We start from the raw sequence: 57,671 nt of genomic DNA, 5'->3' as shown, positions 1-57,671 counted from the left end.
ATCGGTGCCGACACCACCGGTCAGCGTCTCCAGCTCCGCAACCCTGGTGGTGACGCCGGCCGATCCCAGGGTGATTATGTCGGTGCCGCTATTGCCGATGATGGTCGTCACCAGCGACACCGTGGTGGTGTTGCCCTGCGTCCCAAAACTCAAAGTCGATGTGCCGCCCGCGCCGCCAGAAGTGACGACTTCCACGCCCGACACCGCATATCGTACGCCATTGGAGCCGAGGAGGATGGAGTCCGTTCCCGCGCCGCCGACGATGGTTTCGACGCTATAGACCGCCATCGTATTGCCGGCATCGCTCAGAAGGATGACGTCGATGGCGGCACCGCCCAGCACGGTTTCCACGTTCGAAAAGAACGCGGTGTTCCCTGACGAGCCCAGGGTGAGGGTATCGATTCCAATCCCGCCGAGCAGGGTTTCCACCAGCGAGGCAATCATGGTGTTGCCCGCCGAACCCAGCGTGATGACGTCGTTTCCAGTCCCGCCGAACAGGGTTTTCAGCGACGACACCGTCATGGTGGTGCCGGCCGGGTCGCCCAGCGTGACCACATTGGTGCCCGTGGTGCCGGTCAGCGTCTCCAGCCCCCGCACAAGCAGGGTCGAGCCGCCGGTACCAAGTGTGACGATGTCGGTGCCGACGCCGCCGGTCAGCGTCTCCAGCCCCCGCACAAGCAGGGTCGAGCCGCCGGTACCAAGCGTGACGATGTCGGTGCCGACGCCGCCGGTCAGCGTCTCCAGACCGCTCACCAGCAGCGTCGAACCACCGGTGCCCAGCGTGACGATGTCGGTGCCGACGCCGCCGGTCAGCGTCTCGATTGCAGAGGTCAGCAGGGTGGTGCCGGCGGTGCCGAGCGTCACCACGTCGGTGCCGGCTCCACCTGTCAGCGTTTCAACGGCCGACACCATCAGGGTGCTGCCGGCGGTGCCGAGCGTGGCGACATCGGTGCCGCTACCGCCCGTCAGCGTTTCGATGCCGGTGACGAGGAAGGTCGCGCCGATGTTACCCAGCGCGATGACGTCGGTGCCGGTGCCGCCGGTCAACGTGTTGATCTGCGACAGCGTCAGCGTGTTGCCGGAATCGGCCAGGGTCCTGACGACCGGCGCGATGTTCCTGAGATATTTCAGGATGCCGGTGTCGATGCCATAGAGTGCGTCGAGGTCGCCGTCGCCATCGAGGTCGGCCAGCGCCGGCATCGGATAGCCTCCGGTGCCGAGGCCGTAGACAGCCGTCCCGACGAGCGAGAATGTGGGGGACGATGTCGTCCCGACGTTGATGGAAACGACGTCCTTGTTCACCAGGTCGAGATCGCCGTCACCGTCGAGGTCGACGAGGACCGGCGCGTTGTGGCTGACGCCCGGCGTCATGCCGAAGAGGTTCGTTCCCTCCAGCGAAAAGGTGGGCGCCGACGCGGTCCCGGTGTTGCGGTAGAAAAGGATGCCGTCGAATTGGTTCCCGATCAGCAGGTCGGCGTCGCCGTCGCCATCCAGGTCGGCGAAGGTCGGGGCCGTGTACCTGCTGGTGGCGATGCCGAAGAGGTTGGTGCCCTCCAGGGAGAAGGTTGGCGAGGACGATGTCCCGTTGTTGCGGAAGAACCGCGTGCCGCCATCGTTGCTGCCGATGAACGCATCGAGATCACCGTCTCCATCGATATCGACGAAGCTCGGTTTCGCATAGGAGTTGGCGCTGGAGAGGCCGAAAAGATTGGTGCCTTGCAGGGAAAAGGTCGGTGCGAGGCTCGTTCCGACATTGGTGAAATAGACCGTCTCGCCCAGCTTGTTGCCGACCAAAAGATCGAGGTCGCCGTCGCCGTCGAGGTCCTGGAACACTGGGGCGGCATAATCCCCGACATCGCTGAGGCCGAAAGAATTGGTGCCGACAAGGGTAAAGGTGGGAGTGGTCACGATCTTTCAGCCCTTCAGAAACAAATATCGACACCGCGTCGGCTCGCCGGCCACCGTGGGGCGTCCCGTCAATTCGGAATTTCCGTTGGCGTGGCCACCGCTTCGGCCAGCGCCCGCGCATCCAGCAGCCCCACCGCCTCGGCACGGCGCACGCCGGGAAGGATGGCGACGTCGTACAGCTCGTTCACGGTGTGATGGAGCCACAGCATGTGCGCCACGGTCCCGCTGTCCGTATCGACGACGGCCAAGCCGCATTGGGCGGAAACCCCGGCCCGCTCCAGCGCCGGTTCGAGCGGCAAGGCGCTCAGCGTTCCGTGACCGCCCCGTGGACGCGACAGCCCGATGACCGCCCATTTCCCGTGAAAGGCCAGCCCGCGGGCGAAACCGGGGCAGAAGCAGACCGGCTCGAAACGGCCGCTTCCGTCCACCGTTCCAAGCTCGCCGGAGCCGGAATTGAGCAGCCAGAGCCGGCCGCGGTGCCAGCGCGGGGAATGGGGCATCGACAGTCCGGCGCAGGCGACCTCGCCGGACAGGACATCGATCAGCACGCCGCCGTCGGTCCGGCGCTCGCGCCAGCCTTCGGTGACATCGCAACGGCCCAATGCCGTCGCGAAGATCGGCCGGCCGTCCTCGCCGAGCGCCATCCCGTTCAGATGGCAGCGGTCCTCGTTGCGCAGGGCGGAAATGAAGGCGGGCTTCCAGACCGGACGGAATCCTCGGTCGGCGTCGGGAACGGCAAGACAGCTGAAGCGCGTGTTGACGAAGACCGGAACACCGTCGGGTCCGACCGCGATGTCATGGATATCGACGTCGCCGGTCATGTAACCCAGGCGCGGCACGTAAAGACGATCTGCGCCCGACGGCGTACGGTCGGATGGCTGCAGCGTGTTGGCGAAGCGCCAGAGATGGGACTGCCCGCCGACCCACAGCGCGTTTCCGTCGACGCACAGCCCCTGGCAACGCTGCACCATCCGCTCATGGGCCTTCAAACGCCCATCCTCACCCAACCCAAGAAAGAACAGCCTGTGGGTCTCGTATGTCGAAAAGGCAATCGCGCAGCCGATCGTCGCCAGCCAGTCGGGCAGATTCGGCGTACCTTCCAGCATCGGCCGGGTCACCAGGGGCTGGGATCGTTCTTCATCGGCCATCCAGCGTTCCCTCTCGTCTGTCCCCACCCATCATGGATGATTTATTCGCATACCGCGTAAAATAAAGTTAAATTAATAAGAGAATATGGAATCTCCTTAAAGTTGGGAATCGCCCGCATCCAAAGATGGAAATGGCTTGAGAGGATATCGACGAAGGAACCATTAGATTGCAAAGGTCGGAACGGACCGTGAATTTGACCGATCCGAATCGGACCGGCGTCCAAACCCGCATAGACATATCTCGAAGGCTGCTCCGTATCGGTCAGATACGTTCCAGAGGACAATTCTTTTATGTCCCACCCAACCGACAGTTTTACCGACCCGGCCGCCGCCCTCACCTTCCGAGGCGCCGCCGCCCTGGCCGAGGGAGAGGCCGTGCTTGCCGCTTCTCTCTTCACCACGGCCGCCCTGTTGGCGCCCCATCGGGCAAGCATCTGGCACAATCTCGCTGAAGCGCGGCGTGCCTTGGGCCAACCTGCCGGTGCGGCGCAGGCTTACCACCATGCATTGCGGCTGCGTCCCGCCTATCCGAAGGCCTGGGCCGGGCTGGCCTCTCTGCTGCTCAAGAGCCGCCGCTTCAAGGCGGCGGCACGGGCAGCGGTGCGGGCGCTGGCTCTCGATCCCGGCTTTGCCGAAGCCTGGTCGGTCGCCGGCTCGATCCTGCTGGACCGGCGGGCGATGGAGCGCCTGCCGATCGTCCTGCGCCGGGCGGTGCGGCTGGCGCAGGACAACCCGCTGCCGTGGCTGGCGTTGGCCGGAGGGCTTGGCGAAACGGCGGAACCGGCTCTTCCGCTTGCCTGTGTCCGGCGCGCGGTTGCGCTGTCGCCCGACCGGCCGGCCGGCTATGTGAACCATGCCGGCCTGCTGATCAGGCTGGGCAGGCTCGACGCGGCGCAGGCCCTGCATGGCCGGCTGCGCCGGCTGGCGCCGCTGGAGGGACATGCCGAGGCCGGCGACAGTCTGGTGGCAACCCTGCGCGGTGATTTCGCGACGGCCCTATCGCTGGCCCGCCGCTCTCTCTCCCTGCAACCGGCTTCTCCGGCCGCCCTGATCAACCTGTCCCTGGCTGAACATGGCAGTGGGATGACGGAACCGGCGCGCCTCGGCAACGAGCGCGCCCTGGCGCTTCAGCCCGAAAGCGACGTGGCACGCTTCAACCTGTCGATGGTGCTGCTGGCGGAAGGCGACTTCGCCAAGGGGTGGCGCCTCTACGAATCGCGCTGGCGGATGGAGCGTGTGGCCTATCCGGCCCATGCGCCACGCTGGACCGGCGGAAACCCGGCAGGGCGCTCGCTCCTTCTGGTGGCCGAACAGGGGCAGGGAGATACGCTGCAGTTCGTCCGTTATGCCCCGATGCTGGCGGCACTCGGCGCCCATGTCCACCTGATGGTGCAGCCGGCATTGGTCCGGCTGCTGTCCGGGCTTCCCGGCATCGCCTCCGTCCGGTCGCTCACGGAGCCGCCACCGGCATGCGATGCCTGTATTCCGCTGCTCAGCCTTCCACTGGTGTTCGGCACCGGTCTGGCGACCATTCCGGCCTCCGTCCCCTATCTGAGCCCGCCCGGGCAGGAGCGCGCCGCCTGGAAACGGAGGCTCGACGGGAGCCCCGGCGGTGAGGGCGGACTGAAGGTCGGTCTGGTCTGGGCCGGTTCGGCGCATGACGAGCAGTTCGTCGCGCATATGGTCGACCGGCGGCGCAGCCTGCCGCTGGCTGCCCTGGCCCCGCTCGCGGGCATTCCGGGTGTGAGGTTCTACAGCCTGCAAAAAGGCCCGCCGGCGAGCGAAGCGCGGACATCCGGTCTCGACCTTGTCGACTGGATGGATGAGGTCGAGGATTTCGCCGACACCGCCGCGCTTGTCGCGGAACTCGACCTTGTCATCAGCGTGGACACCTCGGTGTGCCATCTGGCCGGCGCGCTGGGACGGCCGGTCTGGATGCTGTCGCGCCACGATGCCTGCTGGCGCTGGCTGCGCAACCGGTCCGACAGCCCCTGGTATCCGACCATGCGCCTGTTCCGCCAGGACCGGCCGGGCGATTGGCCACCCGTCATCCTTCGGGTCCGCACCGCCCTGGAACGTTGGGCTATGTTGTGAGGCGAAAACTGCTATTGGCCGACCGACAGCAGCCCGCTGACACCCATCGCCACCGGCACCGTCGCCGGATTGGCAGGCACGGTCCGCGAAAAGGCAGGCTGGGCAAGGCCGAGTGCGGCCAGCAGCGACAGGGTGCCGGCAACCAGGGCGGTGGAACGAAGGATCAGATCGAGCATCGGGCTGTCTTTCAAAAATCTGGCTTTCAAATTTTGAAATTCGGATCGGTTGGCGGCGTCCGGACCGGCGGTGACCGTCCGGACGACAGCGACGGACTGCCGCGGATCGCCATCCCTCCTCGTTCGGGATCGTGTGCAACGCTCTCCATTCACCATCTGAGGAGAACATAGACCTTATTTATTCCTACTGTAAAGATAGCGATTCAAAATTCTTTTACACAAATAATCCATGTTCTATCCGGCCGGGATGTCCGTCGCCCGACCCTACCCTTCCCAGCGGTGGGACAGGATGAAGCTGTAGCGCTCGGATCTGATGTGGAACACCGAACGGTCGGCGCAGCCGCCGCCGACGAAGACGGAGCGGCGATCCATCACCAGCACCGGCGCGCCCGCCGGCAGGCCAAGCGCCGCCGCCACCTCCGCATCGGCCGCCGCCGCCTTCACCTCGATGTCGGCGCCGCCGACCGGCTTGCCGACGATGTCCTGCAGGATGCCGTAGATCGGCTTGTGTCCGGCCGCCTGCCAATCGACCGGCTCCAGAGCCGGCGGCAGCAGGCTGCGGCCCAGGGCCACCGGCTCGCCATCCACCAGATGCAGGCGGCAGACCTCCAGGCAATGGGGGCCGAAATCCTCCCGCAGGTCCGGCGGAGTCGCGACGATCCGCGCCGAGATCGGCCGCATCGCGGCGTCCAGCCCCTGAAGCCGCAGGGATTCGTGAAAGCTGCGCAAACGGTCGAGCGGATGCTGGACGCGCTTGCCCGCCGTGAAGGTGCCCTTGCCCTTGCGGCGCTCGATCAGCCCGTCCGCCTCCAGCCGGTCGAGCGCCAGCCGGACGGTGACCCGGCTGACGCCGAAGCGGGTCCCGATCTCGCTTTCCGTCGGCAGCCGCCCCGATGGCTCGAACAGCCGGGCGGCGATCTCGTCGCGCAGCCGGTCGGCGATCTGCCGGTACAGCGCCGTCGCGTTGTCTCGCACCACGGGCACCCTGGCTTCCCTCCCCGATTGATCGACCCGGCCAGCGGATCGAGGCCGCCTTGATGCCACCGGGGACGGGACGGCTCAAGCCTCCATCCCGCCACGGTGCCGGCCGCGTGAATCCCGATTCAATTCCCTAGTTGCTACGTATTTTATAATATGTATTATAATGTATTATCGAGTTGAACCGGTTGATCGGGGGGATAAGACGGACATGGACTGTGGAATTCCGGCCTGTTCCTCCAGCAGCCGCTTCGAGGCATTTTCCAATGACCGCCCCGGCGGTGCCGACTTCCACGTCGATAGCGTGGATTTCGCCTATGATGGTGCGCACCCGGTGTTCCGCTCGCTGGCACTGTCCGCCCGGCCCGGAGAGTTCGTGGCGCTGCTCGGCCCATCGGGCTGCGGCAAGACCACTTTGCTGAACCTGCTGTCCGGCTTCCTGCCGCCCGATTCCGGCCGCATCGTCATCGACGGAGAAACGGTGACGCCGGAGATGCCGGCGCTCGGCTATGTCTTCCAATCGCCGCAGTTGTTTCCCTGGCTCGACGTGCTCGACAATGTCCGGTTCGGCCTGCGGATGGCCGGCCGGCTGCCGGATGCGGAGCAGCGGGACAAGGCGCTGGCGGCGCTGGCCCTGGTCGGGCTGGAGGCCGCGGCCGGCAAGTTTCCCCACCAGCTGTCGGGCGGCATGCAGCAGCGGGTGGCCCTGGCCCGCGCGCTGGTGCTGGAGCCGCGCCTGCTGCTGATGGACGAGCCCTTCGCCGCGCTGGACGCCATCACCCGCGCCACCCTGAACGAGGAACTGCTGCGGCTGTGCGGCCGGCTCGGCCAGACGGTCCTGTTCATCACCCACGACGTGGAGGAGGCGGTGTTCCTGGCCGACCGCGTCGTGCTGCTCGACATCGCTCCGGCCGGCATCCACAGCGAACTGACCATCGACCTTCCCCGCCCGCGCCGCCTGCGCGAGACCCGGCGGCTGGAGCGCTTCACCACCCTGACCGACACGCTGCTGGAGCGGATTGCCGCCATCGTCGCCGCGGCCTGAGCCGCAGCCGGGACCAGCCCTCCCCCTTGCCAGCCCCCTGCCAGCCCCGACCAGAAGGATTTCGCGCATGAACCGGATCTTCGCCGCGGCACTGTGCGCCGCCCTGTACGGCTCCATCGCTCTGCTCGCCGGCATCGCCCCGGCCGGGGCCGCCACAACGGGCGACAGCCGGCCGCTCCGGGTCGGCTGGGTCTTCGCCATGGCCAACGCCCCGGCGCTGGTCGCCGACCGCAAGGGCTTCTATGCCGAAGAGGGGCTGACGGTGGAGGCCAAGCCCTTCGGCGACGGGCCGGTCATCCAGCAGGCGCTGGCCGCCGGCGAGCTGGACGTCGCCTATATCGGCGCGCCGCCGGTCTACCAGTGGGCGGCGCGCGGGCTGGACAGCCGGATCCTGGCCAAGGTGAATTACGGGCAGGCGGCGGTGATCGCCAACAATCCCGCCATCGCCAGGCTGTCCGACCTGCGCGGCCGCAAGGTCGCCGGGGTGGCGCGCGGCAGCGGGATGGATGTGCTGCTGCGCGGCGTCGTGCTGAAGGAGGCGGCCGGCCTTGATCCCGACCGCGACCTGTCGGTGGTCTCCATGCCAGTCGGCAACATGAATGCCGCGCTGGACAGCGGCACGGTGGACGCCGCCTTCACCTGGGAACCCTTCATCAGCCAGCAGGTGCTGCGGGGGAGCTCGCATGTGCTGTTCGACGTCAACCAGGCGCTGCCCGGCTATCCCTGGTACGTGGTGATGGCACCGAAGAAGACGCTGGCGGATAGGCCGGACGATGTGGTGAAGCTGCTGCGCGCCCATGCGAAGGCCATCGCCTGGCTATCCGACCACCCGGCCGAAGGCGACGCCCTGATCGCCGAGGCGTTCAAGCTGGAGCCGGTCAAGCGCGCCGACGGTACGGAGATCGCGCCTGCCGCCGTTGCCGCCGAGGCGCGCAAGCGGCTGGGCTGGTCGGACCGGCTGGAGGAGAGCGACCTCGCCTTCATCCAGCGGCTGATGGACACCTCGCTGGCGCTCGGCTTCATCCCGGCGCCGATGAAGGCGGCGGACATCGTCGACAGCTCCTATCTGCGCCGGGCGGGCCGCTGATGCGGACCCGGCTCTACGGCTGGGCGGCTTTTCCGGCACTGCTGCTGGTGTGGAGTGCGGCCGCCTGGAACCTGCCGCCCTATGTCCTGCCSCARCCCTGGGCGGTGGCGGCGGAGGCGSTGCGCTGGCTSGACAGCGGCCAGCTCGCCGCCCATGTCGGCRCCAGCCTGCTGCGCGAGGYCGGCGGCTTCRCCGTSGCYGTKCTGGGSGCGCTGGCGCTGGGTCTGGCCGGCGCGCTGTCGCCGGGYTTCCGCGCCTTTTCCGCSCCGCTGACCGGCCTGTTCATGGCGATCCCGCCCATCGCYTGGGCGCCGCTGTCGATGATCTTCTTCGGGCTGGGCTATGTCGCCATCACCATGGTGATCGTGGTCGCCGCCCTGTTCCCGATGGCGGTGACGGTRCAGGAGGGCTTCCTCGCCATCCGCAACGGCAACCTGCGCGCCGCCCGCGTGCTGGGCGCCCGCCGCTGGCAGCTGATCCGCCAYGTCTAYCTGCCGGCCTCGCTGCCCTTCCTGACCGCRGCSCTGCGCATCGGYTTCAGCCAGGCGTGGCGGGCGCTGGTGGCGGCCGAGATGCTGGGCGCCTCSCAGGGGATCGGCTGGATGGTGGCSATGGGCGGCCARATCGGCAACGCCACCCAGGTGCTGCTGGGCGTCGCCATCATCGGCATGACCGCCTGGATCACCGAAAGCCTCGTCTTCCGCCGCATCGARCGGCGCTACCGCCACTGGCACCTCGCCTGACCCGAWAAMYCGCAAAACCGGAGGAAACGCCGCCATGTCCGAAGCCCAGCCGCCTGTCCGCCACATCGCCCCCGTCGGGCTKTACGAGCGCAACAAGGACCGCCCCTTCCTGGGRTCGACCAGCTGTTCGCACCGCCGGCTGGTCGCYGGCGAATGGACCGAACTGCAACTGGTCTACGAGGTCGGGGCRTCGGGCCTCGCCGACGGCGCCGGCATCAAGCTGGCGATGAAGTTCTATTCGGACTGGGCGCTGTTCCAGACCAGCGACCCGCAGGCCGCCAAYTACGTCTCGGCGGAGTATGARGCGGGGCCGCTGGTGCCAGGGCARAGYCCGGCGACGATCCAGGCGCTGAAGGTGCGSTTYGACCAGAAGGGCCATGAGCGCCCYTATCAGAAGGCCATCGTCATCGACGTGATCGACGGCTATCTCAAYCCCGGCGACCGGATCSTCATCCGGCTGGGCGACCGGCGGCGCGGYGGGCCGGGCACGCGGGTGCAGAGCTTCGTCGAGCAGGGYTTCCGCTTCCGCGTCTTCATCGACCCGCTCGGCAGCCAGAARTATGCCGAGGTGCCGGGCGACTGCGTGATCGACATCGTYCCCGGCGATCCTGCCGCCCTGCGTCTGGYGRCGCCGCGCCTGACSGCRCCCGGYCCGGCCAGCCTGCTGCTGCGCGCCGAGGATGTCTGGGGCAACTGCTGCACCGGSGGCSCCRTCGATGCCRCCCTGACSCTGRCGGGMCCGCRGGGTGAGACCACGCAGCAACTGACGCTCTCGYCCAACCCSGAYGCYTAYGGCTGGCTGGTCCATCGCCAGGASGYKRCGYTGTCRSARGGCGASTGGCGCATYRCCGCCRCSGCCGACGGGCTGGTCCCGGCSGARGCCTTCGTCACCGTCGARGAGAAYGCRCCGCGYGCCTACTAYGCCGAYCTGCATGTCCATTCCAACGACACGGTCGGCACCAACGACACCGCCTACAACCTGTCCTACGGCCGCGACATCGCCGGGCTGGAYGTGCTGGGCTACACCGCCAAYGACTTCAACGTCACCGAAAAGGCCTGGAGCGAGGCGGTCGGGCTGATYGAYSGCTTCAACGARGCCGGMCGCTTCGTYTGCTAYCCCGGAACCGAATGGTGCGGCAACTCGGCGGCSGGCGGCGACCACAATGTSGTSTTCCTGCGCGACGGCGTGCCGCAATTCCCCAYCGACAGCCGGGGRCAGCCSGTYCGCTCCTTCGAATGGAACGAGTCSACSCGCGGCAAGCTGCGCCCCGGYGCCTGGCCGCTCGACGAYCTCTATGCCGCCTATCAGGACGACCCKGAAGGCCATCTGCTGATCCCGCATGTCGGCGGMCGGCGCTGCAATCTCGACTGGCACCATCCSGARCTGGARCGGCTGATCGAGATCGGCTCMGCCTGGGGCCAGTTCCACTGGGTCTATGCCGAGGCGCTGGCCCGCGGCTACCGGCTCGGCGCCTCGGCCAGCAGCGACGAGCACCAGGGCCGCTGCGGCGGYGGCGCACCGGCCACCGCGGTGTTCGGTGCGCGCGGCGGGCTGACCGGCGTGCTGGCCGACCGGCTCGACCGCGCCACCATCGGCCGGGCGCTGCGCTCGCGCCGCACCTTCGCCACCACCGGGGAGCGCAGCTTCGCCAGCCTGCGGCTGGGCGAGCGCTGGATGGGCGACGTGGTGACTGCGTCTGACGGCGACGGGCTCGACTACCGCCTGCTGGGGGATCGCGGCTGGGAAAGCCTGCGGCTCTACGACGGCGAGACGCTGCTGTGGGAGCGCGACCTGCACCGCGAACTCGGGCTGTCGGAGCGGCGGATCCGGCTGCGGCTGGGAGGCGCCCGCATCAAGGACCGCTATCGCGGCGCCTATTGGAGCGGCGGCATCACCGTCACCGGGGCGGCGGTGCAGCGGGTCGAGCCCTTCGGCTTCGACCATCCCGAACAGGGCTGCTGGCGGCAGGACGCCACCACGGTGGCTCTGCGCACCGTCACCCATGGCGACACCGACGGGGTGGAACTGACTCTGTCTCGGCTGGCCGGCACGCGCATCCGGGTGCATCTCGACATCGGCACCTATGTGAAGGTCGGCAACCCGCTGACCCCGCCGCCCAACCCGCATGCGCCGGAGGCCGTACTGGAGATCGACGGCGATGCGCTGCTGGATGCCGCCCGCTCGCCGACCGGAGCCCTCAGCCGCCTGCTGCCCGGCACGGAACTGGAGGTGACGGTGGAGCGTGTCACCGAGGCGCCGCTGCCCCGCGACCTCGCCGGCCGCATCCCGCTGGCCGGACTGGATCTGGCGGCAGGCCGCGAGCACCCGTTGTTCCTCACCGGACGCCAGCGCGACCAGTCACGGGTGTGGACCTCGGCGCTGTTCCTGACGGTGTGAAACGGGTAATGCCGCTCCGGCGGAAACCGACGTGAAGGAAGCCGTCGTCGCCGGTCAGAGGGCCGACGACGACGGCGCCCGCATTTGCATCGTGTCGGCACCGGCGTCCTCAGCCCGCCTCTCAGCCCGACTGCGGATCACTGCTTCCGGGTTTGCCGGGAACAGTCCGGCCAGGGACAGGCGCAGGCGGGAAACCGGCAGTCGTCGCCGTTCACATCGCATGCCTGGACAGCGATCTTGTAGCGCAGGCCGAACTCGTCGTCCGCGGTGATCAGCCCACAGGCAGCGTGTGCTTCCAAGTCGACGCGTGCCGCCTGGAGGCAAACGCGCGCGATCTGCTTCGGATCCTTCATCATGGCACTCGCCTCGGTGTCATTCCCGGAGATGGAACGCACAAACGCGGCATCCGGACCCTGACGCTTCCGAATGCCTACTTCCGGGACAGGTGACACTTAACGACGAGTATGCCGCTCAACGCGGCAATGCGCACCTCCAATATCCAGCGGGCATCCTATGGCGGGAGACCGATGCGACCGCTGCCAACGGCGCTATGCCGTCCCATCGGCCACTGCCGCACCCAGCCTTGCAACCGTATCGCCCAAATTCACAGCGACTTCCATCTCCACCTTGTCCCAGGGCATCGCCTTCCATTTGCCGTCCTGCGCACATTTGTCGCAGAGCTTCCGGGTCGTCGAGGACATGTTGACCTCTTTTTGCGAACCCACCCGGATGTAGAGTTCATAGGCCTTCTGGGCGTTCGCCTCCGATTGCACCTTCTTGTTCTGGATCAGTCCGAAAAGCTCGACATTCTCGGTCGAGTATTCCTTCTTGGCCTGCTTCAGCAAAAGCTTGTACCAGTATGGCGATTTGAAGAAGTTGTCGAGCTTGTCCGGCCAGCTTCCGAACCGTTCCAGGTCCATGAAGACATTGGCGGTGATTTTGTTGAGCGACGCGACCATCGCGGCGCAGGCGTCGGCATACACGCTGTCCCCATCCTGCCGCGCCGCTTTGCCGGCGGAGTCCAGCGTCGGGATGTAGTCCGAGGCGGCAGACTGGAAGGCGCGTGCGTACTTCTCCGCCTCCTTGATGGTCTTGGCCGCATCGTACGCCTTCAAAGACTTCTCAAATCCGGTGGAACTGATTTTGGCGAAAATCTTCCCGAAGCGGCTCTTCGGATCGGGCTTTTTCTTACCGGTGTCGGCCTCGAACTTGGCTTTGGCCTTCTTCCAGGACTCCAGATATTTTTTTGCCATCGCTTGCTCTTATATTTTACGATCGTTGTTCGTTAAATCTTCGCCCTTCTATGGGCCGCGGCTGCCGTTCCATCAAGGACGCCTTTCCGTCCCACACGGTATTTCCGTCCGGTGACCGGCATCCATCGGACCGGGCGGGCGTCTTGCCCGCCCTGCTCCGACCTGCGCAGGCACCATCCGCCGTCGAACCGATGGCGGATCGGGCGGCCGATCAGGCGCTCGTGCGCGAGTTGACGAGCTGGACGACGCCTTTGCAGGCTGCCGAAAACTCCTTCATATGGTCGAGGATCACCTTCGGCGTGGCATCCGCCGGCACCTTGACCGGCTCGTTGGCGTTGCTCTGGTTCGCCCAGGGATCCAGCTTCTTCTTGAAGAAGTCGGGATCGGCCAGCAGGCCTTCGATCTTGCGCGCGAACACCAGCTGCATGGTGATGTCGCGGGCCAGCGTCGGGAACAGCTCGTTGTAGGTTTCCGCCGTCGGCTTGGCCTTGACCTTGGCAACGCCGGCCGCGGCACGGGCCAGCGCGCCGTTGATGTTCTTTTCCCAGTTCTTGAGCATCTTCTGCTCGACGGACAGATCCTTCTCCGCCTCGTTGAACTTCTGAGTGTACATCGCCACCGCGGACTCGATGGTGGCTTCCAGCGCCGCAAGCTCCTTGACCAGGAACTTCAACGCCTTCTCGTAGTTCGTCTTGAAATCCTTTTCCGTGCGCTTGTCGAACTCGGCGTAGATTTCCTTTTGAAGAACTTCAAGATAGCCCTTCTTGGCCTTGGAAAAATCCTTCGACGCGGCCAGGAACGCGGCGACGACCTTCTTGCCTTCCTTGATGTCGGTCGAGTTGGCGGTGTCGCAGGCGGTGAGCGCCTTCTCACACTTCTTCAGCGAACCGGACAGGCCGGTGTGGCTGCCGAAGGCATTGAAAATGCCTTTGCTCTCCTTCGGCTTATGCTTGCCGGTGAGAGCCTCGAACTCCTTCTTGGCCTTGTCCCACTGCTGATCGTACGGAGTGTGCGCCATCTATTCCTCCTTGCGGGTCGATTGCTTCAGGGGGTTACCACCGGTTGCAGACTCTCTTCCATTTCACGGATCGCCGCCCAATCGCGTTCGAACACCGCCCGGTCGACATGGGAGAGATAAACTTTCGCCAGCACTTGTGTCAGGTCGAGCGTCGGGACGATCCGGGCACCGATGCGCGGCACGATGCCGTAGCCGCGGACGCTCTCGAACCGGTCAAGCACGCCGAGGTCGGGGAGCGCCTCCACACGGCCGGAGACCAGCACCGGCAGGTAGAGCACCATGGCGTCGGCCAGGAAGCGGTAATGCCCATCGGCACCACCGGGGCAGACCCCGCTGTCGAAGGCCTCGACCAGCAGGTCCACCTGATCGTGGCCGGTGCCGTGACCTATCGCCGTTGTCGAGCCCGCCGGTCCCATCGCCCGGGCGGCGATCTCCACCAGCGCCGGCCCGCGGGAGGTCAGCCGCACTTCGGCATGGGCGGCGCCGTCGGTGATCTCCAGCGCGTCGAGCGTGCGCCGGATGTAGGACATGAGCTGGACGGACCGCTCGTCGTCCGGCGGCAGCAGGCGGTAATAGTCGTAAACGAAGGGCGAGCCGTTCAGCGCGCGCTTGGCCGATTGCAGCACGTCGCAGACATAGTGGCGGCCATTGCGGCTCACCGTGTTGACCACATATTCGGTGCCGTCGAGATAGGTCTGCACCAGCGCCCGCCGGTTCGGCGTGCCGCAGAAATTGCGGCTGGAGAGGATCGACTCCACGGCCTCGCGCAGCGCCGGAGCGCCGTCGCAGAAATAGACATGGTCGGTGGAGGCGCTGTCGAGCGGCTTGGCGACCACCGGCCAACCGGCGCCCGCCGCCCATTCCACCGCCTCAACGCCCGACTCCACCATGGTCTGCCGGGCCGTCAGCAGGCCGGCGGCACCCAGCCGCTCGATCATCATGTATTTGTTGCGACGCGCCGCCGTCAGCTTGGGCGTGTTGCCCGGCGTGCCCAGCGCCGCGCCAAGCGCGTCGGCCAGTTCCACGGCGGACTCGTTGCCGGGCAGCACGAAGGAGGGGCTGTGCGTGCGCATCCGCTCGGCCAGGGCCGGGAGGTCGCCGTCGAACAGGACCAGCTCGTCGAAATCGCCGGGAACGTAGCTGAGAAGCAGCGAGGGCGCGAGATCGGGACTGCTCTGCACCGCGATGACGCGGTAACCGCGCGCACGCAGCCGCGGAGCGAGCAGATGCCCGGTCGAGTAGGGGTCGACGACGATCGCTGTCTTCATGGGATGGCCTCCAGTTCGGCAGGAGCGGCCGCCCGGCAGTCGGTGGCAGCCTGGGCGGCGGCAGCCGGGCGGGCGTAGATCATGAAGGGCTCGTCGCCGCAGAAGGTGACGGTGCGCCCGACCAGCCCCGCCTCGAAGGCGGCGTTCTGCGCCGCATGGTCCGCGACGCGCAGAGCGCGGTCGGTTCCGGGCTCGAAGGCCGGCGGCGGTGCCTGCATGTCGCGGTGCAGCAGGTAGCGCAGCCGGCCGCTGTGCATCACCAGGATGCGGCGGGCGGTGAAGCCGGACGCCAGCATGTTGGAGAGGCTGACCGGGTTGGACAGCGCCACCCGGCTCAGCAGGTGCGGCCGGCCGGCTCCCAGGGCGTACAGCGTGCGCATGGTCACCAGAAGGCGCTGGAGCCCGTTGCCCCGAAAGTCGGTATGCACCATGCAGCTCGACATGTGGGCAGTGGCCGTCACATCGGGGCCTCCACCCGGCAGGTCATCGGCGAAGGCCGGCATCCCCGGTTGCGGCAGGCCGAGAACGGCGCAGCCGATGAGGCGGTCGCCGCCCGGCACGCCCTGCGTCTCCAGGCCGAGCGTGACGCCGCGCTCGGCCATATGCAGGCCGGAGAATTCCGGCGTTTCCGGGAAATAGGCGTCGATGTCCGGAAGGCTGCCGAAGATGAAGGCGCGGAACTCCTCCAGCGCCGGAAGATCGTCGGCGTCGAGGAAACGCACGCGGTAGGGAATGCCGGAAGGCTGTCCGTTGCACAGGCTCAGAGTGCCTTGGTGGAGACTCTGTAACGGAGAGGACACGACCGGCATGTCAGGCATCCTTGACGATTTCGGCGATGTTGAGCAGGCGCATCGGCGGGTAAAGGTCGAGGCGCTTGGCGGTGTTGATGCGCAGCAGCAGGGAGAAGCGGTTCAGCGTTTCCACCGGTATGGCGGCGGCCGGCTTGGCTCCGTTCAGGATGTCGTAGGCCTTTAGCCCGGCGAACCGGCCGACGTTGACCGCCGGGCTCACCAAGCCCATCAGCAGACCGGAGCGGCGGATCGGCAGTTCGGTGGAACAGAAGGTGGCGACATTGTTGGCCAGAGCCGCGTCGGCCACCGCTTGGCTGTTGTTCGACGCCACCAGCGTGTCCGGACCGATGTAGATCAGTTCCGCCCCGGCCCGCGCCACGTCCCGGATCAGGTCGGGAATGGCGTCGGGATTGGGCCTGCCGGCTCCATCGCGCGGAACCGCGCCGTCGATGATCTCCACGCCCTGGCGGGCCGCCTCCTCCTTCAGGTCGCGGACGGCGACGACCATGTTCTCTTCGGCCGGGTTATAGACCGCCGCGATCTTCTTCCAGCGCCGGTAGGCCAGCATCGTCTTCAACTGGACCGCCACCGGAGCGATGTGGCGGGTGCCGGTCACCGCCCGGCCCGGCTGCTCCAGCGAGCGGACGATGCGCGAGGCGACCGGGTCGGTGACGGAGGTGAAGACCACCGGCACATCGGTCAGGAACTTCGACGGATCGGGATCGTCGTAGCGGCCGACGGTCGCCAGCGTCAGCGGCGTGAACACGGTGAGCACGAGGTCGGGACGGGCGGCGCGGATGTCCGGCAGCATGCCGGCCACCGCGGACGCCTGCTGCACCTCGCGCACGTCGATCTTCGCCTGCATGCCCATGGATTCGAGCAGATCGCGGAACCCGAGCACGTCGCCGACATCCTTGCGCGGCGTCAGCACGATGATGTTGGCCGGCCGGTTGCTGCGCCCGGCCGTGGCCGGATTGGGCGTCGGGGCTCCCGCCAAGGTTCCCGTTGCGGCGGCCGCGGCCGGGACGGATGCCAGGAGCGCGCCGGCGGAGCCGAGGAGCAGCGAGCGTCGGGTCACGGAGGTCATGCCGGGTCCTTCTGGGGGAGGTCAGCGGAGGGCCGTCCGCCGGTGGCGGCCAGCAGGAGAAGCTGGGCGGCGACACAGGCGGCCAGCACGATGCCGATGCCCTTCATGGCGCCGTGGTAGCCGTAATAGGCGAGGAACAGGCCGGCCAGGAACGGCGCGATCACCGACCCCATGCGCTCGATCAGCCGGAACATGCCGATCACCGTGGTCTCGCCGAGCGTGGACCGCTCACGCACGCAGGATTCCGCCAGAAGCGCCATCTGCGGGGTGTTGACCAGCGCATGGGCGAAGCCGAGCAGGGCGACGCCGGTGATGGTCATCGGCAGCGTGCCGGAATTGGCCAGCACATAGGCGGCCCCCGCGGCGATCACGCCGCCGATCGCCAGGAACGGGGTTCTCCGCCCCGAACGGTCGGACAGGTGCGCCACCAGCGGCGACGCCACGATCATCATCAGCCAATAGAGAAGAAGCACGCGGCCGATCCACGACTGGCTGACGCCGCTGTCGTCCAGCGCCAGCGGCAGCAGGAAGAACAGCAGGGCGGTCAAGCCGAACTTGGCCGGCACGGCGCTGAACAGGGTCACCGCCACGAAGCGCGGATTGGTCAGGCAAACGCCGACGTCGCGCAGCCTCAGCCCACGGGTCTTGGCCTTGCCGCTGTCGACATGCCTGGGCAGCAGGTGCCACGCCATCAAGGCCGCCGCCAGGGCCAGCGTCGCCGAGACGATGAAGGTCATGCGGAAGCCGATCTGGTCGGCGACGACACCGCCGATGGCCGGACCGCAGACGCCGGCCGTCAAGATGCCGCCGGCATAGAGCGCGATGGCGCCGGCACGCCGGCGCGGGTCGGTGGCATCGATGACGAAGCCCTGCGCGGCGATGAAGACGCTGGCGTAGCCGACCGCGGTCAGGCAGCGGGCGACGATGAGCTGGATGAGATCAGTCGCCAGCCCGGAGCCCAGCAGCCCAAGCGCGGAGAACACCGCGCCGGCAAGGAAAACGGTGCGGCGGCCCCGGCGCTCCGACACGTTGCCGGCAATCGGCTGGGCGACGGCCCAGAGCAGCATGAACAGCGCGATGGGCGCGCCGATCACCAGCTCCTTGCTCAGGCCGGGCACCGGCTCGAAGAGATCCTTGATATAGACGGACAGGAAGGTGCGGGTCAGTTCCTCCGCCAGGGCGAAGACGAAGATGGCGAAACGCAGCTCGCTGATCCTCTGCATCGTCACGATGCGGTCGCCAGCGGCGGGGGCCTCGGCCACATTAGCACCCTGCTGCTGCGGGGCGGCCCCATCCGCATCGCGCATGACATCGAGCGCGCGGTCGATGGCGCGGCCGAGATGACCCACCTCGTCGCGCCCGCGCAGCCCGGTCCGCAGGGTCAGCCTGCCCTCGGCCCCCTCCTTGAGAACGTCGCCCACCCGCTGAAGCGGTGCCGTCACCGAACTGCCGACCACCAGCAGCAGGATTTCGATGTTCAGAAGGATGGCGACGATCAGCACCGACCCGAGATCGAAGACGATGTCGTTGAGCGCCGCTTCGACCGAACCGGCCGGGACGCCGACATGCAGCAGCGCCGGCACGCCGCCGCCGACGGTCAAGGCGGCATCGATGTAACGCCCGGCCACCGCGCCGTCGGCGTCGCGCGCCGCCAGCACGTCGCCGGCACGCGCATCCGGGGCGCCGGCGAACGCGGCGATCCGGTCGCCGACCATCAGCGCGATGTAGTTGACGTCCGGATTGACCGCGAGGGCGTCGGCGAGGATTTCGTCGACCCCGTTGAGCTTCTCGACCTCGAAGCCCAGCGACACCGCCCGGTCGATCTGCGCGACGATGTAGCTGCCGACGACCTCCGCCTTGCGCGCCAGTTCCGGCTCCGCCTGGGGACGGAAGAGCGTGTTGAAATGGGAGGTCTGGACGACGAGGCTGACCAGCATGAGAACCGACACGAGGCCGGTGAGCAGCCAGTTCAGCCGCTTGATGAAGGTGAGTTCCATCACGCGACCTCCACCGGCGCCACCTTGCGCTCGTCCATGCCCTGCCGGCGGCGCGCGGACACCCGGTCCACGAAACCGGCAAGTCCCGGAGCGAACGCCGCGATCTCCGGCGGAACGACCGGCCGCCCGCCGTCGGTCGCGGCCTCGACAATGACCGCCGCCTCCCGCAGGGACCGCTGAAGGCGCCGCATCACCAGCCAGACGACGATCAGGCTGATGACGTAGCAGGTGGCGAGGTTGATCGCGCCGGAGATCGCCAGTTCCGGAATCGTGCCGCGGATGCCCGCGCGCAAGGCGTCGAGGGAATAGGTCAGCGCGACGCCGCCGGCCACGCCGCCATAGGCGTTGCCGATGCTGAGCAGCAGCACCTGCGAGCCGCCGTCGATGATCTTCGCCCCCCGGTCGGTTTTGCCGTCGCGGTGGAAGGCCGCGAGCCAGCTGTCGGGCAGCGTGCCCCGGACCGCACTGCCGCCGGCCGCGCCCAGCACCTCGCCCCGGTCGTTGAACAGCATCAGCCCGGTGATCTGGAGGTCACGCACCAGGGCGCGCTGGATCATCTCGTCGAGGTTGCGCAACGCATTCAGCGCCACGCCGAGGCTCACCGCACCTTCGACCTCGCTCGACAACCCATGGGCAACGACCCGGAAGCGCGAGGCCACCGTCTCCTCCACCATGCGCTCCATTTTGAGATACGAGAGCACCGCGGTGGAGGCGAGCGCGAAGCAAAGCGCCACCTGAAGCAGGAGCATGATCTTAGTCGACAGGGTCAATCGCATTGTCGGTCGGTCGCTTGGCTGATCGCAGATTTGTCTGCTCGGCTTTGCTGCCGGGCCTGGAACTCGGGTTCAGCCGAACCTTAACGCAAATTCACCGACCCAGAGGACGAGACGGGTCCAGAGTGGACGCGTCCGGCGTGCACAGGACGGAGCGGGCATCCATTTCGTGCGCTTACGACTTAAGTAATATTACCACAATCTGAGCGATAGCTTCGCTTCCTTCAAGAACAATCTAATATTTCTAAGCTGTAACATGACAATTGCGGGGTAATTGCGTCAACCCTCCGAATAAGCACGAGTCGTGTCACAGCATTGTTTCCGCAAATTTGGGAGATCACGGAAGTTTATGCCCATCCGTGCTACATCGCTTCTTTTCATACCGCCGCCCGTTGTGGTACCTACTATGGGCATAGCTACATCGCAACCCAGAGGGTAGGATGATGCGGATCGAAATCGAGCGACCGTTGACGTGGCCGATCCGACCGGTGGAGACCAGCACGGAGCTTGTTGCGCCGGGTCCTTCCATATTGGTGGTCGGGCAAAACCTCCCCGCGGCCGACCGCGTGCGTGAGAGTTTCCTGCGCAACGGCCACCGCATCCAGGTGACCAGCGACATCGTCCAGGCGCTCGACACGCTGGAGGCCGACTCCTCCATCGGTGTCGTCGTCGTCCAGATGGTGATGCCGCATTTCGACGGGCTGGCGCTGGTCGAGCGCATGCAGTCCTCCATCGGCAGCCGTTCCGTCCAGTTCATCATCCTGGCGTCCGGCGCCCAGGTCGGTGACGTGGTGCGGGCGATGCACCTCAAGGTGGCCGACTTCGTCGACGATCCGGAGGATTTCGGCCGGCTGCACGGCGCCCTGGTGCGGGCGCTGTCCGTGAGCCAGACCACGCGCGAAGCCCCGCCCCACGACGCCGCGCTCGACGAGGCCTACCGGCACGGCTTGGCGATGATCGCCGCCGTGAAGGCCCTGCGCGAACGCCAGAATTCGGCCACCCCGCACGCCTTCGCCGGAACGGCGGCGCCGTCCGCGCCGACGATCAGCGTCGTCCCCATGACCAAGGCGAAGAAGCCCGTTCCGATCCGCCCCGAATCGGATCATGAGCGGTTGCGCGCGCTTCGTGCGCTCCAGCAGTGGCAGGCGTCCCGCGACAAATTCTTCCCGAAGGATCTGTTCGAGGATCCCTGCTGGGCCATGCTGCTGGATCTGATGACCAACCACCTGCTGGGCAAGCGGATTTCGGTATCCTCGCTGTGCATGGCCTCCGGCGTTGCGCAGACGACCGCCTTGCGCCGCATCTCCAACCTCAAGGGCTGCGGCCTGATCCGCCGGGTGGCGGACGATCAGGACGGCCGGCGGGTCTTCGTCGAACTGACCGAAGAGGGGATCGCCGCCATGTCCCGCTACATCGAGCACATCCAGTCCATCAATCCGCCTCCGTTCAATTGACGGCCTGACGGACCCTTTGGCGGTCCGCAAACCGCACCAATGAGGACTGTTTGGGCATCGACAACCGCGATGCAAACCCGCGACACTCGGAAAGGCCGGACAATCTTGAAGCGCGTGGCCGCGGGGGCTGAATGAGCGATCGGAAATTCAAGGAGTTGATCGTGCTGTCCTCGGCCGATCAGGCCGGCGACCTTGGCCGCAAGCTCCCCGACCAAGTCCCAACCTCCCGCGAAGAGACGGACCGCCAGAAGATGGCCGAGCGCCTGCGGGCGCAGGGCTGGAGCTATCGGCGGATTTCCGAGGAGTTGCAGGTCTCCTACATCCTGGTGGCGCGCTGGCTCGGCGACGGCCCGGCGCAGCAGGCGGCCAGGGTCGCTTCTGTTTCAAAATCGACATCCACCCCGGCGGAAACGCCCGCACCGGCCCCCAAGGGGAAGGCCGCCAAGGCCGCCGCCGCCCGGGCCGCCGCTGTGGACGACGACCGGGATGTCCTCGCCCTTCAGTTCCAGGCGTTCGAGCAGTATGTCCGCGAGGTCATCGCCACGCTCGACGAGCGTCACGAGACGATGATCGACCGCCAGGACGAACTGATCCGCGCCCTCGACGAGGAGCGCGCCAAGGCGCGTGCCCGCGAGGAGGAGTTGCTGGGGGCGCTCGAGGCCGAGCGTGCGCGCTGGTCCGAGGCGGAGGAGCGCTTCCGCGCCGAGTTGGAGCAATTCAAAGAGGAAATGCGGGCTTCGGGCGGGTCGTCGGCCACCGATGACGACGAGGCCGCGTCGGACGAAAACCCGTTCAGCTTCGGCGATGACGACGAGGAGGGGGGCAGTTCCGATCCCTTCAGCTTCGGCGACGACGAAAGCGGAAAAGATCCGTTCAGCTTCGGCGACGATGACGATGCTGAAACAGCTGCGGAGGATCCGTTCGGTTCCAGCAGCGACACGGAAACGGAAAGCGGCAAGGATCCCTTCAGCTTCGACGAGGAAGAGAAGGAAAAGGAGCCCGGCGAAGAGGATCCCTTCGGTTCCGACGATCCGTTCGCTGCCTTCGACACCGACGAGGATACGTCCGAAACGGAGCAAAGCACGGCCGGGGCTGCGGACGATCCGGAGGACGTGACAGCCGGGAGTGAGACGGCTGAAGACGAGGACCCGTTCAAGGCCTTCGAGGACGAAGCCGAAGCCGACGACACCCCGACGGTCAGCGCCGACGCCTTCTCCTTCGACGAGGAGCCCGAAGCCAAGGAACCGGAGCCCGAGCCGGAACCCGAACCCGAGCCGCCGAAGAAGCGCAAGGGACTGCTGTTCTGGCGGCGTTGATACTGAGACTTTAATACTGGCGGCGTCGATGGAGGGAGGTCCGCCGCATTGCGGCCTCCCCGTCCGCCGCCCGCCTTGAGCGGCGGGGGCCTTAGCCCACCGTGATCCAGGCGCAGAGAAGGACGTAGGCGATCGGGAAGACGATGACCGAGATGCGGTCGAGCCTGACAGCCTTCGCCGCGTCCCGTTCGTAGATCATCAGCGACACCGAACTCTGCAGCAGGCTGAGGAAGATCAGCCCCATCGACGCCATGTTGATCTTGTCGGACAGGGTGAAGCCCGTGCTGTGCGGAAGCTCGCCGGCGACGATGAAGTAGCTGGCCACCACCGCGAACAGCGCACCGATGCCGAGACCGAAGCGGGGGTCGAGATCGACCGGCTTGACCAGGAAGGCCAGGAAGGCGACCAGGCACGAAATGAAGATGGTCGAGAAGGTCTTGAAATAATAGACCGTGTTCGGCCTGTCGATCTGCACCTCCTGCACGAAGCGCGAGAAGCGCGACTCGTGCGCCTTCGGCAGGGAAATGTCGCCGTAGTTGGTGCGGTACGTCTTCTCCGTGATGCCGGCCGAGGTCTTCGTCACGTTGTAGCCGGCAATGTCGATGTCGGGATTGACCTCGGTGTTCTCGGTGTCGGCGACATAGACCAGGTTTTCGACGGTGCGGTCGTTATCCTCGATCTCGATGCGGATCGATTGCTTGTCCAGCGGGAAACGGCTGATGTCCCACGGCTGGTTGAGCACGGCATGGATCCGGGCCGAGATGTAATTCTGGTCCTTGATCTTGCGCAGCGGTGTCGGCTCCTTCGAGCTGATGGTGCCGTTCATCACCTCGAAGGAGTCGAGCGGATTGATGTCGTCGGCATCCCAGCGGAACCAGACATAGAAATCAACGGTCACCTGCTTTTCCTTCAGGTTCAGTCCGGTGATCTGGTTGATGTAAGTCCCCACGACAACCTTCTGCGGCTCGGCACGCGCTTCGTCCGCCACCATGACGAACAGACCCGTGAACAGCAGAAGCGCGAACGCCAGCAGACTCCTAAACATCGCAAGTCCCCCCTTTCCGGCCCGATCAATGCTCGAGCGCGTGGCTCTTCTTCACCATGTAATCCATCAAGGCGAGCAGCAGGCCTGAGACCACGAAGGTGCAGTGGATGGCCACCAGCCACATCAGGTCGCGGTCGGACACCGTCCCGACATGCATGAAGGTCTTCAGCACCTGGATCGACGAGATCGCCACGATGGAGGCGATCAGCTTCACCTTCAGGGCACTGAAATCGAGCTTCCCCATCCATTCCGGACGGTCCGAATGGCCGGCCACGTCGATCTTGGACACGAAGTTCTCGTAGCCGCTGAAGATCACCATCAGCACGAGGTTGCCGACCATGGTCAGGTCGACCAGCGCCAGGACGACCAGGATGACCTCGGACTCGTTGCCGCCGGCCAGCTTTGGGAATGCGTGAATGAATTCGACCGCGAAGCACCAGCCGATCATGCCGAGTGCACCGACCAGCCCGAGATACAGCGGCGCCAGCAGCCAGCGGCTCTGGAACATCGCCTGTTCGAGCAGATGTTCGACCTGCTTGGCCGGTCCGCGGGGGGCCTGGATGGGGGTGCCGGCCGGGAGGTCCGCCGGAATAATATGAGCGTGTGTCATTCTTTCTTTGCCACCTTGATTTCAGCCGGAACGTTCTGCGGCTGGCCGTTCTTGTAATGGACGTAAGTCATGTTGAGTTTGGTGAAGGACAGCGAGATCGACTCGTCGCCGCTGTTGTCGCCGCTGCCATTGGCGGAGACGGTGTAGGACGTGACGTGGACATCGGTCAGCACGATGGTCATGAACTTGTCGAAGCTGATCTTGCCGCCGTCGATGTCCGACTGGCTGGCCGACACCTGCGTGTCCATCGGCCGCAGGAAGTAGATCGTGGCCTCGGCACCCGGCACGGGGTCGGCGAACGCCGCCTTCAGCAGCAGCGGCGAGGCCATGTCGATGGATTTGCTGAGGTCGATGCTGTCGATGCCGACGGTGCGCCGCTTCGCCTGCGGCTTCACATTGCTGTAATTGTCATGCATCGCCGCGATGCCGTAGACGTCGTAGTCGTCGTCCTCGACCGCCGAGCCGTATTCCAGGGAACCGGCGTCGTTGGAGCCGGTCTTCATGTCGAACTTCGAGCAGAAAATCAGGTTGCTGTAGCCCTGGAGCAGCGAATCGCCGGCAATGCCGGGATATTTGAGAAGAATGCGCATCGCGGGGTCACTCGTCCTTCAAGCGCAGCACGGAGAACATCCGCCCGACCTCGCCGCGGTCGCCGAGCAGGTCCGCATAGAGTTCCGGCAACGAGAGCTGACCCCAGGAGGCCGCGCGGCGCACCAGATAGGAGGTCGGGCTGTGCGGCTCCTCCTTTTCCAGATAGTCGGCGATCTGCCGGAGCATCCCGTAGGCCTCCTCCCGATTGCGCGGCCCGCCGGTCCAGCCGGCACCGGCCGGACGGGCCGCGGCATCGGGGCCTGCGTCGGCATCGCCGGTCGCAGCGTCTTCGGGTGCTGCCACGGGTGCCACCGGTTCGAGAGCGACACCGCGTTTGCGCAAGACATCCTCCTGGAACCGGCACAGCTCCTCGACCGTGCGCTTCATGCGGGAGAGAGCGGGAGCGTTGCGGCCGGCGAGCCGGTCCAGCACCGTGCCCAGCCCATGCGCCGCCGCCTCTGCCGCTTTCAGGCTTTCACGCTGGGCGACGTAGAACTCCGAAGGCGTCTTCTCGACATCCTTGACGATGCGCTCCACCGGCACCTCGCCTTCGGCGATGGCGGCCTTGTAGGCGCGGGCATCGCGGCCGGCCAGCTTGCGCAGGCGCTGGGCATTCTGCCAGTCCTGAAGCCGGAGTCCCGACTTGGCGCCCTGTTCCGGCAGCGCGATGGGCATCGCCAGCAGATCGCGGGCCAGCCGTTCATCCAGCCACGACAGGGGCGCGAAGCGCGCCTCCATATCGCCGTCCTCGTCGATGCGCGGGTAGAGCCCGTCCCAGAATGTTTCGGCAAGGCCAGCGAGCATCGACAGGCCCGGCGCAATGGCGGACGGCCCATGCTGCTGCACCAGCGCCTGGACCAGCCAGACGGCGATCTGGAGATCCTTCGAGCGGGTCGCCAGCAGATCGGTGGCGCCGGCCGCGACGCCCTTCCAGTCGGCCCGCTTGACGTCGTCGGTCTGCCAGATCCCCTTGTCGGTGTCGTCGTCCATGCGCCGGGCCTCGACCAGCGCGTCGAACTCGGGCTCGTAACGGATGTCCTCGCCGGCCGGGAGATCTCCCGGGATCGGCATGAGAATCCGTTCGACGTCGATGAGAGGGCGTTCGGCGGTCTGCGTGTCGGTCATGGCGTTGACTGGGATCCGTTCGTTGACACGTCAGTAGACGCGCTGGTTGGCCGGCCGCAGCAGCGGCGGCGTGCCCGGCGGCGCCTGGAGGTCGAAGAAGGCGCGGTCGGTCGGGTTGACCGGCTGACCGCCGAAGCCGGCCGAGGGGAAGCCCGTCAGCCCCGCCGGAGGTGTCCCTGAAGAGCTTGGGGGAAAGTTCGGCGGGAAAGCCGGCGGGAAGCCCGGCCGCGGCATGACGCCGGCCGACGCCAGCAGCGGCGCCAACGACGGAAGCTCGGGCAGCGCGACCTTCTCGTCGCGCGGCGGCTTGCCGTCGGTCACGACGGTCCGCTTGGCGCCAAGCGCCATGAAGACCCGCGTGTCCGGCCGTTTCGCCTCGGGCACGGAGGGCAGGCCCGGCGTGCCGGGACGCAGGGTCGGGCTGAGGGAGACCGGCGCATCGCGTCCGGCCTTGTCCTCGACCTCCCTGCCCTCGCCGTCCCTGGCGGCCGACACGGGCCTGGTCTGCGCCTCGAACAGGAGGACCGTATCGGCGTTGGTGGGCCGGTCGCGCTGCGCGGCATTGTGCTGGCGGACCAGCGCGAACAGCGCCCACGGCCCCTCATAGGCGAAGGTCAGCGTGGCTTCGTCCACGCTGGAGGATGCACCGACGCCGGCGACCGGAACGAGCTTGCCGTCCTTGGCCCAGCGCAGCGACACCACGACGCGGTCGCCGGGGTACCAGCGCAAGGGCGAGCGCGCACCGATGTTGGCGATGGTGCCGGCCGGGGTGGACAGCTTCCACTCGATGATGTTGGTGCCGCCGGCCTCGCGACCACGGTTGACGCGGAAGGTCGGGTCGAGCAGCAGTCCGCCGGACTGGTCGGTGACGGTGGCGGCCGTCAGCGCCGGCTTCGCCAGCGCCATCGTTTCCATGAAGCGCAACGCGTCGTGACCGGCGGTGCCGAGGCGGGTCGAGCGGCGCAACCCCTCGATCACATAGCCCTGGCGGGCATCGAAGGCGTCATAGAAGGCCCGCACCATGGCGACGTCGGCCTGGTTCTCTCCGACCGGACCGAACGGGAAGCGGCCGGCCAGCGAGACGTTGAAGGCGGTCGCAATCTCGGCATAGCCCATATAGACGCGCTGGTCGACCATCAGGCGGCAGCGGTCGGCGATGGACTGCTTCAGCTCGTTCAGGCGGCTGGCGAAGAAATCGCCGGCCTGCGGGTCGAGCTGCGCCTTATCCCAACAGTTGGCGGCGTCGATGGCGGCCACGTCGGTGGTGACGAACTTCTCCAGGGCGGCCAGCGTGCTGTTCGGACGACCGCCCTCATAGCGGTCGAACTCGGCGACGATGCGCGACCATTTGGCCGAGAGACCGGAGGCCGCGCCACCGCCCATGACGGGCTTCTCCAGGATTTCGACCACCGGAGCCGCGACCTCGCGGGTCAGCGCCATCACCTCCTGCCGCGCGTTGCCGAGATAGAGGGCCAGCGCCGTCGGGCTCTGCTGGCCGAACAGCTGGGCGGGAACCAGCGGGCCGTCGATCCAGGCGTTCAGCGACCGCGCATCGGGACGGTAGAGCTGGTCCTCCTCCAGCATGCGGTCGGCCTGGGCGAGCACGGCGTTGGCCTGCCGTGCGACGATGTCGCGGATGGCGTCGGCCGGCGTGGCGAGGCCGATCTGCCGGAAGCTCTGCATCGTCTCGGCCAGCACCGGGAAGGCGAGGCGCAGCGAGCGCGCGGACTCCCGAAGCTGCGTCAGCCCGCCGGCACGGTCGATGGTCCCGCCGGCAGGCGTGCCGGACAGGGCGCGGGCAAGAACCTGTTCGACACCGCGGCGGAGCTGGTGCTGCGCCGCGGCGCGCATCGAGGCGCGCAGGATCTGCGGGGCCTGCGGCACCTCCTTGGCGTCGAACAACAGGTAATCTTCCAGCAGCGGCGGGATCGTTTCCAATGCCGCACGGTCCCAGCCGGCGCGGTTGGTCGGAGCAGCCGCCGTGCCCGACGCCTCGCCGGAGCGCATGAAGCGGCGCGCCGACCAGACCGTGAGGGTCTGGCGGAGGCCTTCGGCCGTGGGCGAGAGACGCGGGGCGCCGTTGGGGCCCTGGACCAGCAGCCGGCCGATCACCGAATCCAGCGACTTTCCGCCCGATCCGGCCTCGTCATAGCGGCGCTGGGCCAACTCCATGATGTCGGCGCGCAGCGACGGGCCGAACAGCTCCGACTTCTCCAGTCGGGTGAGAAGGGTGTCGAACTCGGGCGGCAGCACCGGGCCGTCGGTGCCGATCCAGGCGCCGCGCTCCATGTTCAGGCCGCGCGCGGCCTCGTCCAGGCTTCCCAGCACCTCGGCGTAGGAGGTCGCGGCATCGGCGCCGGTGCGGGCTCCCCCCGCGAGCAGTTCAAGCTCGTTGGCGGCGACCGACAGGCGGGCCACGGCGAGGCCGCTCATGGCGAGTTCGCGCAGATAGGCGTCGGCGAACTGGCGGAAGCGGCGCGTCACGTCGCCGCGATAGGCGGACAGGTCGATCGGCCGCTGCGCGCCGGGGCCGGGGGCCGGGATCGCACCGCCCGACGGCGGCATGTCGACGCTCCAGCCATGCAACCTTGCGGAGAAGCCGCGCGCTCCGGCGGAACCCAGCGAGAATTCCAGCGCCTCGTCGAGCGGCATGTTGGCGTCGCGGGAATCGACGGTGTTGTAGGCCCTGGCCAGTCCTTCGGCGATGCCCACCTCGGCGGCGAAGGCGCGCAGGCGGTCGAACTCGCCGGCACCGATCTGGACGCGGAGCGGGTCGCGGGCCAGCCGGCGCAACCGGTCCTCGGCGACGTCGCGCATGGTCGCCAGCGTCAGCCGGCGATAGCCGACCGCCAGCGCGCGGGACACCTCGTCGGGCACGCCGCTGATCCAGGCGGCCGGCAGCGGGTTGAAGGGCGGATCCTGCGGCAGGGTCGCCATGCCCTGGACGAACCGCGCGGCGGCATCGGCATAGGTCGGCGGCAGCGGCGCGCCGGCCTGATTGGCGGCGCGCTGGTCGGAAAGCTGCTGGAGGTTCGCCGGGATGTCCGACAGGATCGGCACCAGCTGGTCCGACAGCGTGTTCACCCGGTGCACGCCCATCCACAGCAGCAGGATCGCGGCGGCGGAGGCGACGGCGGTGCCGACCGGCCAGGCGTGGCGGCGCAGGGTTCGCGTCGCGGCGAAGGCGCGGGTCGGCTTGGGCAGCCCAGCCTCGGGGAAGATCTTGCGGTTCAGCAGGTCGCGGCCGAAGACGGCGGGCGTCTCCGGCGCCGTCCGGCCGACGAAATACAGGCCGCGGACATACAGGGTTTCCTGATAGGCGGTGCGCTTGAAGGCGGTGCCGAGCATGGCGCGCAGCGCCGCTTCCGTCCCGGTCAGCCGGTCAGTCAGCGCCACGATCTGCGCCCCGTCCTCCCGCGCTGCCGCGCCGAAGACTTCGAGCTGGAGGGCCAGCATGCCGGCGGCGACGGACTGGAGCGCCTCGCCGACGACGTCGGGGGTGAACACCGTCTCCAGCGCGTAGGGCGACGACCAGCCGAGCATGCCGTCGCGCAATGGCTCGGGCAGCGCCTCGGCCAGCAGCGGGAAGCCGGGAATGGCGTCGCAGCCGGTGACCACCACATAGACCGGCAGCGCAAGCCCGAGCGTGCGCTGGATTTCCCACAGGCGGGCGTAAAGCTCGGTGCCGCGCGCCGCGGCGCGGCGGACATCCTCAAGCTCCTCCAGCGGGATGGTCAGGATCACACCGTCGGCCGGCATCATGACGCGATGGCGGGCGAGCTGGTCGAGCACGCCCTTCCACGCCACCCGCGCGTCGTCGATGTCGATCACCACCGCCCGGTCGTAGAAGCGCCAATGGAAGCCGAAGGGCCGGTCCTTGGACTCGACCGGCGGCCGCACCTCCTCGGCGCAGGTCAGCAGGCCGCCGTCGTCACCGGGGACGACGCCGGTCCGCAGGTACCACGGCACGAGATAGACGTTGCGCGACAGGGTTTCGCGATAGGCGGCGAGCCCTTCGCGGAAGAGGCGGCGAAGGTCGCGCCCGCCGACGATGGGCAACGCCGCGGGCACTCCCGGCGTACCGGGCGCCACGGCGGGATCGGCGCTCTCGGGCGCCGGCAGGGCCTTGACCTCCGGCGGCGGCTCGGCCGGCCGGCGGCCGGCGCGCAGCAGGATCACCGCCATGACGGCGATGATGACGAGGACGACCAGCAGAAGCGCTGCGAAGAACCACAGCTGGTTCTGCGCGATGCCCGTCAGGACGGTGCCGAGAATATCCATGGTCCCTCTCCCGGCTCAGCGCGTCACGCGGACGGACGCCTGCATCACCGCGTCCGCCGCACTCGACAGGTTCGCGGTCGTCACCCACCACATCGCCTGACCGACGACCAGCCACGCCCCGGCCAGGGCGGCCAGCACGACCGGCCAGCGCACACCGCGCGCCAGCGTGCGCATCTGCCCGTCGGTCATGGTGTGGGCGTAGGCGGACGGGATCAGCGTGCGCCCGGCCGGCAGCAGGCCGGGGGCAAGCTCGGACTCGCGTCCGGCGATGAATTCGAAAAGGCGGGCGGAGATGCTGCGCAGCTGCACGGCGCCGCCGGGCTCGCGGTAGCGGCCCTTGAAGCCCAGCCCCAGCAGCAGCAGGTAGACCGCGGCGAGCTGCGACAGCCGGCGGTCGTTGCTGGCCAGCAGCGCCTCCATGCGGTCGAAGACGCGCTCGCCGGCAAGCCGGGTGCGGAACAGCGCCTGCTCCAGCAGCGCGGAACGCCAGACCTCCCGCCCATTCCACTCCACGTCGTGGATGAACAGGTCGTCGGCCAGCGCCGCCATGGCGTATTGCGCCTCGCGGTACTGGCTGATCATCAGCTCGGTGCCGGTGCGCGCGACCTGTGCCGCCTGGGCTTCCAGAAAGTCCTGGAGGCGGCGGATGACGATCTCCGCATCGGGTTCGAGGGACAGCGCCGGCGGGGCCGCGCCCATTCCCGGCCGGGTTGCGAAGCCGGCCGGCGCATGCATGGCCGACAGGGCGAGCACGTCCTCGTTCAGGAAGGCCGGCAGGCTTTCGGTCGCCTCCGCCCCGGAACCGGCAGCAGCAGCGGCGGCCGGACGGCCGGCGCGGATCGCCACGCGGTGCTGCTGGATCTCGCGGGCGAAGGCGAGGAAGTGATCGACCAGATCCCGGCGATGAAGCATCGTGCCAATCCTCAGCTCAGGCCGTGACGAACAGCGTGATCTCGGCGGGCCGGAAGCGGCTGCCGATGCTGTCGGGGTTCCAGATTTCCAGCCGCTCGCCGGGAACGATGTAGCGGGGGTCCACCACCACCTCGAACGGCACGACGCCGCGCGGTGCGGCGACGCCGGATTCGCCGCTGTCGTCGAGCGCGATGCGGTCGGCGCCCTTCACCCGCAGGCCGGAGAGCGTCTCCAGCTTGGAATGGGAGGCGACGATGCAGTTCTCCATCCAGGCCGCGACCTCGCCCACGGTCGCGGCGGCCGGGCCGCGCACGCCGATGACCAGACGGCCCTTCAGCCAGGCCTCCTCCATCACCAGACCGAACATCCCGGCCTCGAAGGTGAAGGGGATGCGGGCGACGCCCTCCTTGACGCGGTCGATCATGCGCAGGATGAAGTCGCGAACCTCGCCATAGGCCGACATCGGGTCGTCGTGGTCGTAGCGCGACAGCTTGGCCGGCACCGCGCCGTTGGCAAAGGCCGAGAGATGGCCGGCCAGCGTGCACAGCGACAGATAGACGTCGAAGGGATGGCAGACGCCGACGGCGAGCTGCGCCTCCAGCGGCGGCAGTCCGGTGACGAGGCTGCGGATTTCCGTGCGGGCCGCGTCGGCCAGTTCGGTCGCGGCGTTGCCGGTGCCGACGCCGGAGCGTTCGGCCAGGAACAGCGCCTTCTCGCGCACGCGCCGCACGATCTCGCCGCCCAGGCGGCCGAGCGCCGAGTTGGCGGTCACCGACAGCGTCGGCGGCACGAAGTCGGTCAGCACGAAGGCGTCGTTGCGGAACGTCGCCTGGGCCACCGGCATCGACACGAATTTCTGCGGCGGCTTCTGGTTCGGACCGGTGGTGGCGAACAGCCCCAGCCGCGGGCGCAGGCGGGCGATGGCCACCTCCTCGCCGCCGTTGAGGTCGGGGACCGGGCGCCCCTCCACCGAGAGGAAGCGGGAGATCTCGCCGGGACCGGGGGCCCGGTCCGCCAGCGCCTGCGGGATGACCAGATGGATGGTGATCTGCGTCTGGCCGACCGGGTCGGCATAGGCGGAGATGTCCACCTCCAGCGGCTCGGTGCTGTCGCCGGCATGATGGACGATCAGCCCGTCGGGCATGATCGCCTCCAGCTCGCGGATGCGCACCAGACCGGACACCAGATTGACGCGGTCCACCTGGAAATGCACGACGCCCCAGTGGAAGGGACGGGCATGGCCGGCGTGGTAGGTCAGCAGCCGCTCGTTGCGCAGCGCCTGCTGCTGGAAATGCTGCGGGGCCAGCAGCATGCCGTCGTGCCAGGCGATGGCCTCGGGAATGTCGCGTGCCTCGGTCATGCCGGCCTCCGGTGAATGGCGGAAACGTCAGGGAGCAAGTTCGACATCCTTGTCGCCGACGGAAAGGGAAAGCGTGCGCGTGTCTGGCGCGCGCAGGCGGTGCGGTCCGGGGGTGGCGTAGTTGGCGTAGACGAGGATCGCCCAGGCCGCCTCGCGGTCCGACGGAAGCTGGGCGTCGAGCTTCTGGCCGGGCACCAGTTCCCAGCTCGCGATGTCCAGGGTCGAGGGATGGTCGCGCCGGTACTGCTCGCGCTTGGCGAACCAGTCGGCGGCGGTGAGGGCGGTGAGCTGATCGACCAGCGCCTTGTCGCGGATCGACACCACGTCGATGGCGACCGGCGTGCTGTCGTTGGCGGCGGGTGCCACGGTGAACGACACGATGTTCAGCCAGGCCGCCGGCTTGTCGGCACAGGCGCCGAGAAGCAGAAGAAAGGCCAGGGGGATGGCGAGGGCAGCATGGGAACGTCGAAGGGACATCAGGACCGTCCTCCCGGCTCGGCAAGGGTGACGACGGTTCCGGCGACGCCGCTGGACCGCTTGATGGCGTCCGCGGCGGCGGTCGCCTCGTCGGTGGTGGCGAAACGGCCGCTGCGCACGGCATAGGGCGTCGTGGCCCCGCCGTCGGGCGCATAGGACACGGCGGCGGAGACGCCCCGCTGGCCGGCGGCATCGGCGAAGCTCTCGGCATTGGCCTGGTTGGCGAAGCGGCCCAGCTCGACCGCGAAGCTGCGGACGGGGGCCGGGTCGCCCGCCTTCGCCCCTTGCCCCCCTTGCCCTGGCCCCTGCCCGGATACCTGATCGAGCCCGTTGAAGAGACGCTCCTCGACGCTGTTCTCGACGCCGTAGGACAGCTTGCTGCGCGCCTGGAAGGAGGCGCGGTTCACCGACTTGGCCATCGGAGCGGCCATCCAGGAGGGAAGGAAGCGGCCGGCGGCGGCGAGCGTGCCGTGGGCGACCGGGTCGAGCACTGACTCCGCCACGCCCGAGACGGTGTCCGCGGCGCGGTCGGCGGTGGCCTTGACCGCCTGTTCGGTCTCGAAGCGGCGCGAGATGGCGCTCATGCCGACGGTGTCGGCGACGCCGGCAAACCGCCCGTCGCCGGCCGGGGCGGCGCCCGGCGCGGCACCGGGGCCGGCGGCGACCTGCGTGGCCGGCCCCGGCCCCATCGTCGCCACGGCGATCCCGACGCCCAGCAGCACGGCGACAACCATGAGCACGACAACGCCGATGGCCAGCCCGGCCACCTGTCCCCGCCCCAGCGTAATCGTCGTCATCGCCATCGCATCCCGAGCGAAATCCTGTTCCGAGAGCCCGTCGGCCCGGATCGTGGCAATTGAAGCATCAAGCCGCCGGAATCACGCCCTCTGTCTGGTTCGTTCTGGCGTAGTCCGCAGGGGTGGACGGGACGCTGTCCCGAAGGCCTATTTCCGGCATGGGCGAAAGTCCGCATCCCATGCGTTTCCGCGGGGTTGAGGCATACATCCAATGTGGAGCATTCAACTTCCGCGGCAGATCGCGGACGGCCGCCGGTCACGGCGGGGCGGCAGCAGCGGCAGGGGATGTCTCGCCGACCACCACGCCGCCGATCCCCGCGACCCGCTCATACTCCGGCCGGCGGGCTTCGGCCTGCCACAGGTCGGCGAAGCTGCCGGCGCGCACGCGCAGCCAGGGCCGTCCGCCGGCGTCGAGCGTCTCGACGATGGACACGGGCAGACCGCGCTCCTGCATCACGCCGGCAAAGGCCTTCGCATTGTCGGGAGAGCGGAAGACACCCAGTTCGACGGCGTAGACCGTGCCGCCCTTGGCCGTTGCCGCCGCGGGCCTCACCGGGATGTCGGGCGGTGGGGTTTCCCCCGGTGCGCCCTTCGCATCCTTGGCATCCTTCCCGTCCGCGGTCTTCGCTTCGGCCGGGGCACCGGCAGGAGCGATGCCGTTGGCCGCCCCTGCGGCACCTCCTGCCGGCGCCGGAGCGTCCTTGGCGGCTTGGGCGGTGACACCCGGAAGCCCGCCGCCGGCCAGATAATAACCGCCGCCGAACGCCACCACCAACAGCAGCAGGACCAGCACGGCGAGGAGGATCTTCTTCATCGCCCCTCCGCCGAGACGGTCCGGGCAGCGGCGCACAGACCGTCCATCGCCGAGGTCTCGCGCTGGTAGCCGAGACGGACCCGCCAGCCCAGCACCCGGCACAGGTAGATGTCCTGCGCCTGGGTGTTGCCGGCGCCGGCATGGTAACGGCGCACCGCCTCGGTCCAGGAGCCATGGCGGTCGTAGAGCAGGCGCAGGAAGGCCGCCGCATAGGCGACATTGGTCGCCGGGTCCAGAATGTCTTCTCCGAAGCGGAAGGCGCGCGCGTGCCAGCGCGTGTGCACCTGCATGCAGCCGACCGCCATGTCGAGGCGCAGCGACCCCGCCCCGTCGCCCATCAGCGCCAGCGCCTCGCCACGGCTCGCCGGAAAAGCCGGGGCGCCGCCCAGGTTGAGCGCCCAGGGCCAGGTTGCGCCGCCGCGGCCGGACTCGGTCATGCCGATGGCGTGCAGGATGCCGGTGGGGATGCCATAGGCCGCCTCGTTCGCTGCGAAATAGCTCTCGCACGGGTGTTGCGCCCGCGCGGCCCCGGGGAAAGCGAGCAGCACGAAAAGGGCGAGCGCCGCCGCGGCTCGTGCACGCAGGCCGGCCGTCATGCCCGCACCCGAACGGCGAGGCAGGTGCGGTCGCGCGCCATCGGAACGGTGCGGCCGCCGGCATGCTCGAACAGCGCCGCCTGCACGGCGGCGACCGTGCTGTCGGCCGAAAGATCGTCGAGGCCGCTCAGCACCTCGCCCATGTGGGTGCGGCCGAACGGCACGTCGAACCGGTTGGTGCCGTCGAGCAGCCCCGAGCCGCACAGAACCAGCGTGCTCGGCACCGGCAGGTCGAACGCGGTCTCGGCGACCGTCAGGCCGGCATCCAGCCCAAGCGGCGGGTTCTCCGCCACCGGCAGATCGACGACGTCGCCGAGGCGGCGGGCCAGGAACGGGGCCGGCACGCCGGCACCGGCGAAGACGAAGCGGCGATTGCGCAGGGTCACCACGCCCATCGCCAGCCCGATCCGCAGCCCCGCCGCATTGTCGGCGGCGAGCAGGCGGTTGGCTCCGGTCAGGCAGGCCCCCGGACCGAGCCCGGCGGAGGCCAGCGCGCGCACGGCGGTGCGGGCGGTCACCGTCATGAAGCCGCCGGCCAGACCGCCACCCGATACCTGGCCCAGCAGGACCACCAGCGTGTCGTCGTCGGCCAGGAAGAAGTCGTAGAAGCTCCCGTCGAACTCCGCCGCCGGCAGCAGCAGGCCGGCCGCCGCCAGATCGGGGCGGGCCGGCAGGCCGGCCGGCAGGATCGCCTCCTGCATGCGGCGGGCGATCTCGAACTGCTTTTGCAGTTCCACCAGTTCGGTCTTGGTGTCGAGCGAGGTTTGAAGCTGCACGACCATGCCGTCCAGGGCGGCGTGCTGGCTGCGCACGCGCTCGGCCATCACCTCGAAGGCGACCGCCAGACCGCCCGCCCCGTCACCACCCGCCCCGTCGCCGCGGCCGGTGACGGACTCGATGCGGTCCAGATCCCCCAGCAACTCCACCCGGCCCTGGTCGGGCAGGGTCTCGGCCATGCGCAGCATCTGCTTGCGGATGAAGGACTGCTGACGCAGCCAATGGCGGCCACGCCGCGCCTCGGCATCCTGCAGGGCGCGGCTGCGGTTGCGGAACACCTCCACCGTGCGGGCGAGCCGGCCCGCCTCGTCGTTGCGCTCGGCCCCAAGCACCGCCACGTTGGTGTTGCCGTCGGCCAGCGCCGACAGCGCGGAAAGCGATGCGTGGATCGGCGCCAGGGAGCGGCGGAAAAACCACTCCAGCCCGAACAGGCTGGCCGCCAGCACGGTCATCAGCACCAGGATGGCGCTGGTGTCGAACAGGCTGGTCGCCATGTCCTCCAGCGTGGATTCACGCGCCACGACCAGCGCCAGCGTGTTGCCGCCGGCAGGATCGGCGAGGCGAAGGGTGCGGACCTCGAAGCTGCGGCCGGATCGGTGGACCCTGGCGTGGTCCCCGCCGCCGCCACCCAGGGACGGCTGGATGTCCTCCCACGGCAGGGCCCCGGCGCGGTCATAAAGCGCGCCGTTGCCGTCGACCAGATAGGCCGAGCCGCCGAGGACGCGGGCAAGGACCGTGAGGCTCGGCTGCACGGTGCGCAGCGCAAGGACGACGCGGTCGGCCGGCCGGGCCTCGCCGAAGGGGGTTGCCACCATGTGCTGCACGGCGCCGCCGACGACGACGAGGCCGGTGTAGGCATCGTTCTGCGCCAGCACCTGGGCGACCCGCCGCTCGTCGATGAGACGCATGTCGGTCGGCGCCGGCACCGATATCAGCGGCTGCCCGACGCTGTTGACCAGCGCCGCCGAGGAAAAGCCGAGCAGCGGCAGCCGGGCCGCCGCGGCCTGGCCGTTGTTGCGGTCCATCGCCGCGACCAGCAGCGGGTCGGCCGCCGCCCGCTGCATGACGACGGCCTCCTCCTCCATCAGGCTTTCCCAAAGCCGCTGGGCGACACGGGTTTCCTCCGCCACACGGCGTTCCGCGGTGCGGTCGCCCCACAGCACGGAGAACAGGACCGCCGTGGCGAGCACCGCAAGCACCGCACCGGCGGCGAAGACGAACATCCGCCCGCCCAGACCGGCTCCCATAATGCCCATTCTCATGCCGCCGCACTCCCCTCCGCCGCGGCGGCCGGCACGGTCCGGCGGTCCAGCAGGACGCGCCGCAGCGCAAGCGCGATGGGCGGCAGCAGGGCAACCGTCACCACCAGCCCGGCCGAGGCCGCGACGACGCCGGCATTGCCACCGAGCAGCAGCGGCAGCCCCATTCCGGCCAGAAGCGCCATCGCTCCGCGCAGCGCGACCAGACCGCCATTCTCGCCGCCCGCCGCCAGCGCGGCATGCCCGGCACCGAGTGCCGCGGCGACGGCCAGCGCCGTACCCGGCCCGGCCGCGGCCGCCCCCAACGCCAACGCGCCGGCCGCCAGGGCGGTGGCGGACAAGGACAGCAGCACGGCGGCCGCCGGCCGGGGCGAGAGCGCCACCACCGCAATCGCCGCCAGCCACGCGGCACCGCCGTGGAACCAGATGAACTCCGCGCCCTGGCGGACACCGGGGGTGCCGGCCACCTGCGGCATGGCGGCGTAGGTCAGGGCAAGGCCGGTGACCAGCCACAGCGCCCAGCCCTTCGGCGCGGGCCGTCCGCCGCTCCACCAACGGTCGAGGGTGAAGATCTGGCGCAGAATCAGGGGAACCCGGCGCGCCGATGCGACGCGTTCCACGCGCAGGGCGACCAGCAGGCCGATGGCGGCCGACAGGGCGCCGATGCCCATGACCGGTCCGGTGCCGATGCTCGCGGTGCACAGGATGGAAATTCCCGCCCCGGCGACCAGCCCCCCGGTGGCCGACACCCCGAGATCGGCGCCGAGCGTGTCGAGGATCGGGCGGATGGTCTGGACCGACAGGCCGGCGCCGATGCCGCCCAGGACCGCCGCGGCGAGCAGCAGGTCGCGGCCGGGGTCCGACAGGGTGGTCACGCCCCAGGCCACCAGCGCGGCAAGCGTCACCGCCAGCCCGTACCGCCCGACGACGCGGGCGAAGGGGGCCGCGAGCGCGACGCCCAGCGCCGTCGCCGCCAGGGCGGTGTCGAGGGGCAGGCGCTGGGCGGCGACGCCGGCAAGGATGGACAGCGCCACCGCAGCGAAGAAGACGACGGCATGCGGCAGCGGATTGCCCGCAACGGGCGGCAGCGCCGCGAGCCGGTCGGGCGAGAAGCGGCCCAGCCGCTCGATGCGGGCGATCAGCGGCTCGACCTCCGCCGCCGCATCCGGATTGAAGCTGAGGTCGCGCACCTCGGTAAGGTAGGCGTGCGCGCGGGCGAAGCGGTCGTTGACGCCGATCACCAGCCGGTTCATTTCCGCCAGCAGGCCGCCGATCAGGCTTTGGTCCACCGGCGGAGCGATCCGGTCATAGACGCGCCGGGCCACCACCGCGTCGAGCCCGCTGGCATAGCCGAGCGGAGCGACCAGCTGCGTGTGCACGAGCATACGAAGAAGCAGAGACCCGCCCGTCAGCGCGATGGTCAGCGCCACCGCGAAATCGATGAGGATGCGCCGGGTGTTCGCCGGCTGCGCCAGAGCCTTCCGGCCGAGGATCACCTCGCCGGACTGCGTCGCCCCGGTCCGCAGGGGATAGCGCTGCACCGACAGGTGGAAAGCCGACCAGTCGGTCTCGGCAGCGGACAGGCGCGCCGACAGGTCCGGCCGACCGGTGGTCGCCTTCTGGAACAGCGTCTTCCCATCGGCATCGGCAATCAGCACCAGCTCGATCTCGGGAACGATGTCGGAGAGTTCCTCCAGGTAATCGTCCATGCCGGCCAGACGGTTGAGCGGCAGCCCGAGGCCGAGCGCCTTTTCAAGGTCCTGCACCAGGGCCTGGCCGACGATGTCGGTGCGCGTCGCCGTGCCGCGGTCGGCCAGATTGGCGGCGCCGACCAGCGCCGCCGCCAGTGTGGCGATCCACGGAATGACGACGACCGCGACCAGCAGGGGCACGAAGCGGCGGACGGGGTGCTCGGATCCAAACAGCATTGGTTATGCTCCCGACGTGCCGCGGGGTGGCGCATCGTCGATGCGCGCCGCCTGTTCCTCGGCCTGCTCCAGACCGTGCAGGACCACGCAGAGAGCCTGCCCCGCCGGACGCGTCTCGGCGTTGGCGGGCTCCGCCCCCATCAGCCTCTGGCACTGCGCGTCATAGAACGCCTTTAGCTTCAAAACGGAACGATGGGTCTCCCCGACCAGCAGACGGGTGCCCAACGCCGCCAGCACGGCGACCAGGATCAGGAACACGAGGGTGACCGTCGCCGTCTCGCGCAGCGCCGTCAGCACCTCGACCCGCGCATCCTCCTGCGCCGCATGGCCGAGAATGGCGCCGCCCACCGCCCCCAGGGCATCGAGCACCGGCACGCCGATGACCATGCCGTCGCGCCCCTCGTGGCTCCACGGGTCCGCCGGAGCGGCTGCAACGATGCCGATCCACGAGGCCGGAACCGTCGCGCCGACCATTTCCCGCGCGGTGCTGAAAAGCACCGTGCCGCGCGCGTCGACGACATGCAGCGCCACGCCGCTGCCGACCCCGGTCGCCAGTTCGATGCGGCGCTGGAGATCGGTCTGGTGGGCCAGCGGAATTCCGATGGTGGCGCGTTCCGCCGCGGCCGCGGCGACGCGGTTCGTCAACGCCGAAAGCCGCGCGGCGATCTCGCTGGTGTGAGCCTCGGCCACCGCGTTGTGGAAGGCGAACAGGGTGAAGACCTGACCGCCGACCGCGCAGAGCCACAGGACGAATGCAAGGCGCCCGAAACCGAAGAGCATGGCTGGCCTCCTGGTTCGGCTATAGCCGGATTCCGGCGCCGGAGCCCCTGAAGATTGGCCCATGTTGGTTCGATCTGCTTTTGCGGCGGCATCGGGGGTGCGGTATGCCCTTTGTCACGGCATAGGCCGGAATATCAGTCTTTCTCGGAGGGGACCGCCATGGACGAAGCGTCCGCCACTATGGCACCCGCAATGGCGCAGCCAAGTGTCGCCGGAACACCCTCCCCCCGTCATGCCCCGTCTCTCCAAACCCCCTCATTCCAAGCCGGCGAGATCCCGGACGAAATCCGGGCGAAGGTGGAGGACGGCACGGCCCTGCTCCGCCAGGGACGCTTCGCCGAGGCTGCCGACCTGTTCGGCGACGCCATCGCCGCGCAGCCCGACTGGCCGATGCCCTACAACAACCTCGCGGTCGCGCTGCGCGGCATGGGCCGGTTGGACGAGGCGCTGCTCGCCTGCGCCGCCGCGCTGCGCCACCGCCCCGACTATCCGGAGGCCTTCGCCAACCTCGCCCGCATCCTGCTCGCCCAGAACCGCTACCGCGACGCCGCCCTCGCCGCCGAGCAGGCGGCCAAGCTGCGCCCGGACCACTCGGCGATGCATGCCCTGCGTGCCATGGCCCTGTTAAAGGACCAGGCGCCGGCGGAGGCCCTGCCCGTGTGCCGCGCCGCGCTCGCCCTCGATCCGGCGGGCACGGAAGTCCTGGCGGTGCAGGCCCAGGCGCTGGACGCCGTCGGCCGGTCGGCGGAGGCCCTGTCCGCCGCCCGCCGCGGGGCGGCGCTCGACCCGTTGCGGCGGGAATCGCTGATCGTGCTGGGATCGCTGCTGGTGAACCGCAACCACCGGGACGAGGCGCTGGCGGTGTACCGCCGGGCGATGGAGCTCAATCCGGACGACACGGTTCTGGCCCATCTCGTCCACGCCATCGCCGGGACCACCTCGGCCAAGGCGCCGGAGGCCTATGTCGCCAACGTGTTCGATTCCTATGCCGACCGTTTCGACGAGCATCTGGTCAAGACGCTCCAGTACAAGGCGCATGAGATCGTCGCACGTACCGCGGTCGCTGCCCTGCCGGCAACCCTATCAGCGGATGGCGGTGCGCGGATCCTGGACATCGGCTGCGGCACCGGCCTGTGCGGGCCGATCCTGCGTCCGGCGGCATCCCGGCTGGTCGGGGTCGATCTGTCGGCGCGCATGCTGGACAAGGCGCGCGACCGCAGCCTCTACGACCTGCTGGCGCAGGCCGAACTCGTCCAGTTCATGACCGGAACCGGCGAACGCTTCGATGCCGTCGTCAGCGCGGACGTACTTTGCTACATCGGCGACCTGACCGAGGTCTTCCGGGCGGCGGCGGGGGTGCTGGAACCGGGCGGGCTGCTCGCTTTCACGGTGGAGCGGCAGGAGGATCCGGGATACCGGCTGACGCCGAGCGGCCGGTACGTCCATGGCCTCGACCATCTGCGAAGCAGTGCGCGCGGCCTGTTCCGCGCCAGGACCATCGACAACGTGATCCTGCGCACCGAAGCGTCGGTTCCGGTCCACGGCTATCTCTGCATGTTCCAGCGGCTTCCTCATGCCGTGCATTGACCGGGCGGCGCGTTGAGCCGGGACAAACGCCTGCGGGCGGTGCTTCCGCGTCTGGGCAGCGAGGCGGCGGGCGAGCGGATTGCAGCCCTGGCGGCGCTGGAGCGGCTGTTGCCGGCCGGCCAGACGCTGCGGGAGGTGATCGAGGTCGGTCTGTTCTACCTCGACCGCCGGGGGGTGGATGCATCGCCCATCGAGGAGGTCGGCCGCCTGCGCAGCGCCGCACAGGCCGCCGCCCGCCGCGACGAACAGCAACGCGGCCGGATCGCCGCGCTGGAGGCGGCGATCCGCGATGCGCTCGCCCAACTCCGGCAGGCGCGGGACTGAGCCTTACAGGTCATTCATGGATTCACTCACACTTCGGGGTCGCCCTTTGTCCTCCTTCGTCGTGCCTTGCCAGCATTCCCTGAGGTCGGCCGTCGAGGCGGCAGCGGTCGCCCGCGGCATGACGACATCGCAGCTCATTCGAGCATTCCTGACGGTCATGAGTCCCGACGTGCTCGAAGCCCTGCCGGATCCGGGGGAACCCAACCCGGTGGACGTGTCGTACCGGCGGGTGACGCTGAAGAACGGACGCACCCGGCGGGTGCGCGTGGTGCCGAAGCTGAGGGTGCGCTACCCGGTCCGGCTGGACCATGCGACGGTCCGCAAGGCGGCGTGGGCGGCGGCGACCATCGGTGCGTCCGACGGGGCGCGTCTGGTCACGTCGGGCGAACTGGCCGCGGTGGAAACCGAGATGAGCCGCTGCCGCCTGCGCCTGGAGCAATTGACCTCTGCGCTGGAGACGCTGGCCTTCCGTCCGCTCCAGCAGCCGATCCTGAAGCCCTGGCAGGCGACCTACGTGCTGGGATTCACCCACGAGTGGGGGCTCGATCCGCAGGCGGTCAACAGCCGATTCCGCACATTGGCGCCGATCTACCATCCCGACACCGGCCTGCTGTCGAGCGCGGAACGGATGAGCCAGCTGGTGGAAGCGCGCAACTTCCTGCTGCGGCACCTGCGCCGGTAACTCCGTACCGGCGCGGGGCTTCCCGCCGGAATGGAACAGGCCGAAAGGCCGGTTGCGGGGTAATACCTCCGAAACGGAGGTGTTACCGGGGGATGTCAGCCAATTGGGGCCTATCTCGGCTGGCTAAGATTGATTGCACTCCGAATGATGGCGGGGCTAACGCGCGGCGCAGGGCGCGCATGGATTCATTGCGAGGTGGTGAGGTCATGACCGAGAGCATCCAGAAGAAATTGGAGCGCGTCCGTCCGCCGCGCGTCAAGCTGACGTACGAGGTTCACACCGGCGGCGCCACCGAGATGAAGGAGCTTCCGTTCCTCGTCGGCGTCCTGGCCGACCTGAGCGGCAAGCCGGAAAAGCCGCTGCCGAAGCTGAAGGAGCGGAAGTTCGTCGAGGTCGACCGCGACAATTTCAACGACGTTCTCGCCTCCGCCGCTCCGCGGCTGGCGTTCCAGGTCGACAACAAGCTCCAGCCCGACGGCGGCAAGCTCAACGTGCTGCTGAACTTCGACGACATGGGCGACTTCGAGCCGGTCCAGGTGCTGAACCAGGTGCCGGCGCTGGCCCGCCTGTTCGAGGCCCGGCAGAAGCTCTCCGACCTGCTGGCGAAGCTGGACGGCAACGACGAACTGAGCGGTCTGCTCAACGACGTCATCTCCAACACCGAACAGCAGGATGAGCTGAAGAAGCTCCTCGGCCCCACGGAAACGGCCATGGCGCCGGTTTCGACGGAAGAGCCGCCGGCCGCCTGACGGCTGCCAATCCGCTGATACGGAACGCATTCACAGGAGTGCCCAAGTGACTACGGAAATGTCCGTCGAGAGCACCGCCAGCGCCAGCCTGCTCGACCGCATGATGGTCGAGGGCAAGATGGCGCGTGAAGAAGGCCAGCGCCCCTACGCCCGCGACCTGCTGTCCGAGTTCGTGGACCAGGTCGTCGCCGAGACCGGCGACGCCGTCGCCGTGGATGTCGTCGAGGCGATCAACCACCGCATCGCCCAGATCGACGAGCTGATCAGCCTTCAGCTCAACGAGGTGCTGCACCATGAGGACTTCCAGAAGCTGGAAGCCACCTGGCGCGGCCTGAACTACCTCGTCATGAACAGCGAGACCGGCAAGCAGCTCAAGATCCGCGTGCTGAACAGCTCGCGCAAGGACCTGCAGAAGGATCTCGACAGCGCGGTCGAGTTCGACCAGAGCGCGCTGTTCAAGATGGTCTACGAGGCCGAGTACGGCACGCTCGGCGGCACGCCCTACAGCGTGCTGATCGGCGACTACGAGTTCGGCCGCCATCCGCAGGACATATCGCTGATCGAGAAGATCTCGAACGTCGCCGCTGCGGCCCATGCGCCCTTCATCGCCGCCGCCTCGCCCAAGATGTTCGACATGGACAGCTTCTCCGAGCTGTCGGGTCCGCGCGACCTGTCGAAGATCTTCGAAACCGCCGAGATGACGAAGTGGCGCTCCTTCCGCGCGTCGGAAGACTCGCGCTACGTCGCGCTCGTCATGCCGCACACGCTGCTGCGCCTGCCCTACGGCCCGAAGACGGTGCCGGTCGAAGGCGTGAACTTCGTGGAGGACGTGGACGGCCGCGATCACTCCAAGTACCTGTGGGGCAACGCCTCGTGGGCGCTCGGCGCGCGCATCACCGACGCCTTCGCCAAGTATGGCTGGACTGCGGCCATCCGCGGCGTCGAGGGCGGCGGCCGGGTCGGCGGTCTGCCCACCCACACCTTCAAGACGGACGAGGGCGACGTCGCGCTGAAGTGCCCGACCGAGATCGCCATCACCGACCGTCGTGAAAAGGAGCTGAACGACCTCGGCTTCATTTCGCTGGTGCACTGCAAGAACACCGACTATGCGGCGTTCTTCGGCGGCCAGACGGCCAACAAGCCGAAGGTGTACAACACCAACGAGGCCAACGCGAACGCGCGGCTCTCGGCGATGCTGCCCTACATGCTCGTGTCGTCGCGTTTCGCGCATTACCTGAAGGTCATGCTGCGCGACAAGATCGGCTCGTTCACGACCCGCGGCAACGTGCAGAGCTACCTGAACACCTGGATCGGCAACTACATCCTGCTGGATGACGACGCCTCCCAGGACATGAAGGCGCGCTTCCCGCTGCGCGAGGCCCGCGTGGACGTCTACGAGGTGCCGGGCCGTCCGGGCGTTTACCGCGCCAACGTGTTCCTGCGCCCGCACTTCCAGCTCGAAGAGCTGTCGGCTTCGATCCGGCTGGTGGCCGAGCTGCCGGCGCCGGAAGCCTGACCCCGGCCCCGACCGTCCAACGCCCATCTGTTTAGGAGTTCATCACCATGTCAATGGTCATCCTGGAGATCCCCGAGGTCAAGGGCGAGTGCCGGGTCAAGACGAAGCAGGTCGACTTCACCGACATGATCCTGTGCGAATCGCTCGCGCAGGACATGGAAGTCGAGATGGAAGTCACGACCAACGCGCGGCGCACCGTCCACACGCCGAAGGTCAACAACATCACGCTGGAGCGCAAGTGGGACATCGCGTCCCCCAAGCTCATCAGCCTGCTGCTGCGGGCCGGCGTGAAGGGCGAGACCTGGAAGATCCACTGCGTCAAGCCGCTGGGCGACGACGAGTTCCAGTGGGTCGAGTTCCTCACCCTGGAGCTGACCAACCCGCTTCTGTCGAAGCACTCGCTGAGCGTCAGCGAGGGCGACACCACGGAGAGCCTGGAGATCAACGCCACGAAGATCACCTGGGTCTACAAGCAGTACGACGAGAAGCAGACCAGCCAGGGCGGCGGCGGCGTCTCGTTCGACCTGCTCACCGGTGCGGTCGGCGGCGCGAGCTGAGACTCTGCGGCATGAGCCCCCGGCAACTGCCGGGGCCATGCCGTGGCGGAAACGGTTGCCCCCTCTCTCGCTCCGCAAGGGAGGGGCAAGCGTGGCAACGCCGCGGGCAAGCGGACGACGACAAGGGATCGAAAGGCCGGTAATGACACAGTCCAAGGCGATGAACGGCGGGCGCACGCTGCTCTTCGAGCGCCTGATCGATTTCGAGCCGGACGACCCGTCGACCGACGATCCGTCCATGATCGTCATGTCCATGCCCGACCTGACCGCGTCCATCCAGCGGGAGATCCAGCGTCTGCTGGACAGCCGCACCGCGGGCGAACGCCGGACCGACACCGGCGGCACCGTGATGGAATACGGATTGCCGGACTTCGGCGAGATCCACCCGCGCTCCTTCACCGACCGCCGCCGGGTGGAGACCGTGGTCCGCCATGCCATCCTCGATTTCGAGCCGCGCCTGCTGCGGCCGCGCGTCGTCGTGACGCCGGGCAAGGGCAACGGGACGCTGACGGTGGAAATCTCCGGCGAGGTGGCCGCCGGGACCGTCGTCGAGCCGCTGTTCTTCTCCGTCAATCTCGGCGCTGCATCCCAGGCGCCGGCCGCCGGCCTCGCCGCCGGGACGGATTGACATGCGGCGCGAGGATCTCCTCGAACATTACGAGCGCGAACTGCTGTACGTCCGCCGGGCGGGCGAGGCGTTCGCACGCAGTTACCCGAAGATCGCCCGGCGCCTGGCGCTCGGGCCCGACCAGGCGGCCGATCCCAACGTCGAGCGGCTGATCGAGTCCTTCGCATTCCTGACCGGACGCCTGCAACTCAACCTCGACCGCGAATTTCCGCGCTTCACCGAAGCGCTGCTGGGCATCCTCCACCCGCAGCTGGTGGCGCCGGTGCCGCCGATGGGCATCGCCCAGATGGAGCCGGCGGCCGGCAACGGCCAGCTCACCGGCGGCTTCACCGTGCCGCGGGGCACGGCGCTGCACGCGCTCGCCGAAGGATCGGCGCGCTGCCGCTTCCGCACGGCCTACGACGTGATCCTGTGGCCGCTGGCGCTGACCGAGGCCGCGGTGGAGCCGACCGAGCGCTACGACTTCATCGACGGCGGCGAAGCCGCCTCGGTCCTGCGCCTGCGGCTGGAAACCTGCAACCAGGTCTTCGAGAACCTGCCGGTCGAGAGCCTGAGGCTGTTCCTCAACGGCGAGCCGGTGCTGAACGCGGCGCTGCACGAGCTGCTGCTGTGCGGCATGGTGGAGGTCGTCTACCTGATGCCCGGCAAGCCGCCGGTGCGGTTGCGCGGCGACGACCTGCTGCGCCCCGTCGGCTTCGAGCCCGACCAGACCGTGCTGCCCCACCCGCGGCACGCCCAGCCGGCCTACGGCCTGCTGCAGGAGTATTTCGAGTTCCCGCAGAAGTTCGACTTCTACGATCTGGCACTGCCGCAGGGCCGGCTGTCGGGAACCGTGGTGGACGTGCTGATCCTGGTGTCGCGCCCGCTGCCCAACCGGCTGACGGTGCGCCGCGACTGTTTCCGGCTGGGCTGCACGCCGATCGTCAACCTGTTCACCCGCTCGGCCGAGCCGGTGCGGCTCAACCACAAGCGCACCTCCTACCGCGTCGTCGCCGACGCCATGCGCGAGCGGACCACCGAGATCCATTCGGTGCTGGAGGTCACGGGCATGCGCGACGCCGACGGCGCGCGCCGCACCTATGTGCCGCTGTTCTCCTTCCAGCATGCCAGCGCCGATGCCGATCCGCGCGGCTTCTGGCTCGCCGCGCGCGAACCGACCCAGCGCGAGGACATGCCGGGCACCGACGTCTATCTCAGCCTGCACCATCTCGACCTCGATCCGGCGGAGCCGGCGGACGAGACGCTGCTGGTGCGGGTCGCCTGCACCAACCGGGGACTGGCGGAGCAGGTGCCGGCCGGGGCGGTGCTGATGATCGAGGAGGCGGCCCCCATCGCATCCATCCGCTGCCTGAACAAGCCGACCGCCGGGCGTCCCGCCCCGATCGGCGGCACGTCGGCGTGGAAGCTGGTCTCGCACCTGTCGGTCAACCACCTCAGCCTGACGGGCGATCCGGAGGGGCTGCGGGCGCTCCAGGCCATTCTCGGGCTCTATGCGCCGGACGACGTGATGGCGCAGAACCAGCTGCGCGGCCTGAACGCCCTGTCCTCGCGACCGGTCCTGCACCGCATCGGCCAGGACGCCTGGCGCGGCTTCGTCCGCGGGCTGGAACTGACGCTCGACATCGACGAACGCAACTTCGTGGGCACCAGCCCGCTGGTGTTCGGCGGGGTGCTGAGCCGCTTCCTCGGCCTCTACGTCAACGTCAACGCTTTCGCCCAGCTTCGGCTGCGCTCGGTGCAACGAGGGGGGATCTGGAAGACATGGCCACGCCTGGCAGGCAATCAGCCCGTCCTCTGATCGAGGCGCTGGAGGCCGAGCCCTGGGGGTTCGACCTGTTCCAGGCCATCGCCTTGCTGGAACGCGCCGCACCGGACCGCGAGCCGCTGGGGTCGGGCATCGATCCCGACCGCGAGGCCGTGCGCATCGAACATGACGCCACCCTCGCCTTTCCGGCCAGCGACGTGGTGTCGGCGCGGCAGGACGAGGACGGGCGCGGCGTCGTGCGCTCGCCGGTGCTGGGGCTCGGCGGCACCGGCGGTCCCCTGCCCTATGTCGCCACCGAGATGATGCTGGAGCGCGCGGCCCGCCACGACACGGCGGGCGCCGCCTTCTACGACATCTTCAACCACCGCCTGATGTCGATCCTCTACCGGACGCGGCAGGGCAGCCTGCCGCTGCTGGAGCGCGATCCGGAGCGGTCGCTGCTGGCTCGGGCGCTGCGTTCCCTGGTGGGCATCGGCACCGGTCATCTGGAGGAGCGGCTGCCAGGTGCGCCCGACCGCATGCTGCTGGCCTTTTCCGGCATCCTGTCCTGCCGCGTGCGTTCCGCCGCCGGTCTGGAGACGATGATCGGCGCCATCTTCCAGGTCGAGGCACGGGTCAAGGGCTTCGTCGGCCGCTGGCTTCCCCTGGGCGAAGAGGCGACGACCGTCGTCAGCTCCGGGCGGCGGGGACGCAACAACCGGCTGGGCCAGGACATGGTGGTCGGACGGCGCGTCTGGGACCAGCAGACCTGCTACGCCATCGAACTGAAAATGGACTCGCTGGAGCGCTACCGCGACTTCCTGCCCAGCGGCCGCCACCACGCCACGCTGTGCGCCATCGCCCGCTTCCACAGCGGCGACGGCATGGATTTCCAGATCTCCCTGGTGCTGAGCCCGCCGATGGTGCCGCACACCCGCCTTTCCGCCCGCGATGGCAGCCTGCTCGGCTGGACGTCCTGGCTGCGCTTCCCCAACTCGCCGAGCCGGATACCCGGCCAGCTCACTCTTCAGCCCGCGACCGGAGGCAGCCCGTGACCGCCGACATCAAGACCCTGATCGGAAAGCTCGACCGCGACGGCCGCAAGGTGCTGGAACGCGCCGCCGCGCTCTGCGTGTCGAACACCCATTACGACGTCGAGGTCGAACATCTGCTGCTCAGTGTCCTGCGCGCGAACAGCGGCGTCGTGGCCGGCATCCTGCGCCATTACAACGTCGATGCGGCGCGGGTCGAGGCCGAGCTGAACGCGGCGCTGGAGAAGATCCGCCGCGGCAACACCCGCACCCCCGCCTTCTCGCCGCGGGTGCCGGAGCTGCTGGAGAACGCGCTGCTCACCTCGGTGACGCATCTGGACAGCCCGCAGATCCTGGTGCCGGCCCTGCTGTGGGCGGCGGTCGCCTGCGATTCGGTGCGCGCGGTGGTCGGCGAGTCCGCACCGTCGCTGCTTGCCATCCCGCGCGACCGCACCGCCACCGACCTGCCGGAACTCGTGCGCATGCTGCGCAGCGACACCAAGCTCGGCGAGGCGTCTCCGGCGGCGGCGGGGCAGATTGGCGCACCGCTCGGCGAGGCATCCTCGACACCCTCGCCGCTGGCCTCCGGCCAGTCCATGCTCGACCAGTACACCGTCGACCTGACGGCGCAGGCGCGTGCCGGCAAGATCGATCCGGTGATCGGCCGCGACCGGGAAATACGCCAAGTCGTCGACGTGATGATGCGGCGGCGGCAGAACAACCCGATCCTGGTCGGCGACCCCGGCGTCGGCAAGACCGCCATCGTCGAAGGGCTGGCGCTGCGCATCGCCGAGGGCGACGTGCCCACCCCGCTGCGCGGCACGGCGATCCGCACGCTGGATCTCGGCCTTCTCCAGGCGGGCGCCGGCGTCAAGGGCGAGTTCGAGAACCGGCTGAAGTCGATCATCAAGGAGGTCGCGGCCTCCGCCGTGCCGACGGTGGTCTTCATCGACGAGGCCCACGCGCTGATCGGGGCCGGCGGGGCGGCCGGACAGGGCGACGCCGCCAACCTGCTGAAGCCGGCGCTCGCCCGCGGCGAGTTCCGCACCATCGCCGCCACCACCTGGGCCGAGTACAAGAAATACTTCGAGAAGGACCCGGCGCTTGCCCGCCGTTTCCAGCCGGTCTCCGTTCCCGAGCCGGACGAGGCCGCCGCCGCCGCCATGCTGCGCGGGCTGGTGCGCCGTTTCGAGGAGCACCACGGCGTGCGCGTGCTGGATGACGGCATCGCCGCGGCGGTGAAGCTGTCGGCGCGCTACATCCCGGCGCGCCAGCTTCCCGACAAGGCGATCAGCGTGCTGGACACCGCCTGCGCCCGGGTGGCCGTCGCCCGCACCTCCAAACCCGAAGCCGTCGAGACGTTGGAGCGCGAGGACCAGATGCTGGCCCGTGAGGCCGAGCGGCTGGAGCGCGAGGCCGGCGCAACGCATGAGGCCCGGCTGGCCGGCATCGCCGCCCGCCGCCGTGCCGTCGCCGAGGAGCTTGCGGCGCTGACCGGGCGCTGGAACCGCGAGGCCGAACTGGTGAAGGCCATCGACGAGGCGCTGACCGCAGGGCGGCAGGCCGACGCGGTAGCTGCGGAGGAGCGGCTGGCCGCGCTGCGCGGCGACGACGCGCTGGTACCGCACCGGGTCGACGGCGGCGTGGTCGCCGCGGTGGTGTCGAACTGGACCGGCATTCCGGTCGGCTCGATGTCCAAGGACGATGTCGATGTCGTCGTCGGGCTGGAGGAGCGCATGGAAGCGCGCGTCGTCGGTCAGCCGCAAGCCCTGCGCGCCATCGCGCGGGCGGTGCGCGGCTACCGCGCCGGCCTGAACGAGCCCAACCGCCCCATCGGCGTCTTCCTGCTGAGCGGTCCCAGCGGCGTCGGCAAGACGGAAACCTCGCTGGCCCTGGCCGAGCTGCTGAACGGCGGCGAACAGAGCCTCATCACCATCAACATGTCGGAGTACCAGGAGTCGCACGCGGTGGCGACCCTGCGCGGCGCCCCGCCGGGCTATGTCGGCTACGGCAGCGGCGGCGTGCTGACCGAGGCGGTGCGGCGCCGTCCGCATTCGGTCATCCTGATGGACGAGGTGGAGAAGGCCCACCCGGACGTGCTGGACATGTTCTATCAGGTCTTCGACAAGGGCGTGCTGGAGGATGGCGAGGGGGTGGAGGTCGACTTCCGCAACACGCTGATCCTGCTGACCAGCAACCTCGGCGACGTGGAGCTGACGGAACTCGGGCGGGCGCGGCTCGATGCCGGCGAGATCCGCGAGGCGCTGGAGGAAGGTGTCGAGGCCATCTCCGATCCGCTGCGGCGGCGCTTCCGGCCGTCGTTCCTGGGACGGCTGACGGTGGTGCCCTACTATCCCCTCAGCGAGCGGCAGGTCCGCGCCATCGCCATGATGAAGGTGGACAAGTTGCGCAAGCGCACCGAGGGCAACCGTGCGGCAGCACTGACCGTGGCGCCGGCGGCACTGGATGCGCTGGTGCGGCGGGCCGTGCATTCCGATGCGGGCGCCCGTATGATCGACACCCTGCTGTCGGAATTCGTGGTGCCCGAAGTGGCCATGCGGATCCTCGATCAGGTGGCTGCCGGACAACCGGTGGGGGCGATCCGGGTCGATTGCGACAGCGACGGGCGTTTCACCGTGACCGTTGGAGCCGCGGAACCGGCGCTGGCCTGACCGGCGGCGGAACGGGGCGAGGACGCACGAGGGAAGGCAGCACGAGGGAAGAATGAGCGAGCGTTTCTCACAGGCCCAACAGCACCTGTCGATCTCGACTCCGCTCGGACCCGACAAGCTGATCCTGCGCAACATCGTGGGCGAGGAGCGGCTGTCGTCGCTCTTCTCCTACCGGGTGACCATGCTCTCGTCGGACGACGACATCGACTTCGACCAGATCGTCGGCAAGCCGGTGACGGTGACCCTGACTCTGGGCGACGGCACGTCCAAGCGCTACATCAACGCCATCGTCGGCCGCATCGAGCTGACGCACATCGACGACCGCGATTCCTCCGCGCATTACGAGGCGGAGCTGCATCCCTGGCTGTGGATGCTGACCCATTCCGGCGATTGCCGCATCTTCCAGGAAAAGACGGTGCCGGAAATCGTCGAGGCGGTGATCGGCTCCACCGGCGCCATCAAGGCGGTGCTGAACGGCACCTATTCGACCCGCGAATATTGCGTGCAGTACCGCGAGACCGACTACAACTTCATCGCCCGGCTGCTGGAAGAGGAAGGCATCTTCTATTTCTTCGAGCATGCCGACGGCGAACACAAGCTGGTTCTGGGCGACGGCGACAGCGCCTTCACCACCAGCGCGCTGGTCTCCACCTACGAGTATCGCGGGCACAAGGCCTACGACAACGAGGACAACGTCATCACCCAGCTCGGCGTCGAGCGGCGGGTGACGACCAAGAGCGTCGGTGTGGACAGCTATCACTTCGAAACGCCGTCGACCGACCTCTACGCCACGGCGGAGGGGACTGCCGGCACCGGCACGATGAACGACTATGCGGTGCGCCACACGGTCTCCGCCGACGGCGAGCAGATCGCCCTGGTGCGCCAGCAGGCACTCGCCTTCGCCAGCCAGCGCATCCGCGGCGGCGGACACTGCCGCGGGATGGAGGCCGGGACCAAGATCACCATCTCCGGCCACCGCAAGGACTCGCTCAACGCGGAGATGGTGCTGAACTCGGTGCGCATCGACGGGGCGACCAACCGCTTCGTCGCGACCTTCACCGGCTTCCCGTCAGCCCACCCCTTCCGCCCGCTCAACACCGCCCAGAAGCCGCGGATCCATTCGACCCAGACCGCCAAGGTGGTCGGCAAATCGGGCGAGGAGATCTGGCTCGACCAGTATGGGCGGATCAAGGTGCAGTTCCACTGGGACCGGCTCGGCACCAGCGACGAGAAAAGCTCCTGCTGGGTCCGGGTGGCGCAGGGTTGGGCCGGCAAGAATTACGGCATCATGTTCTTCCCGCGCGTCGGGCAGGAGGTGGTGGTCACCTTCCTGGACGGCGATCCCGACCGGCCGCTGGTCACCGGCGCCGTCTACAACGCCGACCAGACCGTTCCCTACACGCTGCCCGACGATTCCACGAAGAGCACCATCAAGACGCAGACCTCCAAGAACGGCACCGGCAAGTTCAACGAGATCCGCTTCGAGGACAAGGCCGACAACGAGGAGATCTTCGTCCAGGCCCAGAAGGACATGAACATCAAGGTCCTCAACGACCTGACACGGCTGGTCAAGCACGACGAGATCGAGACGATCGAGAACGATAGCACCATCGACGTCAAGAACGACCGCAAGCTGACGGTCAAGAACAACCATACGATCACCGTGTCCGAAGGCAACGAGACGCACGCGATTTCGAAGGGCACCCGCGACCTGTCGGTCAAGGGCAAGGAAACGCACCTCAACAACGACGACTTCGAGCACACCGTCGACAACAACTACACGCTGACGGTCAAGGGCAACCTGACCATCGACGTGACCGGCGACATCGTGATCAAGGGCAAGTCGATCAAGCTGACGGCGACCTCGGCCGACATCGGCATCAAGGCGGCGACCGGCATCGAGATCAAGGCGGGCACCTCGCTCGACGTCAAATCCGGCACCGCGATGACCGTGAAGGCCGGGACCGGCATGGAGATCGACGCCGGCATGGGCCTGGACATGAAGGCCGGCATGGGCGCCACGCTGAAGGGCGGGACGACGCTGGACCTCAAGGCGGGGTTGGCCCTGACGGCCCAGGGCCTGACCAGCACGGTGAAGGGGTCGGCGACGGCCGAGGTGAGCGGCGGCGGCATGCTGACGCTCAAGGGCGGCGTGGTGATGGTGAACTGAGATGACGGACATGGACTCTCCAACCGGCGCCCCCGACGCCGCGGGGCCCACCGAGATCAGGGTCGAGGAGCGCGACGCGCACGGGCGCATCGTCCAGTCCGGACGGCTGGTGGACGGGGTGTTCGACGGCGATTTCATCCGTTATGGGGAAACCGGCCGGCCGGCGATGCGGGCCCGCATGCGCGGCGGCGCCATGCATGGCGAGACACGCCACTATGACGATGACGGCAACATCGTGCAGGTCGCCGACTATGTGAATGGCGTGCTGCACGGCACATCGACCTTCTACATGCAGGCGCGGCTGGTCTGCCGCATGAGCTACCACGGCGGCGAGTTGGAAGGGCCGTCCGTCTATTTCGCCACCAACGGTACGGTGGCGGCCGTGGTGCAGTACCGTGCCGGCAAGCGTGAGGGCGAGTCGGTCTTCTACAGCCCGCATGGTGCGGTCCTGCGCCGGGAGACCTATGCGGCGGACCGTCTGCACGGCCCGACGGCAGGCTTTTTCGAGACCGGAGCGGTCAGCGAGCAGGCGTTCTTCAAGGACGGGCTGCTGGAGGGAGAGTTCCTGCGTTTCTTTCCGTCCGGCAAGGTCATGCAGCGCGGCCTCTATCACCAGGGCGTCCTGGTGGAGCCGCTGCGGACCTTCTCCGAGGGCGGGAAGGAAACCGGCGCGATCCCGGCGCCGAAGCCGCCGGGGCGATAGCGTCTGGCGGCTCGGTCCGGCAACCGATGCTCAGGGGACCATTTCGGTGAACTGACCGGGCAGCGTGATCTGGATGACGCCCCCGAAACTGCACATGCATTTCGAACTGTTGTTGAGCGCAGGCATCTTGCCGACCAGCACGGTCGGGCTGCCGGGCACCCAGGGGGCGGCGGTCATCGGCGTGCAGGGCATGGGCGTCAGCACACCGAAAGCCGCCGCGGTGGCCGCCGCCACCATGGGGTTGGCCATGCTCATGCACATGCCGAACGGCAACACATTGACGAACGGCTTGCTGTCCATGATGTTGGCGGCGGGCACCTTCGAACTCATCACCGCGCTGGCGGGAAGAACCATGAGGCTCGACGGTGCGGCGCCGAAGCTGCACATCGTCATCGCGCCCATGACGGCCTGCATTGCCATGATGCGTCTCCTTTTCCCGTTCGCTGCGGTCCATCCCCGGAATAAAGCCCGGAGTCTGTCCAGTGCCTCTCCGGGCGCCGGACAGACTCCGATGAGGCACAGGCGTCAGCCGCCGGCCAGCTTGACGATCTGAAGCGTCGTGGAGACGATGGTCTTCAGGGTCGAGCCGATGGTGACGATGGTCTCGAGCGTCTCCTTCGTCACGCCGATCTTCTCGAGCGGCTTGCCGCGCAGATCCTTGTAGCAGACCAGGTGGCCAGTCATCTGATCGTAGAAGACGTCCTTCGTCTTGATACGCGCCTGCAGCTCATGAATCTTGTCGAGCGTGAAGGTGACCTTCTCGCCGAGAATCTTGACCAACGCATCGGCCTGCTTGGAGAGCTTCTCCTTCTCCAGCTTCTCGATCTGGGTCATCATCTTCTTGGCCTGATCGTAGAGCTTGTCAGACTGCTCTTCCATCTTGCCGGTCTTGGCGTGGTATTCGAGCAGCAGCTTTTCCATGCCGCCGACCGACTTCACGAACGGCACGCCCAGGATCGCCGCCACCTCGCGCGCGCCGGCCTTGAAATTCAGGTCGCCGCTGCTGTAGGCCGACGCCAGCGTGTCGTCGGTCTTGCGGATATCGGTCTCAGCCTTCTCGATGTCGCGGGCGAAATTGTGAATGGCGAGCGCCATGGTGACCGCGGTCTTGCCGATGCTGGCGACGGTCGTGCAGATGCCGATGATCGCCATCGGGGTGGCGCCGCCCGCCGTCACCGCCGCAACGCCGACGCTGACGCCGGCCGACACGGTGCTGGCAAGAATGCTGATCGACCCCAGCACCATGCTCTTGGCGAACTTCAGCTTGAACGACTTCAAATCGGACTTCTTGCTGGCATAGGCGTCCCACGCCTTTTCCACCGCCTTCAGCGCCAGCCCCGACTGTGCCTCGGTGAACTGCTTGCACATGACGTTGATCGTCTTCTCGCGCTCGGCCAGTTCTTTCTCGCTGGCCGGCGGCTTCTTGCCAAGGTTGGCGTCGAAATCCTGGAGAGCCCCCTGGATGTCCTTTTTGGACTTGTTGAGCTGCTCATAGGCCGCTTCGATCAGCTTCTGGACAATGATCTTGTCCTTGTCGATGGCCTTCTGGAGATCCTTCGGAACCTCCTTCAGATCCACCTTCGCGACCATGGCAGGCACCTTCATGTGCTTGGTCTTGAGCCCTGCGGAAAAATCCATCTCGGCGATCTGAATGCCGGCCATCGGGTGCTCTCCAGTGTTGGTCCATTTCTCCCGCCTCAGTATCCACACTGGCAGCGCCACTTCGACCGGGACTTGCTCCGAACTGGACTGTTGGATAATCCATTTTCGGAACAATCGACCGCCGCAAGGTAACGGTTCAAAGAAAATTTGAGCGCAATTGATGATTGCGCCTCCGGCTACTTCGAAAATGAAGGACGGTTCTCCGCACGGATTGCGACCGGCCGCCTCCGTTACCAAAGCCCGTCTTCGGCCGAAAGTCTCCCGCCCAATCAGGATTTCCTGCATGGGTTCGCTTGGGGCCGCCGATCAGCGCGCCCGTGCGGAAAGAGCGATGCCGCCACCGATCAGCGCCACGCTCAGCAGCACGCCCAAGCTCAAAGGTTCGCTGTCGAAGACCGCGCTCAACAGCAGCGCCGTGACCGGCACCAGACAGACGATCTGCCCGGCTTGGCTGGCCGGCATCACCGACAGCGCCTTGCTCCACCACCAATAGCAAAGCCCGGTGGCGATCAGGCAGTTGTAGGCGATGACCGCCAACAGCGAACCCGACCAGTTGATCGGGTGCGCCGTTTCGGCGAACAGCGCCAGCGGTGCCATCACCGCCGCGCTGGCGGCGACCTGCCAGAAGATCTGGGTCCAGAACGGCGTGCGCCACAGCCGTCGGCGATAGAGCGTCGCCCCCAATGCCCAGCTGATCGCGCAACCGATCAGGAAGCCGTTGCCGATCAGCGCGTTGATATCGTTCCAGTTCACCAGCGCCGGGTTGAAGAAGACGACCACCCCGGCGAAGGTCAGCAGCGCCGCCGCGGCTTGCCGCTTGGAGATGCGCTCGCCAAGCAGCAGCAACCCGAGCGGCAGCGTCCACATCTGCATGGTGTAGGCAAGCACAGACGCCCGACCCGGCGAGACGAACTGCAATCCAATGTTGCTCAGCCCCATCATGCCGCCGACCTGCAGCAGGCCGACGACCGCGATCATCAGCCGCTCACCGCGGTGGGGCAGCAAGGGAAATCGCAACAGCGGCGCCAGCAAGGCCAAGCTTACTATGGTGCCGACCAGCCGAACGGCGCAGAAGGCGAGTGGCCCGATGTCGAGCAGCGCCAGCTTCATCAGCGGCCAGTTGGCGCCCCAGAACAGGACGACTCCGGCGAGCTGCAGGTAGATTGTCGGGCTGGGTTCTGTCCCGGCTGCCGTCTGGCGGGCCGTTCCGTTTCGCCTGCCGCCCGCCGTTTCGTCCATCATGACCGGCCGCTCTCTTTAGGTTGCAGAGCATGCTAATTCGGAAGACTGACAATCAGCCCTGCATTCCTCTGGCGGCAGCCGTGCGCCGACGACTCCTGTCTCCAGGCAAGGCCCGACACCGGAGTAAGCGCGGCCCGAACATCGAAACGCCCCGTCTCATTCGAGGCGGGGCGTTTCCGATCTGTGTGAAGATGCAAGCATTTGCGGTTTGGATTGAAGCGTCTCCTGTGCCTGAGCGACCTGGCGGCGACCTACTCTCCCACGTCTTAAGACGCAGTACCATTGGCGCGGAGGCTTTTCACGGCCGAGTTCGGGATGGGATCGGGTGTTTGACACCTCGCCATGACCACCAGGTCACCGAGGCACAAGACCGACGCATCGTTACCGAAAGCGCTGTATGCTTGTTCGTGCAAGTGATTTGAGGATGTATCGAACGGCGATGCGCTGGTCAAGCACTGCTTTTGAGCAGGCTTGCTGCTGCGCATGGCGCGGTTAGTGGTGTCGAGATCAAGCCGATC

Annotated in this window: 48 protein-coding genes and 1 rRNA gene (1 of these 49 running past the window's edge); 19 read left to right on the top strand and 30 right to left on the bottom strand. The window is 68.0% G+C overall.

Annotation, left to right across the window (positions count from 1 at the left end):
- Together VH569_RS13695 and VH569_RS13690 are read right to left on the bottom strand one after the other, a co-directional pair.
- Positions 1-1,833: the 5' portion of an FG-GAP-like repeat-containing protein gene (locus tag VH569_RS13695; protein WP_423315960.1), read on the bottom strand. Its footprint begins 7,698 nt before the window's first position; only the first 1,833 of its 9,531 coding nucleotides appear in the window; it begins with the start codon at positions 1,831-1,833; its stop codon lies off the left edge, out of view.
- 143 nt (positions 1,834-1,976) lie between these two features.
- A complete protein-coding gene (locus tag VH569_RS13690) occupies positions 1,977-3,056 on the bottom strand; it encodes a TIGR03032 family protein (RefSeq protein ID WP_423315830.1) in 1,080 nt (359 codons plus the stop codon).
- Between the two features lie 291 nt (positions 3,057-3,347).
- On the opposite strand from VH569_RS13690, the gene VH569_RS13685 reads away from it, so the two are divergent.
- Complete coding sequence (locus VH569_RS13685) at positions 3,348-5,150, top strand: tetratricopeptide repeat protein (RefSeq protein WP_423315829.1); 1,803 nt, start codon at positions 3,348-3,350, stop codon at positions 5,148-5,150.
- Between the two features lie 11 nt (positions 5,151-5,161).
- Here the strand turns inward: VH569_RS13685 and VH569_RS13680 are convergent, their stop codons facing one another.
- Both VH569_RS13680 and VH569_RS13675 read right to left on the bottom strand, forming a co-directional pair.
- Positions 5,162-5,326: a hypothetical protein gene (locus VH569_RS13680; protein ID WP_199235382.1), complete on the bottom strand. Its 165-nt coding sequence runs from the start codon at positions 5,324-5,326 to the stop codon at positions 5,162-5,164.
- A gap of 264 nt (positions 5,327-5,590) precedes the next feature.
- Positions 5,591-6,310, bottom strand: coding sequence for a GntR family transcriptional regulator (locus tag VH569_RS13675; RefSeq protein ID WP_423315828.1), 720 nt, complete (start codon positions 6,308-6,310; stop codon positions 5,591-5,593).
- Between the two features lie 205 nt (positions 6,311-6,515).
- Here VH569_RS13675 and VH569_RS13670 point away from each other — a divergent pair, with 205 nt between their 5' ends.
- The 4 genes from VH569_RS13670 to VH569_RS13655 all read left to right on the top strand — a co-directional run bounded on the left by VH569_RS13670 (position 6,516) and on the right by VH569_RS13655 (position 11,577).
- On the top strand, positions 6,516-7,349 hold the full coding sequence (locus tag VH569_RS13670; protein WP_423315827.1) for an ABC transporter ATP-binding protein: 834 nt from the start codon (positions 6,516-6,518) through the stop codon (positions 7,347-7,349).
- 67 nt (positions 7,350-7,416) lie between these two features.
- Positions 7,417-8,436, top strand: a complete 1,020-nt coding sequence (locus VH569_RS13665; RefSeq protein ID WP_423315826.1) for an ABC transporter substrate-binding protein — start codon at positions 7,417-7,419, stop codon at positions 8,434-8,436.
- A complete protein-coding gene (locus VH569_RS13660; protein WP_423315825.1) occupies positions 8,436-9,179 on the top strand; it encodes an ABC transporter permease in 744 nt (247 codons plus the stop codon). Before VH569_RS13665 ends, VH569_RS13660 begins: the two co-directional genes overlap by 1 nt.
- Before the next feature lie 34 nt (positions 9,180-9,213).
- Entirely contained in the window at positions 9,214-11,577 is a 2,364-nt protein-coding gene (locus tag VH569_RS13655) for a hypothetical protein (protein ID WP_423315824.1), read from the top strand.
- 137 nt (positions 11,578-11,714) lie between these two features.
- On the opposite strand, the gene VH569_RS13650 is transcribed toward VH569_RS13655, so the two are convergent.
- The 8 genes from VH569_RS13650 to VH569_RS13615 form a co-directional block, all read right to left on the bottom strand.
- On the bottom strand, positions 11,715-11,933 hold the full coding sequence (locus tag VH569_RS13650) for a hypothetical protein (RefSeq protein ID WP_109051073.1): 219 nt from the start codon (positions 11,931-11,933) through the stop codon (positions 11,715-11,717).
- Between the two features lie 192 nt (positions 11,934-12,125).
- Positions 12,126-12,830 carry a hypothetical protein gene (locus tag VH569_RS13645; RefSeq protein WP_423315823.1) on the bottom strand — a complete coding sequence of 235 codons (705 nt, stop codon included), beginning with the start codon at positions 12,828-12,830 and terminating at the stop codon, positions 12,126-12,128.
- Between the two features lie 211 nt (positions 12,831-13,041).
- Positions 13,042-13,848: a hypothetical protein gene (locus tag VH569_RS13640; RefSeq protein WP_423315822.1), complete on the bottom strand. Its 807-nt coding sequence runs from the start codon at positions 13,846-13,848 to the stop codon at positions 13,042-13,044.
- A gap of 26 nt (positions 13,849-13,874) precedes the next feature.
- Positions 13,875-15,116 carry an ATP-grasp domain-containing protein gene (locus VH569_RS13635; protein ID WP_423315821.1) on the bottom strand — a complete coding sequence of 414 codons (1,242 nt, stop codon included), beginning with the start codon at positions 15,114-15,116 and terminating at the stop codon, positions 13,875-13,877.
- A complete protein-coding gene (locus tag VH569_RS13630) occupies positions 15,113-15,925 on the bottom strand; it encodes a hypothetical protein (RefSeq protein ID WP_423315820.1) in 813 nt (270 codons plus the stop codon). The genes VH569_RS13635 and VH569_RS13630 overlap by 4 nt, the downstream gene beginning before the upstream one ends.
- A gap of 1 nt (position 15,926) precedes the next feature.
- Positions 15,927-16,994: an ABC transporter substrate-binding protein gene (locus VH569_RS13625; RefSeq protein WP_423315819.1), complete on the bottom strand. Its 1,068-nt coding sequence runs from the start codon at positions 16,992-16,994 to the stop codon at positions 15,927-15,929.
- Positions 16,991-18,991: an MFS transporter gene (locus VH569_RS13620; RefSeq protein ID WP_423315818.1), complete on the bottom strand. Its 2,001-nt coding sequence runs from the start codon at positions 18,989-18,991 to the stop codon at positions 16,991-16,993. Before VH569_RS13620 ends, VH569_RS13625 begins: the two co-directional genes overlap by 4 nt.
- Positions 18,991-19,740, bottom strand: a complete 750-nt coding sequence (locus VH569_RS13615) for a hypothetical protein (protein WP_423315817.1) — start codon at positions 19,738-19,740, stop codon at positions 18,991-18,993. Before VH569_RS13615 ends, VH569_RS13620 begins: the two co-directional genes overlap by 1 nt.
- A 464-nt stretch (positions 19,741-20,204) precedes the next feature.
- Between VH569_RS13615 and VH569_RS13610 the strand changes: the two genes are divergently transcribed.
- Positions 20,205-21,218: a response regulator gene (locus tag VH569_RS13610; RefSeq protein WP_423315816.1), complete on the top strand. Its 1,014-nt coding sequence runs from the start codon at positions 20,205-20,207 to the stop codon at positions 21,216-21,218.
- Positions 21,219-21,349: 131 nt separating this feature from the next.
- Complete coding sequence (locus tag VH569_RS13605) at positions 21,350-22,534, top strand: hypothetical protein (protein WP_423315815.1); 1,185 nt, start codon at positions 21,350-21,352, stop codon at positions 22,532-22,534.
- A gap of 91 nt (positions 22,535-22,625) precedes the next feature.
- Here VH569_RS13605 and VH569_RS13600 read toward each other — a convergent pair whose 3' ends face one another.
- The 14 genes from VH569_RS13600 to VH569_RS13535 all read right to left on the bottom strand — a co-directional run bounded on the left by VH569_RS13600 (position 22,626) and on the right by VH569_RS13535 (position 39,886).
- Positions 22,626-23,579: a hypothetical protein gene (locus VH569_RS13600; RefSeq protein WP_423315814.1), complete on the bottom strand. Its 954-nt coding sequence runs from the start codon at positions 23,577-23,579 to the stop codon at positions 22,626-22,628.
- A gap of 25 nt (positions 23,580-23,604) precedes the next feature.
- The gene (locus VH569_RS13595) at positions 23,605-24,189 is read right to left on the bottom strand and encodes a TIGR00645 family protein (protein WP_423315813.1); all 585 of its coding nucleotides are present in this window, start codon (positions 24,187-24,189) and stop codon (positions 23,605-23,607) included.
- Positions 24,186-24,779, bottom strand: a complete 594-nt coding sequence (locus tag VH569_RS13590; RefSeq protein WP_376964983.1) for a type VI secretion system tube protein Hcp — start codon at positions 24,777-24,779, stop codon at positions 24,186-24,188. The genes VH569_RS13595 and VH569_RS13590 overlap by 4 nt, the downstream gene beginning before the upstream one ends.
- 7 nt (positions 24,780-24,786) lie before the next feature.
- Positions 24,787-25,905, bottom strand: coding sequence for a type VI secretion system protein TssA (gene tssA, locus VH569_RS13585; protein WP_423315812.1), 1,119 nt, complete (start codon positions 25,903-25,905; stop codon positions 24,787-24,789).
- A gap of 30 nt (positions 25,906-25,935) precedes the next feature.
- On the bottom strand, positions 25,936-30,186 hold the full coding sequence (locus VH569_RS13580; RefSeq protein ID WP_423315811.1) for a type VI secretion protein IcmF/TssM N-terminal domain-containing protein: 4,251 nt from the start codon (positions 30,184-30,186) through the stop codon (positions 25,936-25,938).
- A gap of 15 nt (positions 30,187-30,201) precedes the next feature.
- On the bottom strand, positions 30,202-31,098 hold the full coding sequence (locus VH569_RS13575) for a DotU family type IV/VI secretion system protein (protein ID WP_423315810.1): 897 nt from the start codon (positions 31,096-31,098) through the stop codon (positions 30,202-30,204).
- A 16-nt stretch (positions 31,099-31,114) separates the two neighbouring features.
- On the bottom strand, positions 31,115-32,458 hold the full coding sequence (tssK, locus tag VH569_RS13570; RefSeq protein WP_377805081.1) for a type VI secretion system baseplate subunit TssK: 1,344 nt from the start codon (positions 32,456-32,458) through the stop codon (positions 31,115-31,117).
- 27 nt (positions 32,459-32,485) lie between these two features.
- The gene (locus tag VH569_RS13565; protein ID WP_423315809.1) at positions 32,486-32,935 is read right to left on the bottom strand and encodes a hypothetical protein; all 450 of its coding nucleotides are present in this window, start codon (positions 32,933-32,935) and stop codon (positions 32,486-32,488) included.
- Positions 32,935-33,732 carry an SPOR domain-containing protein gene (locus VH569_RS13560; RefSeq protein WP_423315808.1) on the bottom strand — a complete coding sequence of 266 codons (798 nt, stop codon included), beginning with the start codon at positions 33,730-33,732 and terminating at the stop codon, positions 32,935-32,937. Before VH569_RS13560 ends, VH569_RS13565 begins: the two co-directional genes overlap by 1 nt.
- A 256-nt stretch (positions 33,733-33,988) precedes the next feature.
- Positions 33,989-34,546: an SPOR domain-containing protein gene (locus tag VH569_RS13555; protein WP_423315807.1), complete on the bottom strand. Its 558-nt coding sequence runs from the start codon at positions 34,544-34,546 to the stop codon at positions 33,989-33,991.
- Positions 34,543-35,142, bottom strand: a complete 600-nt coding sequence (locus VH569_RS13550; protein WP_423315806.1) for a lytic transglycosylase domain-containing protein — start codon at positions 35,140-35,142, stop codon at positions 34,543-34,545. The genes VH569_RS13555 and VH569_RS13550 overlap by 4 nt, the downstream gene beginning before the upstream one ends.
- A complete protein-coding gene (locus VH569_RS13545) occupies positions 35,139-37,181 on the bottom strand; it encodes a PP2C family protein-serine/threonine phosphatase (protein ID WP_423315805.1) in 2,043 nt (680 codons plus the stop codon). The genes VH569_RS13550 and VH569_RS13545 overlap by 4 nt, the downstream gene beginning before the upstream one ends.
- Complete coding sequence (locus tag VH569_RS13540) at positions 37,178-39,106, bottom strand: hypothetical protein (RefSeq protein WP_423315804.1); 1,929 nt, start codon at positions 39,104-39,106, stop codon at positions 37,178-37,180. The genes VH569_RS13545 and VH569_RS13540 overlap by 4 nt, the downstream gene beginning before the upstream one ends.
- 3 nt (positions 39,107-39,109) lie before the next feature.
- Complete coding sequence (locus VH569_RS13535; protein WP_423315803.1) at positions 39,110-39,886, bottom strand: hypothetical protein; 777 nt, start codon at positions 39,884-39,886, stop codon at positions 39,110-39,112.
- 297 nt (positions 39,887-40,183) lie between these two features.
- On the opposite strand from VH569_RS13535, the gene VH569_RS13530 reads away from it, so the two are divergent.
- The 12 genes from VH569_RS13530 (at position 40,184) to VH569_RS13475 (ending at position 54,249) form a co-directional block, all read left to right on the top strand.
- The gene (locus VH569_RS13530; protein ID WP_423315802.1) at positions 40,184-41,473 is read left to right on the top strand and encodes a tetratricopeptide repeat protein; all 1,290 of its coding nucleotides are present in this window, start codon (positions 40,184-40,186) and stop codon (positions 41,471-41,473) included.
- Between the two features lie 12 nt (positions 41,474-41,485).
- Positions 41,486-41,797: a hypothetical protein gene (locus VH569_RS13525; protein ID WP_098735788.1), complete on the top strand. Its 312-nt coding sequence runs from the start codon at positions 41,486-41,488 to the stop codon at positions 41,795-41,797.
- A 157-nt stretch (positions 41,798-41,954) separates the two neighbouring features.
- On the top strand, positions 41,955-42,479 hold the full coding sequence (locus tag VH569_RS13520) for a hypothetical protein (protein ID WP_244592340.1): 525 nt from the start codon (positions 41,955-41,957) through the stop codon (positions 42,477-42,479).
- Between the two features lie 206 nt (positions 42,480-42,685).
- Positions 42,686-43,228, top strand: a complete 543-nt coding sequence (gene tssB, locus VH569_RS13515) for a type VI secretion system contractile sheath small subunit (protein WP_098735786.1) — start codon at positions 42,686-42,688, stop codon at positions 43,226-43,228.
- Between the two features lie 46 nt (positions 43,229-43,274).
- Positions 43,275-44,744, top strand: a complete 1,470-nt coding sequence (gene tssC / locus VH569_RS13510; RefSeq protein WP_423315801.1) for a type VI secretion system contractile sheath large subunit — start codon at positions 43,275-43,277, stop codon at positions 44,742-44,744.
- A gap of 47 nt (positions 44,745-44,791) precedes the next feature.
- Positions 44,792-45,301: a type VI secretion system tube protein Hcp gene (locus VH569_RS13505; RefSeq protein ID WP_098735784.1), complete on the top strand. Its 510-nt coding sequence runs from the start codon at positions 44,792-44,794 to the stop codon at positions 45,299-45,301.
- A 142-nt stretch (positions 45,302-45,443) separates the two neighbouring features.
- Positions 45,444-45,929 carry a type VI secretion system baseplate subunit TssE gene (gene tssE, locus VH569_RS13500; protein ID WP_423315800.1) on the top strand — a complete coding sequence of 162 codons (486 nt, stop codon included), beginning with the start codon at positions 45,444-45,446 and terminating at the stop codon, positions 45,927-45,929.
- A 1-nt stretch (position 45,930) separates the two neighbouring features.
- A complete protein-coding gene (tssF, locus tag VH569_RS13495; protein ID WP_423315799.1) occupies positions 45,931-47,727 on the top strand; it encodes a type VI secretion system baseplate subunit TssF in 1,797 nt (598 codons plus the stop codon).
- Complete coding sequence (gene tssG, locus VH569_RS13490) at positions 47,691-48,728, top strand: type VI secretion system baseplate subunit TssG (RefSeq protein WP_423315798.1); 1,038 nt, start codon at positions 47,691-47,693, stop codon at positions 48,726-48,728. Before tssF ends, tssG begins: the two co-directional genes overlap by 37 nt.
- The gene (tssH, locus tag VH569_RS13485) at positions 48,725-51,376 is read left to right on the top strand and encodes a type VI secretion system ATPase TssH (protein WP_423315797.1); all 2,652 of its coding nucleotides are present in this window, start codon (positions 48,725-48,727) and stop codon (positions 51,374-51,376) included. The genes tssG and tssH overlap by 4 nt, the downstream gene beginning before the upstream one ends.
- A gap of 52 nt (positions 51,377-51,428) precedes the next feature.
- Positions 51,429-53,546 (top strand): type VI secretion system Vgr family protein, encoded by a 2,118-nt coding sequence (locus VH569_RS13480; RefSeq protein WP_423315796.1) that lies wholly within the window; start codon positions 51,429-51,431, stop codon positions 53,544-53,546.
- Positions 53,547-53,556: 10 nt separating this feature from the next.
- Positions 53,557-54,249: a toxin-antitoxin system YwqK family antitoxin gene (locus VH569_RS13475; RefSeq protein ID WP_423315795.1), complete on the top strand. Its 693-nt coding sequence runs from the start codon at positions 53,557-53,559 to the stop codon at positions 54,247-54,249.
- Between the two features lie 30 nt (positions 54,250-54,279).
- Here the strand turns inward: VH569_RS13475 and VH569_RS13470 are convergent, their stop codons facing one another.
- The 4 genes from VH569_RS13470 to rrf form a co-directional block, all read right to left on the bottom strand.
- Positions 54,280-54,669, bottom strand: a complete 390-nt coding sequence (locus VH569_RS13470) for a DUF4280 domain-containing protein (RefSeq protein WP_423315794.1) — start codon at positions 54,667-54,669, stop codon at positions 54,280-54,282.
- Positions 54,670-54,774: 105 nt separating this feature from the next.
- Positions 54,775-55,911 (bottom strand): hypothetical protein, encoded by a 1,137-nt coding sequence (locus VH569_RS13465; protein ID WP_098735776.1) that lies wholly within the window; start codon positions 55,909-55,911, stop codon positions 54,775-54,777.
- Positions 55,912-56,217: 306 nt separating this feature from the next.
- A complete protein-coding gene (locus VH569_RS13460; protein ID WP_423315793.1) occupies positions 56,218-57,153 on the bottom strand; it encodes a DMT family transporter in 936 nt (311 codons plus the stop codon).
- Positions 57,154-57,391: 238 nt separating this feature from the next.
- Positions 57,392-57,507: ribosomal RNA gene (gene rrf, locus VH569_RS13455) — 5S ribosomal RNA — on the bottom strand.
- Positions 57,508-57,671: the final 164 nt, after the last annotated feature.

Source organism: Azospirillum sp. 11R-A, assembly GCF_049472615.1.
In the GTDB taxonomy this organism is placed as follows: domain Bacteria; phylum Pseudomonadota; class Alphaproteobacteria; order Azospirillales; family Azospirillaceae; genus Azospirillum; species Azospirillum palustre.
The sequence above is the reverse complement of the archived record's forward strand: the minus strand, read 5'-3'. Positions and strand labels throughout refer to the sequence as shown.

Excerpts from the sequence above, each read along its gene's own strand:
- VH569_RS13565 (WP_423315809.1), bottom strand. The coding sequence starts at position 32,935 with ATGTCCCTTCGACGTTCCCATGCTGCCCTCGCCATCCCCCTGGCCTTT.
- VH569_RS13690 (WP_423315830.1), bottom strand. The coding sequence starts at position 3,056 with ATGGCCGATGAAGAACGATCCCAGCCCCTGGTGACCCGGCCGATGCTG.
- VH569_RS13650 (WP_109051073.1), bottom strand. The coding sequence starts at position 11,933 with ATGATGAAGGATCCGAAGCAGATCGCGCGCGTTTGCCTCCAGGCGGCA.
- VH569_RS13595 (WP_423315813.1), bottom strand. The coding sequence starts at position 24,189 with ATGACACACGCTCATATTATTCCGGCGGACCTCCCGGCCGGCACCCCC.
- VH569_RS13465 (WP_098735776.1), bottom strand. The coding sequence starts at position 55,911 with ATGGCCGGCATTCAGATCGCCGAGATGGATTTTTCCGCAGGGCTCAAG.
- VH569_RS13615 (WP_423315817.1), bottom strand. The coding sequence starts at position 19,740 with ATGCTCCTGCTTCAGGTGGCGCTTTGCTTCGCGCTCGCCTCCACCGCG.
- VH569_RS13540 (WP_423315804.1), bottom strand. The coding sequence starts at position 39,106 with ATGCTGTTTGGATCCGAGCACCCCGTCCGCCGCTTCGTGCCCCTGCTG.
- VH569_RS13470 (WP_423315794.1), bottom strand. The coding sequence starts at position 54,669 with ATGGCAATGCAGGCCGTCATGGGCGCGATGACGATGTGCAGCTTCGGC.
- VH569_RS13480 (WP_423315796.1), top strand. The coding sequence starts at position 51,429 with ATGAGCGAGCGTTTCTCACAGGCCCAACAGCACCTGTCGATCTCGACT.
- VH569_RS13575 (WP_423315810.1), bottom strand. The coding sequence starts at position 31,098 with ATGCTTCATCGCCGGGATCTGGTCGATCACTTCCTCGCCTTCGCCCGC.
- VH569_RS13670 (WP_423315827.1), top strand. The coding sequence starts at position 6,516 with ATGGACTGTGGAATTCCGGCCTGTTCCTCCAGCAGCCGCTTCGAGGCA.
- VH569_RS13600 (WP_423315814.1), bottom strand. The coding sequence starts at position 23,579 with ATGTTTAGGAGTCTGCTGGCGTTCGCGCTTCTGCTGTTCACGGGTCTG.
- VH569_RS13620 (WP_423315818.1), bottom strand. The coding sequence starts at position 18,991 with ATGGAACTCACCTTCATCAAGCGGCTGAACTGGCTGCTCACCGGCCTC.
- tssG (WP_423315798.1), top strand. The coding sequence starts at position 47,691 with ATGGCCACGCCTGGCAGGCAATCAGCCCGTCCTCTGATCGAGGCGCTG.
- VH569_RS13505 (WP_098735784.1), top strand. The coding sequence starts at position 44,792 with ATGTCAATGGTCATCCTGGAGATCCCCGAGGTCAAGGGCGAGTGCCGG.
- tssK (WP_377805081.1), bottom strand. The coding sequence starts at position 32,458 with ATGACCGAGGCACGCGACATTCCCGAGGCCATCGCCTGGCACGACGGC.
- VH569_RS13665 (WP_423315826.1), top strand. The coding sequence starts at position 7,417 with ATGAACCGGATCTTCGCCGCGGCACTGTGCGCCGCCCTGTACGGCTCC.
- VH569_RS13635 (WP_423315821.1), bottom strand. The coding sequence starts at position 15,116 with ATGAAGACAGCGATCGTCGTCGACCCCTACTCGACCGGGCATCTGCTC.
- VH569_RS13460 (WP_423315793.1), bottom strand. The coding sequence starts at position 57,153 with ATGATGGACGAAACGGCGGGCGGCAGGCGAAACGGAACGGCCCGCCAG.
- VH569_RS13550 (WP_423315806.1), bottom strand. The coding sequence starts at position 35,142 with ATGACGGCCGGCCTGCGTGCACGAGCCGCGGCGGCGCTCGCCCTTTTC.
- VH569_RS13475 (WP_423315795.1), top strand. The coding sequence starts at position 53,557 with ATGGACTCTCCAACCGGCGCCCCCGACGCCGCGGGGCCCACCGAGATC.
- tssF (WP_423315799.1), top strand. The coding sequence starts at position 45,931 with ATGCGGCGCGAGGATCTCCTCGAACATTACGAGCGCGAACTGCTGTAC.
- VH569_RS13555 (WP_423315807.1), bottom strand. The coding sequence starts at position 34,546 with ATGAAGAAGATCCTCCTCGCCGTGCTGGTCCTGCTGCTGTTGGTGGTG.
- VH569_RS13580 (WP_423315811.1), bottom strand. The coding sequence starts at position 30,186 with ATGGATATTCTCGGCACCGTCCTGACGGGCATCGCGCAGAACCAGCTG.
- VH569_RS13645 (WP_423315823.1), bottom strand. The coding sequence starts at position 12,830 with ATGGCAAAAAAATATCTGGAGTCCTGGAAGAAGGCCAAAGCCAAGTTC.
- VH569_RS13590 (WP_376964983.1), bottom strand. The coding sequence starts at position 24,779 with ATGCGCATTCTTCTCAAATATCCCGGCATTGCCGGCGATTCGCTGCTC.
- VH569_RS13545 (WP_423315805.1), bottom strand. The coding sequence starts at position 37,181 with ATGAGAATGGGCATTATGGGAGCCGGTCTGGGCGGGCGGATGTTCGTC.
- tssA (WP_423315812.1), bottom strand. The coding sequence starts at position 25,905 with ATGACCGACACGCAGACCGCCGAACGCCCTCTCATCGACGTCGAACGG.
- VH569_RS13685 (WP_423315829.1), top strand. The coding sequence starts at position 3,348 with ATGTCCCACCCAACCGACAGTTTTACCGACCCGGCCGCCGCCCTCACC.
- VH569_RS13535 (WP_423315803.1), bottom strand. The coding sequence starts at position 39,886 with ATGCTCTTCGGTTTCGGGCGCCTTGCATTCGTCCTGTGGCTCTGCGCG.
- tssB (WP_098735786.1), top strand. The coding sequence starts at position 42,686 with ATGACCGAGAGCATCCAGAAGAAATTGGAGCGCGTCCGTCCGCCGCGC.
- VH569_RS13630 (WP_423315820.1), bottom strand. The coding sequence starts at position 15,925 with ATGCCGGTCGTGTCCTCTCCGTTACAGAGTCTCCACCAAGGCACTCTG.
- VH569_RS13560 (WP_423315808.1), bottom strand. The coding sequence starts at position 33,732 with ATGACGACGATTACGCTGGGGCGGGGACAGGTGGCCGGGCTGGCCATC.
- VH569_RS13610 (WP_423315816.1), top strand. The coding sequence starts at position 20,205 with ATGATGCGGATCGAAATCGAGCGACCGTTGACGTGGCCGATCCGACCG.
- VH569_RS13625 (WP_423315819.1), bottom strand. The coding sequence starts at position 16,994 with ATGACCTCCGTGACCCGACGCTCGCTGCTCCTCGGCTCCGCCGGCGCG.
- tssE (WP_423315800.1), top strand. The coding sequence starts at position 45,444 with ATGACACAGTCCAAGGCGATGAACGGCGGGCGCACGCTGCTCTTCGAG.
- VH569_RS13680 (WP_199235382.1), bottom strand. The coding sequence starts at position 5,326 with ATGCTCGATCTGATCCTTCGTTCCACCGCCCTGGTTGCCGGCACCCTG.
- VH569_RS13640 (WP_423315822.1), bottom strand. The coding sequence starts at position 13,848 with ATGGCGCACACTCCGTACGATCAGCAGTGGGACAAGGCCAAGAAGGAG.
- VH569_RS13520 (WP_244592340.1), top strand. The coding sequence starts at position 41,955 with ATGAGTCCCGACGTGCTCGAAGCCCTGCCGGATCCGGGGGAACCCAAC.
- VH569_RS13605 (WP_423315815.1), top strand. The coding sequence starts at position 21,350 with ATGAGCGATCGGAAATTCAAGGAGTTGATCGTGCTGTCCTCGGCCGAT.